Here is a 56,568-nt window from a genome sequence, read left to right as displayed (position 1 = left end):
CCTTACGTCATCTTCCCGGACGCGACGCTTCTTGAGATGCTTCGCAGCCAGCCCGGCACACTCAGCGATATGGCGCGCATCAGCGGCGTTGGGGCACGCAAGCTCGACCGTTACGGCCAAGCGTTTCTTGAAGTGCTGCAAGGCACGGCACCAGCGGCCAAATCGCCAGCCGATGTTCGCCACGAACTGATCACTCTGGCCCGCGCGGGCATGACGCCGGCGCAGATCGCACGGCAACTCGATTGCAGCGAAAAGAACGTCTACGCCATGCTTGCCGAAGCCATAGGCCAGCAGCAGTTGAGCCTTGAGCAGGCGCTAGACTTGCCAGAGGAGTTGCTCGGGGAAATCCAGGAAGCGTTCCTTGATGGCGAAGGGGAATTACCTCCGGTTGCGGCCGTTGCTGAACAGTTTGCCGGACGAGTCCCCGAGCCGGTCTTGTTCTGCGTACGAGCATCGTTGCAAGCCGAATTCGAGCTCTAGCGGTCACCCTCAGGGGTGCGGCGTATTGCCGCTGCGCTTGTTCGCTATACGGGCTAGCGCGGTGCGCCGCAATACAGGGTTACGTACCGGGCCGATGGTAGCCTTGCCAGCCTCTCGGAGCTGTGGTTAGCTCGCTAATAATTAGTTTTTCCGGAAAGACCGCTCCATGTATCCCGACCAACATCGCTTCGCCATGCAGTTGGCTCAACTTTCGCGTGGCTGGCGCGCCGAGCTGGACCGTCGTCTAGCAGACCTCGACCTTTCTCAGGCGCGATGGTTGGTTCTATTGCATCTGGCCCGATTCGACCACGACCCTACACAACGGGAGCTTGCACAAAGTGTTGCAGTCGAGGGGCCAACGTTGGCGAGGCTACTGGACAGTCTCGAAGCACAAGGTTTAGTCCATCGCCAGCCGGCTCCCGGTGATCGCCGCGCCAAACTCATTACGCTAGGTGCCCCAGCGCGCCCGCTCATCCAAAGAATCGAGGCGATTTCCACTCAGGTTCGCCACGAACTCTTCGACGGGATCGACGAAGAAGATCTGCGCAAGTGCCAGCAAGTACATGAACGCATCTTGGCGAACCTTGTAAAAGCCAAGCGTTAAGGCAGCCCTGCCATATACGTTCCTACGCACAGGCCTGCGCGCGATCTGGCTATGGCTAGGTTGGCGCGCCGGGCGTCTACGCAACATTCTAAAGCGCGTGCATAAGCCGCCTGATTTCAGGCACTGCCTTCAGCTGCCGTTTGTCTTTTGACGCTAGGCTATGTTTTGCAAATGATGGCACAATGCCTTCGCGCGCACGCCGACGAACTGCCTCTAATTTTTTCCGCATCAGTCGATAACCGCGTCACAGTTCAGTAATCGAACCGTGGACCGGCGAAGAAGCACGCCGAACGCCACCTGCGGAGGTTTCATGGCACTCGGTCGTCGAGTCTTGTTTACGGTGGCCTCTGGCTCGCTGATCTATTCCGGTATGGTTTCCGCCCTAGGTATGGGCGACATCACGCTCAACTCTGCCCTGAATCAACCGCTGAGTGCCGAAATCGACCTATTGGACGTAGGCGATCTGGGCGCCGATGACATCCGCGTGGTGTTGGCTTCTAACGCAGACTTTGCGCGTGTGGGCGTCGAGCGCCTGGCGTTTTTGCAGGATCTGCGCTTCACGCCGGTTATCGACGGTAACCGGAGCCGGATCCGCGTTGCGACCAATAAGCCCGTCCGCGAGCCTTATCTCAACTTTCTGGTCGAGATCACCCGGGCGAAGAGCCGGATGCTCCGTGAGTACACGGTTCTGCTTGATCCGATGCCAAGTTCGTCCGAGGTTTCGAGCAGTTTCGTCGTGAATAATCCGCAAGCCGAGGCTCGGCCGGCGCGTGTCGAACCCGCGCGTTTCGTGCCGCCTGCCGAGCTGCCGCAAGCGTCTCAGCGTAAGCGTCACCGGGTGGCTAGAGGTGAGAGCCTGTGGGCTATCGCCGGCGCCTACGCAGATGGCACCCAGGCGTCACAGGCGCAATTCATGCGCGACATTCAGGCCTTGAATCCCGATGCCTTTGCCGATGGTGATGCGGCACGTCTCAAGGCGGGGGCAGATCTGCTGTTGCCAGATGCAGCCATACAAGCCGCTGCAGAGTTCGTAGAGCCCGCTTCGCCAGCGCCGATCGCCGAGACCACCGCGCAGAGCCAGCTGACAGCTGATGCCAAGCCAACTGCACCGGCGCCTGCCGATCCGACACTCGTTGACGATCAGGTAGCCATGTTGCGTCGTCAGCTGTTCGAAGAGCTGGCCGCCAGCCGTGAAGAGAATCAGCAGCTCAAGCAAATGCTGATCGACATGCGGCTTCAGCTCGAAGCTGTTACTGCACAATTAGTGGAGCAGGGGCGGCCGCAGGCGATTGCTTCGACAGCCGTGGAGCAACCGGCACCAGCGATAATGCCGGAGGGTCAGCCGATCGTGCCGCCGCCAGCTGAGGCGGCCCCAACCGAGGCTATTTCGTCGTTTCGATGGCAGAAATGGACGTTGCCCGGCGGCGGAGTGTTGATTTCCATGCTGTTGGGTGGCCTGTGGTTCAGTCGCCGCAAAAAATCCGAACCCAAATATCCAGATGCGGTGCCCGTTGCCGTTGCCGCTCCCCAGCCGACGCGTGTGCCGCCGGTGGCCGTCGCAGCTGCGCCGGAAATGCCTCGCCAGCCCGCGCATGCCTCTGTCAGCGAGACTGACGTGCTTGAAGCGGCAAATATCTATATCACCTATGGCCGCCGCGATGAGGCGATTGACGTGCTGTCGCGCGGAATCGAGCGGGCGCCGACGCAACTCGATATTCGTCTTCGCCATCTCGGGCTTCTTGCTGAGGTCGGCAACGTCGCCAGTTATTGCGTGGCTGCCGACGCCTATCTGCAGGCGGGGGGCGAGCGTGCACAGCTCGATCAGCTGCTCGCGTTTCATCCCGCGCTGGCTTCGGCGGTTTCTGTCGCCAAACCAGCAGTAGCTGAGCCGTTCCTGGATTCGGATATCACCTTTGTTTTGGACGAGTCAGTGGCGGCAGACTTTCTGGACTCTGCATCTGAACCCGTCCCGCGAACTTCAGCGGTGGAGGCCGGACAGGCGTACCCCGCTCAGCCATTGATTGATGGTTTCGATGAGGCATTGACGCTTGGCGAGCTGACATCGTTGCTCGGCAATGCGGAGCCGGTCGAATCGAAACCGACAGCGGAAGAACTTCGCCAGCTCGAGCCGAATCCCGAACACCTGGTCCGTCTCAACCAGGCCGTTGCGTATATCAAGCAGGGCGACATGGAGAATGCTTGCATCATTCTCGAATCCCTCGCGACTGAGGGAGATGCAGCGCAGCGGCAGCAGGTCAACGAGTTGCTTGCACTGATCGCCTAACGGAGCAGGTTAGAAAGGGGCGCAGCGATCAGAAACTTCGCCCCAGATTCAGATACAGGGCGCGCTCAGCTTCGTCGTTCAGACCGTAGCTGAAATTCAGCGGCCCTAGCGGTGTCTCGTAGCCGATAAAGATGCTGCCTGCGTTGATATAGCCGCTATCGAACGCGTTGTCGTTGTTCCAGGCGCGCCCACGCTCCAGTGACGCACCCAGATAGAGCGGGAAATCCAGCGGCAGAAACGAGCGGGGTGTCATTCGGCGGTAATAGATCATGCGTGCCAGACTGATGTTCTGGCCGGACAGGGCGTCTTGCCGGAACCCCGACAATTGCCGCGCGCCGCCGAGCAGAAAGCTTGAGGTGACGATCTCGGCATCATCCAGTGTTCGTCCGTAGCGTCCGCCAAATACCAACGTATCCAGGCCGAAGCTGAAGGCCTTGTCCAGGCGAAACTCCCACTGACGATAGCGCCTATCGGAGCCCAGACTAGGATCGTACTGGCGAAGGGTAAGTCCGATGTCCTCGCCCTCACGAGGGAAGTCGACGTCGTCCACCGTGTCGAACGAATACCGCAGCTGGTAGTAACCTTCCTCGAATGAGAAGTCTGGCAGTTGCTGGTCACCGACGCGAACATCAGCTTCACCCCAGGCTTGCCCCACACCAAAGCGGATTTCGCCGTTATTGGCAATCTGTCTACCCAGGCTTAGCCCATAGCCATAGCGCTGCAGGCGGTATTCGGCGATAGGGTCGTTATCCAGGATAGCCTCGACGTTCTGCGCTTGCGCAATGAGGTTCGGCGCGACGAACCAGCGGGAGCCAGCGTCTAACGGCTGGTAGAACTCACTGAAGAATTCTTGACGATCGCCCAGTTGCAGACGCGTCAGCCACTCGGCACCCAGTTCGTTGATGCCGTTCTTGCGGAAGCTTGCGCCGATGTTGAATGCGCTGTCGCCGCGAAAATCATCAGAGAGGTTGATTCCAAGACGCAAGTAATCGGTGCCGGAGCGCTTTTCTCGGGCTGTGACGACCAGCGTATTGCCGGGTTTACCGTGGACGATGCGGTACTCGACCTGTTCGAAGTAATCGAGTCCGTACAGCGTGCCCATGTCCTTTTGCAGGTCCTGCACGTCCAGCCGCTTGCCGACCTGTTGGCGGATATGCCGGCGTATCACTGCATCGCCGACCTTGGAATCGTTCTCGATGCGAACGGCGGTAATCAGCGGGGTGCGCGGTTCGGCCGAACGGGCGAGGCTCAGCGAAAGGTTGCCGCCGCTTTCGCTGCGCATGGTAGCCAGCCGACCACCCAGCGCATCGGCAGCACGATAGCCCGCGTCGATCAGCTGTTCGGCTCGTCCGAAATCGGTCGACCCAAACGCCGCCAGCATCGGTTGCACCAACAGGTCTTCCGGTCTCAGGGTGGTCAGCTGCGCTTCGGAGTTGCGCCGGGTCATCATGGTGATCGACTGGTTGAGCACATCGACGACGGTCAGCAGCTGTTCGCGCGGCAGCAGTGGCGTGCCGATGTCCACTACGATCAGACGGTCTACACCCATGTCGCGAGCGACATCCATCGGAACGTTGTCGACCATCCCGCCATCGACCAGTAGCCGGCCATCTATTTCCACCGGGGCAAAGACGGCTGGGATCGACATGCTGGCGCGGATGGCCTGGGGTAGGTGGCCGCTACGGAAAATGACCTTCTTGTCATTGGCGATATCGGTCGCCACAGCGCGGAACGGGATTGGCAAACGGTCGAAGTCACGGATGTCACTGGCATGAACCAACAGCCGTTCGAGCAGCAGCGCCAGGTTCTGCCCCTGGATCACACCAAGCGGAAGGCCGAGGCTGCCATCGTCGCGAAAGCTAAGCTTGCGTTTGACCAGAAAGTCCCGGTCGTCCTGCTTGCGCCGGAAGGGGATGTCCTCGCGCGGAGGATCGTCGGAAAGCACCTGCTGCCAGTCCAGTTCGAGTGCCAGTTTTTCCAGTTCATCGACACTGTAGCCAGCGGCATACAGGCCGCCGATCACAGCACCCATACTGGTGCCAGCAATTGCATCGATCTGCACGCCTTGTTCTTCCAGCGCCTTAAGCACGCCGATATGCGCCAGGCCCCTCGCGGCGCCTCCGGAAAGGACCAGGCCAGTGCGCGGCTGGGTTTCGGCAAAGCCTGCCAGGGGGACGAGCAGGATCAGCAGAAAGAGGAGACGAGACATGAAGGCACACCGGACGGACTGACGTGAAATGGCAGCTATTATAGGGTCCCGTCAGCTACCCGAGCGCCTCGACATGGCCGATACCAAGCCCGAAATTGTGATCACCTATTGCACCCAGTGCCAATGGATGCTGCGTGCTACATGGCTGGCCCAAGAGCTGCTTTCAACCTTTGCGGATGACCTCGGCAAGGTGTCGCTCGTGCCCGCAACGGGCGGGACCTTTCACATCACCTGCGACGGTGTGCAGATATGGGAGCGCAAGCTGGACGGCGGCTTTCCTGAAGCCAAGATCTTGAAACAGCGGGTGCGGGACCAGATCGACCCGGAGCGAAATCTGGGGCATAACGATCGGGCCTGAGCCTGCTCCAGCGGCGAACCGATCAGACCGACAGCTGCTCGGTCTGCAATTCTTCCAATAGCAGCTGCGCCGCTGCTGACAGCGTGCTGCCGTGGCGGGCTATCACGCCATAGGGCTCGCTGCGTGACTGCAGGTTCAGTGGCAAGCGGCGGATCATGCCGAACTTCTCGCTGAATTCGGCCACGGCTAATGGCATAACGGCCACCAGTTCGGGATCCTCCTGTAAGAGGCTGAGCATGGTGAAGGTCGAGGCGGTTTCGACCGGGTAACGCGGGAATTCCAGCCCACATTGACTGAACTCGCGTTCGAGCAGCAGGCGCATGGGCATGTTCGCTGGGTAGACCACCCAACGGTAGATGCTAAGTTCGGCCAGTTCGAGCGTGGCGGCGCGCGCCGGATGGTCTGGGTGGGCCACGACCGTCAGTTGTTCGGGGTGTAGCGTCAGACAATCGTAGGCGTCCGGGCGCTGGCTGACGCTGCTGCGGCAGATCGCCAGATCGAGCCGGCCCTGATCGACCAGACCCAACAGCCGCGCGCTCGTATCCTCGACGATCTCGACCGAAAGCTCCGGCTGCTTGCGCCGCAGCTGGCCGAGTGCGCGCATAAGCATCGGTACGGCACCCATGATGGTCCCAACGGAAAGCCGCCCGCCATGACCCTGCAGAATTCCCACCATTTCTTCGCGCAGGTGCGCCACGTCGCTGTGAATCAACCGGGCGTAGCGGATCACGCAGCGGCCCAGATCGTTGGGCACCAATCCTTGGCTATTGCGGGTGAAGAGCTCGGCTCCGAAGGTATTTTCGATCTCATGCAGCGATTTGGTCGCGCCAGGTTGGCTGATGAAGACCTGCTCGGCCGCGCGGTGCACCGAGCCCTGCTCATCCAGCGCAATCAGTAACCGCAGCTGCTTGAGCCTGAGACGAGAAACAATGGAGGGGAGGGCGGCAATCATGGGATGACTGGAAGTTATCGCTCAATCAGAAGTCGTCATTAGGCACCAGCGGACACGGTTTTTAAAGTGATCGCAACAAGACCCCCATCAGGCTGGGCGTCATCACAACAAAAGGAAGGTGCGCATGCGGTTGATTCAATTCGAGAGCGAGCAGGGTTGCAGGCACGTGGGGCTGGTAGCCGACGAGCGAATCGAGGTCCTAACTGGCGTCACCAGCACGCGCGAGTTGGCTTTGGCGGCCATACGCGAGCATCGTCGCCTCGCTGAACACGTCCAGTCCCAGGCACGCGAAGCCGGTCCGCTGTACCGCGAGCTGCTCGAGGCAGGGCGGGTGCTGCCGCCGCTCGACCATGAAGATACTGCCCATTGCCTGGTCAGCGGCACGGGTCTAACCCACATGGGCAGCGCCGCGACTCGCGACAAGATGCATCAACAGGGCGAGCAGGACGAAGCCAAGCTCACCGATTCAATGCAGATGTTCCGCTGGGGTATGCAAGGCGGTCGCCCGAAGTCAGGCAGCGTTGGTGCCCAGCCTGAATGGTTCTACAAGGGAGACGGCAGCATTGTGGTGCGTCCCGGTGCGGACTTCCCGGCGCCTGATTTTGCCGAGGACTACGGCGAAGAGCCCGAGCTCACCGGCCTCTATGTGATCGGGGATGACGGCCAGCCGTACCGCTTGGGCTTTGCCCTGGGCAACGAGTTTTCGGATCACGTGCTTGAGCGCAAGAACTACCTTTATCTTGCGCACTCGAAGTTGCGCTACTGCTCGTTTGGTCCCGAGTTGCGGGTAGGGGCATTGCCGGCGCACTTGGCTGGAGTCAGTCGTATTCGCCGAGGCGAACAAGTGCTGTGGGAGAAAGAGTTTCTGTCCGGCGAGGAAAACATGTGTCACACGCTGGAAAACCTTGAGTATCACCATTTCAAATATGCACAGTTCCTGCGCCCCGGCGATGTTCACGTGCATTTTTTCGGGACAGCGACGCTCTCGTTCGCGGACGGAGTCAAAGCCCAGGCGGGCGATCAGTTTGAGGTCAGCCTGGATGAGTTTGGCGCACCACTGCGCAACGGCATCAGCATTTGCCGTTCGGGTATTTCCCCGGGCGGCGTGAAGCCACTCTGACATCCGCATGGCTAGTGACTGGCCGCAATGCCCCGGCGCACCTCGCGCTGGGTTTTACGTTTCAAACTCTTCGCTCTTAGGCGGACTGGGCGAAGCCTCATGAACCACATCATCAGAGGAACAATTCCATGCCGAATATCAGCGGTCAGAACTACATAGCCGGGGCCCGCAGCGCTCAGGGTTCGGTTGTCGTCCAGAGCGTCGACGCCAGCACCGGCGAAGCATTGCCGTATGAATTTCATCAGGCGACCGAAGACGAAGTGAATGCCGCGGCGCAAGCGGCAGCCAGCGCCTATCCAGAGTACCGAGCGCTTCCTGCGGGCAGGCGAGCCGACTTCCTCGATGCCATTGCCGACGAGCTGGATGCATTGGGCGATGACTTCGTTGCGCTGGTCTGCCGCGAGACAGCATTGCCAGCGGGTCGAATCCAGGGTGAGCGTGGCCGTACCAGCGGGCAGATGCGGCTGTTTGCCAAGGTGCTGCGCCGCGGAGACTTTCTGGGCGCACGAATTGACCGAGCGCTGCCAGAACGCAAGCCGCTGCCACGCCCTGATCTTCGCCAGTGCCGCATGGGGCTGGGACCGGTTGCGGTATTCGGCGCGAGCAACTTCCCATTGGCGTTTTCGACTGCCGGTGGCGACACCGCCTCTGCGTTGGCAGCCGGTTGCCCGGTGGTATTCAAGGCCCATAGCGGCCATATGGTGACGGCTGAATGCGTAGCCGACGCAGTGATTCGCGCGGCGGAGAAAACCGGCATGCCCAAGGGCGTGTTCAACATGATCTACGGCGGCGGTGTCGGTGAGTGGCTGGTCAAGCATCCGCTCATTCAGGCGGTAGGTTTCACCGGTTCGCTACGCGGCGGTCGTGCACTCTGTGACATGGCCGCCGCGCGTCCGCAGCCGATCCCGGTCTTTGCCGAGATGTCCAGCATCAACCCTGTGGTGCTGATGCCTGATGCGCTCAAGAGCCGCGGCGATGCCATCGCTAACGAGCTGACCGCATCGGTGGTGATGGGGTGTGGTCAGTTCTGTACCAACCCGGGTCTGGTCATTGGTGTTCGCTCGCCGGAGTTCAGCGAGTTTCTGCAGCGGCTGGTCGGCTTCATGAACGAGCAACCGGCGCAGACGATGCTCAATGCGGGCACGCTCAGCAGCTACGGAAAGGGCGTCCAGCATCTGCAAAGCCATCCGGGGATCAGCCATCTTGCCGGCCAGGATCAGCAGGGCAGCCAGGCGCAGCCGCAACTGTTCAAGGCTGACGCAAAGCTGCTGATCGATGGCGATCCGCTGTTGCAGGAGGAGGTGTTCGGCCCGACCACCGTTGTGGTGGAAGTGAATGACAAGGCTGAGCTGATGCGCGCCCTGTCAGGCTTGCATGGCCAGCTCACTGCGACGCTCATTGCTGAACCTACTGACCTGGCGGACGCCGCCGATCTCGTAGCGCTGCTGGAGCAGAAGGCTGGACGGATACTGCTCAATGGCTATCCGACCGGGGTGGAAGTCTGTGATTCCATGGTTCATGGCGGGCCTTATCCTGCCACCTCGGATGCCCGGGGTACGTCAGTCGGCACCTTGGCGATCGACCGCTTCCTGCGCCCGGTCTGCTATCAAAACTTCCCGGATGCGCTGCTGCCGGACGCGCTGAAGAACACCAACCCGCTGGGTATCAAGCGCTTGGTGGATGGTGAAACCACCGACGCGGCGCTCTGATGGGCGGAGCGGCTCGCTCGACTAACGCTGTGCCGCTCCGTGACCTAGCCCCATCTGCTGCGCGGTATCGCGCAGCAGTTCCAGCACGCTGGCGGCTGCTGGCGAAAGCTGTTGCGGGGTCTTGGTGATGATGCCGTAGGCCATCAGCCCTTGGTTCAGATCGGCGTCGATGCTCGCATCGACCTCGATCTCCTCCAACATGCCGTAGCGCGCGTAGTGCGCTAGCACATCGCGTGGCAGGACGGTCAGCATGTCGTCCTTCTCGACCAACGTGGTCACCATCAGCAGGTTCTCCGCATTCACGACCTTTCGTGGCGGACGCATGCCGACGCGCTGGAACAGCGCATCAAACTCCTGTCGCAACACACTGCCGACTGGGGGTAGCACCCAGTCAGCGGCGTTCAGTTGCGCGCGAGACATAGGGCTTTTGATCAACCCGGCGCGCGCACAGATCTGCAAGGGCTCCTTGGCCAATGGCTCGAAGTGCAAGTCGACTTGCTGACTGCTGGCAAAAAAGCGCGCGACCAGAAAGTCCAACTCCCCATCGTCCAGGATCGTCAGCAAATCGCGGCTCGAGCCGGTGCGGATGGTAACTTCCAACTCTGGGAAACCAAGCTTGGCGCGTCGGATCACGTCTGGCAGCAGCTCTGCGCAGGGCGTCAGGATGGTGCCGATGCGCACATGGCCTTGTTGTCCGTGACGCAGTGCGTCGACCTCGCTGTAGGCTCTATCCAACGTGTTAAGCATACGCTTGGCGTGGCGAATCATCGCTTCGCCATACAGCGTCGGGACTACGCCGCGGGCATGTCGTTCGAACAGCTCAACGCCAAGCCCATCTTCCAACTCCTTCAGAAGCTTCGAGATTGCCGGTTGGGAAATGCCCAAGCCGGCGGCAGCACGATTGAGGTTACCGGTATCACCAAGAGCGGCTAGCAACGGGATATGACGGTTCTTAAGCCGTGCCCGGACAAACCAGTTACTGTTGATTGGCTTCATCAGGTATATCCATTCGTGTATCGGTAGTGCTGAAATATATATTTGTTGATGATGTCTTGTCTCTCTAGGCTTCAAAACAACGAGAGCGCTGCTCTGCTGCTTCCGGTGGCTAGCGCCTCGATCGTGACGGTGCCTAATAAAAATAATCGGAGAAGCCTTTATGCAATTTAACGTCCAGCGTTTCGGGTTTGGTCTCGCAGCCACTTTGATCCTCGCGTCCGGCAGTGCCTTTGCCAAGCAGGAATGGAAATTCCAGATCAACGTCAACGCCGGCGATGACGAATACCGCATCGCTCAGGAGTGGGCAAAAAGTGTCGGCGAGAAAACCAATGGTGAAATCACCGTAGAGGTTCTGCCAACCGGCACCATTGTCGGTAACAACGAGACACTGGATGCCGTCGGAGCCGGCATCATTCAGGGCCACATCACCGATCCTGGCTATTTTTCCGGTAAGAATCCTGCGTTCGCGGTCTACGGCAACATGGTCGGTGCCTGGAGCGGCCCGGCACCGTTCCTGGATTACATGCGCAACGCCGGCGGCGAGGCGGGTTACAACCGTCTGGTGGAGCCGTACAACGTTCACCTTATCCGTGCTGGCGCTGTGGGCGCGGAGTCCCTGATCAGCAAGCGCAAGATCGAAACCCTTGACGACCTCAAAGGCCTGAAAGTGCGAGCGCCGGAAGGCATGGTTTCGAATATCTTCAAGCTGGTCGGTGCAGCGCCGGTGAACCTGCCGACCTCCGAGGTCTATACCGGGCTGGAAAAAGGCGTGATCGATGCAGCCGACTACACGGTGTTTTCCACCAATTACCAGCAGGGCTACCACAAGTACGCGCCGTTCGCCGTCTATCCCGGCTTCCACTCGATGCCGATGAAGGACATCTCGGTTAACAAGGCGTTATGGGATGACCTGTCGCCTAAGCAACAGAAGATCCTCGAAGACTCGGTCGATGCCTTCACCGAGCAGCTGGTCACTGATCTGCAGAAGAAAGACGAGGAGCAGGTTGCATTGGCCAGGCAGAAAGGCGATGTGACGCTGACTTCGCTTCCCGAGGATGAGGTGAAGAAATTTCGCCAGTCCGCGCGGGACGAATGGTCGCGCTGGCGTGACCGCAGCCCCCAGGCGAAGGAGGCGGTGGATTCCATCCAGGGCTACCTGCAGGACAAGGGCATGCTCTGAGCCGCGCAAGCCGGCCATTCAATATTCGAGTAACCAAAGACTTTCCGACCCATGTTGGAGAGTCGGAGGAGTTTCGCTGTGAAAAAAACTCAACCTTCGTCTGACGATCATCTGGATGTCTGCGCCCCAGAGCCGGGCCAGGGCATGCTTGATCGTGGCATTCGACGTGGCGGTCAGGTAATTGCCTGGCTGGTGTTCATCGCCATGCTGGTCAGTGTGTTTGAAGTCGTCATGCGCTACGGCTTCAATTCGCCTACTGAATGGGCGCACGAGACCACGACCTTCCTCGTCGCGGCCATCTTCGCCCTGGGCGGACCCTATGCATTGGCGACCAACCGGCACATCCAGATACGCATCCTGCTCGACCGCCTTTCACCACGTAAGCGCAGCTGGCTGGAATTGCTCAACCTGGCGCTGGGCATCCTGTTCTGCCTGGCGATCGGCTATGCCGCCTGGGTGCTGGCCTACAACGCCACCCACGCGCCAGATGGCAGCTGGCGGCTGGAGACCTCGGGATCGTCCTGGAACCAGCCTTTGCCTGCATTCACCAAGATAGTCGTGCTGGTCTCCATCGCGCTGATGGCGGTGCAGCAAGTGGTGCGGATTGCAACTCACCGGCGTGCGCGTCTCGATGGGGATGGCAAGCCATGAGTATTGAGATCGCTACGTACCTGATGATCTTCGCGATCTTCGCTCTGCTGGTGCTGGGACTGCCGCTGGCATTCGTCACAGGCCTGGTCGCTGCCGGCTTCACGTTAGGCTGGTTCGGCCCGGTGGCCGTGCCGCTAGTAGCCAGCCGCCTGTTCGGTTTCATCACTGAATATTCGTTGGTGGCGGTGCCGATGTTTGTGTTTATGGCCGGCTTGCTGGACCGGTCAGGGCTGGCGCGGGATCTGTTCAACGCCATGCGCTTCTTCGCCGGGCGGCTGCCGGGAGGGGTGGCAGTGCAGACCATCGTGGTGGCGTTCTTTCTCGCTGCCATCTCCGGAATCATTGGAGGCGAAATCGTCCTGCTCGGTGTGCTGGCGTTGCCGCAAATGCTTCGGCTGGGCTACGACAAGCGCATCGCCATCGGTGTGGTCTGCGCCGGCGGTTCGCTGGGTACCATGGTGCCGCCATCCATCGTACTCATCATTTACGGCCTGATTGCCAGTGTCTCCATCGCTGATCTGTTCAAGGCAGCGATCGTTCCGGCAGCGCTGCTGATGGGCAGCTACATGCTCTACGTGGTGGTGATGTGCATGCGTTATCCGCACATGGGCGGTGCTCATCTGGAAAAGGACTCCAGCCTTCCGCGGCTTACCCTTGGCGAAGCCTTCAAAGGCATGTTCTTTCCGATTGCCATCGCCGGACTAGTGCTCGGCAGCATCTACGCCGGCATCGCCTCGGTGACGGAAGCGGCAGCCATGGGCGCGATGGGTGTACTGCTGGCGGTGCTGGTACGCGGTGAATTCAGCATCAAGTTGCTGCAGGAAAGCCTGACCCAGACCCTTGAAACCTGCGGCATGATCGTCTGGATCGGCATTGGCGCAGCCTGCCTGGTCGGGGTTTACAACCTCATGGGCGGCAACCGTTTCGTCTCTTCGGCGATCACCGGCCTTGAGGTTGCGCCTTTCGTCATCGTGCTGGTGATGATGCTGATCTTCCTCTTGCTGGGCATGTTCCTCGACTGGATCGGCATTGCCATGCTCTGCCTGCCGATCTTCGTGCCCATCGTTGTAGAACTCGGCTACGACCCGGTGTGGTTCGGCATCCTCTTCGCGGTGAGCATGCAGGTGTCCTACATCTCGCCCCCGTTCGGGCCTGCGGCGTTCTATCTCAAAAGCGTGGCACCGCCCGATATAACGCTGACCGATATCTTCCGCTCGATGGTGCCCTTCATCGTTATCCAGATCGCGGTACTCGGCCTGCTGCTCTACTTCCCAGCCATTTCGACCTGGCTGCTTTGACCCAACCCACAAACGATCAACCCGGCAGGCCCGTGCGGCCTGCCGCTGGAGAGGTGCACGCAAAATGACTGATAAACGCCCCCTGCGCTCCGCTCAATGGTTCGGGACTACCGGCAAGAACGGTTTCATGTACCGCAGTTGGATGAAGAACCAGGGCATCCCAGATCATGAATTCCAAGGCAAGCCAATCATCGGCATCTGCAACACCTGGTCGGAATTGACCCCCTGCAACGCGCACTTTCGCAAAATCGCCGAGCACGTGAAGAAGGGCGTGCTAGAGGCTGGCGGATTCCCGGTGGAGTTCCCCGTCTTTTCCAATGGCGAATCGAACCTGCGACCGACCGCCATGCTGACGCGCAACCTGGCCAGCATGGATGTCGAGGAATCGATTCGCGGCAACCCGGTCGATGCGGTGGTGCTGCTGGTCGGCTGCGACAAGACCACCCCGGCGCTGCTGATGGGGGCGGCGAGCTGTGATGTGCCGACCATCGTCGTCACCGGTGGGCCGATGCTCAACGGCAAGCACAAGGGCCGCGACATTGGTGCGGGCACCATCGTCTGGCAGATGCATGAGCAGTACAAGGCTGGGCAGATCGACCTCAACGAGTTCCTTTCCGCCGAGGCCGGCATGTCGCGTTCGGCGGGCACCTGCAACACCATGGGAACCGCCTCGACCATGGCCTGCATGGCCGAAGCACTGGGCACCTCATTGCCGCACAACGCGGCGATTCCGGCGGTGGACTCGCGTCGCTATGTGCTGGCGCACCTGTCCGGTATGCGCATCGTCGACATGGTTCATGAAGACTTGCGCTTGTCCAAGGTGCTGACCAAAGAGGCCTTCGAGAACGCCATCCGGGTCAACGCGGCCATTGGCGGCTCGACCAATGCCGTTATTCACCTCAAGGCCATCGCCGGGCGGATTGGCGTCGAGCTCGAGCTGGATGACTGGACGCGTATTGGCCGGGGCATGCCGACCATCGTCGACCTGCAGCCGTCGGGGCGCTTCCTGATGGAAGAGTTCTACTACGCCGGGGGATTGCCTGCGGTGATCCGCCGGCTGGGTGAAAATAATCTGCTGCCGAACCCTGACGCATTGACGGTCAACGGTAAAACACTTTGGGAAAACTGCGTGCAGGCCCCGATTTACGGCGAGGACGAGGTCATTCGTGCGCTGGATAATCCGCTGCGCAAGGATGGCGGCATCTGCGTCTTACGCGGCAATCTAGCCCCCAGTGGCGCTGTGCTGAAACCCTCGGCGGCGACCCCGGAATTAATGAAGCACCGCGGCCGTGCAGTGGTCTTCGAGGACTTTGACGACTATAAGGCGCGCATTGCCGACCCCGATCTGGACGTCGACGAAACCTGCGTACTGGTCATGAAGAACTGCGGGCCGAAGGGTTATCCGGGAATGGCCGAGGTCGGCAACATGGGCCTACCGCCCAAAGTGCTGGCCAAGGGCATCACCGACATGGTGCGGATTTCCGACGCCCGTATGAGCGGTACCGCTTACGGAACCGTGGTATTGCACGTCGCGCCGGAGGCCGCCGCTGGCGGACCGCTGGCGGTGGTGTGTAACGGTGATTTCATCGAGCTGGACTGTTATGAGGGCCGCCTGCATCTGGATATACCGGATGCCGAACTGCAAGAGCGTCTGACTGCCTGGAAAGCCCCGCAGGGCCTGTTGTGGGACGGTGGTTACCGGCGGCTGTTCGTCGAGCATGTCATGCAAGCCGACGAGGGTTGCGACTTCGACTTTCTGGTTGGCTGCCGCGGTGCCGATGTACCACGGCATTCACACTGATAGGCAAAGCCCAGCGGTCAAGAGGTAGCGTCTCCTGCCGCTAGGGCGTTTTGGCCAATGGGGAGGCAGCGGTTACTGCAGATGGCGCCTTCAATCGGCTGGTGATGACCGAGGCGAGGATGATCAGTGCCCCGCCAGCGAGCATCCCCAGCGAAGGTTGTTCGTTGAACAGCCACCAGGCGATAGCGATGCCATACACCGGCTCCAGCGAGAAGATCACCGACGTCGTCCGAGCCTTCAACACTTTCAGGCTCGCCACGAACAGGCTGTGTGCGAGGCCGGTGCAGAGCACGCCGAGCAAGGCCAGCCACAGCCAGTCCATGGCCGGGACGGCCGGCAGCGACGACCATGAAAAAGGCAAGAGACACAGCAGAATGATGCAGTTCTGCCAGAGCGCAGCCTGAACCGGGTCCACGCCGCGGGTAACCGCGCGATTGAGCAATGAAAGCAGGGCAAACATCAGCCCGGAGAGGATGCCGTAAATCAGGCCCAGCGTGCTTTCGCTAGCCAGGTCGAATTGTGGCGTGACCAGTAGCAGTCCGACACAGACCAGGGCGACCATGCCGAACTCAACCGGTCGGGTGCGCTCGCGGAACAGGACCCCTTCCAGCAATACGGTGAAGGCGGGAAAGCTGGCAAAACCCAGTGTGGCGATACCGACACCGGCGATCTTCACGGCGATGAAGAAGGTGAGCCAGTGGCCACCGAGCAACAGCCCACCGAGCAGTAGTCCGGCCCGCTGGCGTAGGCTTGGGGCCGCGCCACCGCTACGCAGGAATTGTGCGGCCAGTAAAAGCGCCACGACAGCAAAGCCTGCCCGGCCAAGGGTAATGATCAGAGGCGTGCTATCGGCCAGCTTGCCGAAGACCCCGGAAAGCCCAAACATCAGCGCGCCGAAGTGGATCGCCAGCAAAGCGTTGCGATGGGTCATGGCCTGGCGTCCAGCGGAGCAGATGTTTGGAAACCTGATGAAGGGGAGTCGAAACGGTCCATGAGCTCTCCTGGTGGCGTGCGTGCGTTTGCGCATCTGCAACGTGAGTGCTCATGGTACGGCGCGGGATGGGGTGGGTCTGTCGCGTTACTCTCGCGATTTGTCGTGCGCCTCGCGCCGGACAGCCCGTGGAGTAAGGCCGTAGTGGCGGTTGAGCGCTGCGGTAAAAGCACTTTGCGAGGCATAACCGACCCGCGCAGCGATCTCGCCGACCGCCAGATGGGTACTGATCAGCAATTCTCGTCCCTGATGCAGACGCCGCAACCGGACAAATTCTTGAGGCGTAAAGCCCGTTTCGCTGACAAAGCGTGCGTGGAAGCGTTGCACGGAAAGGCCCGCAACTCTCGCGAGGTCCCTGACTTCAAGTGGATGTGACAGATGTCGGTCGACATACGCATGCAGCGCCGTCAGCGGGAGCGAATATTGCTGATCGGCTGGCTCGCAACCGGAGGCGAGGCTCGTCAGCAACAATGCTGCGCCTTGCTCGCTAATAATCGGATCGTTGATTGGGCTGGCCGCGAGCCAGCCGACCAGCTGGCTTTGTGTCGGGCTCAGGCGCAGCGCCGCGGGCCGTTCGAGCAAGCGCTGAGCGGAATCTGCGTGGTGGCCTAGACGTTGCCGCAGCCAGTTCCAGTTGGGGATATCGACCACCAGACAGAGGCTACCCTCGGCGCTGCCGCAGGCATGGCGCGCATCGCTGGGCACGACGGCCAAAAGCTGCTGCTGGACGCGACTGCCCTGGCCGTCAACCTCAAAATCCAGCTGCCCGCGCAAGCCGAACACCAGCTGCGTGTGCTCATGGCTGTGGATGATCTGGTCGTGGCTGTAATGACGCAGGGAAAGGATGGGCGGCAAGGTAGACCTCGACTGCATGCGGAACGCCGGCAGATAGCGATGGGTGATGACCCTTTGACCCGAGCCGGGCCAGGCGGTGCTACATGATGACCTTGTCGCGCAACTTGTCGGCGGCCTGATTGAGCGCCTGGATGACGCGCTCTTTGTCGAAGTTCTGAACGCCGTTGGTGTCGAGATACATCGAGAAACCGGGCAGTTCGTGCTCGACGAAGCTGTTGGTAGCACCGAGGTCGCGACGGAAGTCGACCACTTGGTAGATCTGCACCGGACGGGTGAAGCCTTTGACTGTGATCTGGCCTTTGTCGCGGCACATGATGACGTCTTTGACCAATGAATAGGTCTCGTGGGAAATGAGGATTTCCCCTGCCTCGGCGGAGCTTTCCAGGCGGCTCGCCAGATTCACTTCGCGACCGATGATGGTGTAGTCCATTCGGGTGTCGGCGCCAAAGTTGCCGACGGTGCAGTAACCGGTGTTGATGCCCATGCGGATTTCCATCGGCTTGGTAATGCCTTGGCCGCGCCATTGTTGGCGAAGGACTTTCATGTGCTTGCGCATGGCAATAGCCATCGAAACGGCGGCCACTGCATCCTTTTTCGCACCCTGGCTGGCGGGGTCGCCAAAGAACACCATCACGCAATCACCGACGAACTTATCGATTGTGCCGCCGTACTTGAGAGTGATCTTCGACATCTCGTTGAGGTAGGTATTGAGCAGGTCGGTGAGGGCTTCAGCTTCCAGTTCTTCGGAGAGTTCGGTGAATCCCTTGATGTCGGAAAAGAACACCGTGAGCTTCTTGCGTTGGGTTTCCAGTCGCACGCTGCGCTTGCCGGAAAAAATCGATTCCCACACCTGTGGAGACAGGTACTTGGCGAGATTGCGTGCCAACCGCGCAGCTTTCGCCTGCTGGGCTTCGACTTCGCTGCGTGCCTGAGCCAGTCGGATTCCCTGTTGGTGCACGTAATAAGCCGTTACGCACACGTAAAGGGTGGTGAGCAGGATGCTGACTGCCGATACCAGAACCGAGCTGACCCCCTCGAAGCGCAAAGGAACCAGCAAGCTGGTCAGTCCGACGCCGATGCACACCATCAATAGCGTCATCAATAGATGACGCAGACTACCGACCACCAGCGCGCTGAAACTCAGCGTCAGTAGAAACATGAGGCTCGGCACAAGGCTGCATCCGAGCAGCACAATACCGGCGCCCGCGTTCAAGGCATCGAGGCACAATAGGGTCTGGGAGGTTGCCTCCGGGTGTTCGCGCTTGAAGCGGTAGCTCAGGTGATAGGCAAAGTGCGGATACAAGAGCGTATAGGGCACCAACCACAAAAGGTCGAGTGCGAACTGCTGGCTATAGACACCGGCGGCGAGCGTGGCGGCGCAGATCAGATAGGCGAAGACCCGCGCGTAATATTCACGCAGTGGACGAGTCGCGAGCCCGTTACGTCGTTCACCGGTCACGGTTGACATTATGGTTGCTATCCCTGAAAGAAACCGGCGCTCTGGAATGCGCCGTTGGAGGCGACAGCGCATCGGTCGGCGCTGGCTCGGCGATCATAACCAAGTCGCCACCACTGCGCCAAACCGCCGGTCCATTCCGTGACCGGCAGCCGTTGCGGCGCGGCCCGGATGACCTAGTTGGATCAGAATCGAATCTTGCCGGTGAGCATGTCCTTCAGCATCACCCAGTCGCCAAGAAAGCTATACAGCGGGTACTGAAACGTCGCTGGACGGTTCTTCTCGAAGATGAAGTGGCCGACCCAGGCAAACCCGTATCCAGCCAAAGGCATCGCCAGCAGCCATAGCCACTGTTGACTGATCACCGCATAGGCCAGGATCGCCAGTACCAGCAAGCTGCCAATGTAATGCAAGCGTCTGCAGGTGGGGTTGCTGTGTTCGGCCAGGTAAAACGGATAGAAATCTGCAAAGCGGCTAAAGCGTTCGGCGGTTTGCGTGCTCATGCCGCACCTCCTGTCATTGTGGTCGCTGGAGTCTAGAACCTTAGGTAACGTAGGCCACTGACTCCAAGTGCCAGTTTAGTACCCTTGTGTGCCATCGATCCGCGATTGAAACTGCGCAGATCGCTGTGGTGACGGCGTGCCACGTACAGTCTGAGCATGAGTGAATCGATTGATGAAAGAACGCACCACGTCCTCGAGCTGGGCCTTGAGTATTGTCCAGGCGCTTGAACTCGACGGCCTCGACTGCCAGGACCTGTTCGTCAATCTGGGGCTCGACTATTCCGCACTCAACGACCCCGATGCGCGTTTTGCCCAGGATGGCATGACCCGGCTCTGGCAGCGTGCGGTGGAGATTACCGGCAATCCGGCGATCGGCTTGAATCTGGCGAAAGTGATGCGCCCCGGCGCGATGCATGTGGTCGGATATGCGCTGATGTCCAGCAGTACGCTCAGGGACAGCTTCCAGCGCTTGGTGCGGTACCAGCGCATCATTGCCGAAGGCGCGGATGTGCAGTTTGGGTCAACCAATCGCGGGGCGTTGTTAACCTTGGCGATCCATGGCGATCAACTGCCTCCGGCGCGCCAGAGCGCAGATGGCTCGTTGGCCAGTACGCTTGCATTCTGTCGGTGGCTGACCGGTAAGCCGCTGGTCCCGATCGAAGTCTACTTCCAAGGCCCGCCACCGGTGGATATCGAGCCCTACCAGGCCGCGTTCCAAGCGCCGTTACGCTTCAATGCCGAGTTCCACGGCATGCTGATGCGCCATGTCGATATGGATATTGCGCTACCTACTGCAAACGCCGAACTGGCCCAATTGCATGACCGGTTTGCCGGCGATTACCTGGCACGCTTCTCGGACAGCCGCGTGACCCATCAGGCACGGCAGGTGATCTGCCGCCTGTTGCCGCAGGGAGAACCGCGGCGCGAAACGGTGGCGCAGTCGCTGCACCTGTCTGAACGTTCTTTGCAGCGGCGCCTGGACGAGGAGGGCACCAGCTTCCAGCAATTGCTAGACGACACGCGGCGAACGCTTGCCGAGCAGTACTTGGCGCGAGCGGATCTCGCCTTGCTGGAAGTGGCCTATCTGCTGGGCTTTGCCGATCCGAGTAATTTCTTTCGCGCCTTCAAACGCTGGTTCGCAATGACTCCTGGCGAATACCGGGCGCAGCGTTGACGTGGCCCTGCCGGAACTTGTGCTCTGCCGCTATAGCCTTAGCTTGCGTATATATGACCGCGGCGCCCTCGCGCCGCTTTTTGAAAAAACCAATAGGATGACCCGCATTGGCCAGTAGCCTTCTTGCCTTGATCGACGATATCGCTTCGGTCCTGGATGACGTATCCCTGATGACTAAGGTCGCGGCGAAGAAAACCGCCGGCGTGCTGGGAGATGACCTTGCACTCAATGCTCAGCAGGTCACCGGCGTCAACGCGGACCGCGAACTGCCGGTGGTTTGGGCCGTGGCCAAAGGGTCCATGCGCAACAAGCTGATTCTGGTGCCGGCTGCGTTGCTGATCAGCGCATTCATCCCGTGGGCTATCACACCGTTGTTGATGCTTGGCGGCGCGTTCCTCTGTTTCGAAGGTTTCGAGAAGCTGGCGCACCGGTTCCTGCATCGCGATGAGGACCACCATGCCAAGCAAATCGAGGCGTTGGCGGACGAGAGCGTCGACATGGTGGCATTCGAGCGCGACAAGATCAGTGGGGCGGTGCGCACCGATTTCATTCTGTCTGCCGAGATCATCGCCATTACGCTGGGTACGGTTGCCGCCGCTAGCTTCGTCGAGCAGATCGCCGTGCTCGCGGGCATTGCGATCATCATGACCATTGGCGTCTACGGTTTGGTTGCCGGCATCGTCAAACTTGACGACGCGGGCCTGGCGCTGAGCAAACGCAGCAGTTCTGCAGCGCAGTCGCTGGGCCGCGCCATTCTCTCGGTCGCGCCCTGGTTGATGAAGTCCTTGTCGGTGATTGGCACGGCCGCCATGTTCATGGTCGGCGGCGGCATCCTGACCCACGGTTTCAAGGCTATCCACCACTTCATCGAGAACAGCGCAGAGCACACTGTGGCGCTGCCATACATTGGCTCGGTTCTGGCCGGGCTGTTGCCGACGCTGCTGGATGCCGCCTTCGGGATGTTGGCCGGCGGTCTGGTGTTTGCAGCGGTCGAGCTGAGCAAACGCCTGTTCAAGCGTCGATCCGAAACCGCTTGATGGCGATAACACCATCTACCAAGACAAAAAGGGGGGCAGTGTGAATGGATGAATTCATGCAGGCGGCGATTGAGGAAGCGGAGAAGGGACTTGCCGAGGGCGGCATTCCAATCGGTTCGGTAATCGTCCACCGGGGGCGAATCATTGGCCGCGGCCACAACCGGCGGGTTCAGCAGGGCAGCGCGGTGCTGCACGGGGAGATGGACGCCTTCGAAAACGCTGGTCGGCAACCGGCCAGCGTCTACGCCGAGTCGATCCTCTATACCACACTGTCGCCGTGTCCCATGTGCAGCGGGGCGATCCTGCTGTATGGCATACCCAAGGTCGTGATCGGTGAGAATCAGACCTTCATGGGCGAGGAGCTGCTGCTACGTGGTCGCGGTGTTGAGGTCGAAGTGCTGCAGGAGGCACGCTGTGTCGAGATGATGCGCCGCTTTATCGCCGAGAGCCCTGAGCTGTGGAACGAAGACATCGGCGAGACGTAATCCGGTCAATGACGCCAGAACGAAGGGGTCAGCATTACCAGTACCGTGATGATTTCCAGCCGGCCGAGCAGCATGCCGAACGACAGGAGCCACTTTGCCGAGTCTGGCAGAGTGGAGAAGTTGCCCGCAGGACCGATGATTGGACCGAGCCCTGGGCCCACGTTGCACACTGCGGTCGCTGCTGCGGTGAGCGCGGTGAGCATGTCGAGCCCGAGTAATGCCAGCGCCAGCGCCAACGCGCCGATGGTAATGGTGAAGAAGAACGAGAAGGTCAGGATCGAACGCACGATTTCTTCGTCGAGGGTGTGCTTGTTGTAGCGCTGCTTGATGACGGCTCGCGGATGCACCAGCTGCGCCAAGTTGGCGCGAAGCAGGGCATAGGCGACCTGAAAGCGGAAGATCTTCAAACCACCCGAGGTCGAGCCGGAGCAGCCGCCGATGAAGGTCAGGTAGAAAAAAGCCAGCACGGCGAACTCGCCCCACTGCGTGTAATCACCTAGCGCAAAGCCGGTCGTGGTCACCACCGATACGACGTTCAGCGAAACAATGCGCAGGGCGTCGAGAAAGACATAGTCGGAGTTGAAGGTCAGCCAGATCGCAAACGAGATGCAGATGATCAGCAGCATGCCAACGAAGCCTTGCACCTGCTGATCATGGAGCAGGGCGTAGCGGTTACCCCGAACCGTCGAAACCATCAGAATGAAGGGCAAACCACCAAGCAACATGAACACCACGGCGACCCAGTGCGCCGCGGGGGTGAACTTGGCCATCGAACTGTCGGATGTCGAGTAGCCACCGGTGGCAATGGTGGTCATGGCATGGTTGATCGCTTCAAAAGGCGTCATTCCGCTCAGCCAATAGGCCAGCCCGCAGAGTAAGGTGAGCGCGAGATAAACGATCAGAATCGACTTGGCCATGACGTGCGAGCGCGGCATGGCTTTTTGCGACCAATCCGATGATTCAGTCTGGAACAGCCGCATGCCACCGATGCGCAGCAACGGCAGAATCGCCACGGCCATGCCGATGAAGCCGATCCCCCCGAGCCACTGCAGCATCGAACGCCACATCAGCAAACCGGGCGATGCCGAATCCAGGCCGGAGAGTACCGTCGAGCCTGTCGTGGTGATGCCCGACATGGTCTCGAAGAAAGCGTTGGTATAGCTGATGTGGTGAATCAGCATCATCGGCAATGCGGCGAAGCAGCAAACGATCAACCAGCTTGCGGTGGTCAGGAAATACATGTCGCGGGGGCGTAGTTGGGTAAGCTCAGGCCTGCCGGGCGCGATCAAGGCGATACCGCTGCTGAAGGTGATCAGGCTAGCCCAGAGGAACGCTTGCAAATCGTCAGTGCGATCAAATGCGAACAGCGTGATCATCGGGATGACCATGCTGACAGCGAGTGTGATCAGAAAAATGCCGAGAATGAAACCGATGATGCGCAGGGTCGGCAAGGCCATGTGTGATTGCTGCTCGGCTCGAAAAATGAGGTAGCCATTCTACGCCTGTCGCTGCGGCAGTAAACCGGCTATCGGCGTGCAGAAAAATCTTTTGCCCGGCGCCCTGTAGGCCTCTTCCCAAGTTCGCTGCGATGAATAGAATAGCCGCCCGGTGCCGGCCCTTTGCCGGTTTCTGAGTGTTCAGCTCCCATGTCCATCGACAATCCCTGCCTCACGTGCGGCGCCTGCTGCGCGTATTTTCGTGTGTCTTTCTTTTGGGGCGAATGCGCCTCATCCGGTGGTGCAGTTCCTGACAGCGCAACCGTGCAGGTCAGTCCGTTTCACGTCGCCATGCTCGGGACGGAAGCCAAGCCGGCGCGTTGTGTCGGCTTGATGGGCGACGTGGGATGTGGCGTGCGCTGCACCATGTACGAGCAACGTTCGAGTACCTGCCGCGAATTCGAGGCCTCTTGGGTAGATGGTCAGCACAATGCGCATTGCGACACGGCTCGGGCCGCCCATGGGTTGCCGCCGCTGATGCCACCGTTGGAGCCGCAGCTTTCGCCTGATCGAGTGGCTTGAGACGAACTGGCCAACGTGGCGATTGCCACGCTCCCACTGCCAAACGAACGGCTCGGGCCTCTAGAATGTCCGATTCGTTTTGGAGGTAGTCGGATGGAAGCTCTCGACCTGATGCTCAACCGCGTGTCTGTCACGCGACTTACTGATCCAGCGCCGACGTCGGCCCAGCTAGACCTGATGTTTCGTGCGGCCTTGCGTGCGCCCGATCATGGTCAGCTGCGCCCTTGGCGGTTCCTGACCATTCAAGGCGAAGCCCGGGAGCGGTTGGGGAAGTTGATGGCTGAGTCGTTGCGTGTGCGCTCGCCTGAGGCCAGCGATGATGCCGTGCTGAAAGCCCGCAAGATGCCGTTGCGCGCGCCGCTGCTGGTGGTCGTCATTGCCCGCGTGCAGCCGCACCCGAAGGTGCCGGGTTCGGAGCAGGTGCTCGCGGTGTCTTGTGCGGCGCACGGCTTGTTGCTGGCTGCGCATGCACAGGGTCTCGGCGCCGTATGGCGTACCGGTGAGTTTTCCTACGATCCATACCTGGCAAAAGCCTTGGGGCTGACCGGCGACGAGCAGATCTTGGGATTCATCTATATCGGTACCCCCGAAGGGACCCTGCGGACCCCGCCGGCATTGGAGCCCAAGCAATTCGTCAGTGAATGGACCGGGGCGAACTAGGTCACTCCGCTTGTAATCGGGCCTCGTCAGCTGGGTTCAGTGGTAGCTTCAACGTGGCGATGAAACCGCCGTCCGGGTGATTGCCCAGCAGGAGCTCGCCGTTATGCCGTTCCGCGGCTCGGCGGGCAATCGCCAGCCCTAACCCGTGTCCAGCGGTGGTTTGTCCCGGTGCGCGGAAGAAGGGTTCGCTCAGTTGCGCGAGATGGGCCTCGTCGACCCCAGGCCCTTGGTCGCGGATACTCAGCAGCAGGTGCTGTGTGTCGCTGCTGGCTCGCAGTTCTATCGGCGCGCCTTCGGGGTTGAACCGCAGAGCGTTGCGTAACAGATTGTCCAGGGCACGCTCGAGCATGTCCGGCCAGCCTTGCAGCTGGGCTTCGGTTTCGACTTGGCTGTCGATTCGCTGATTCGGCGAGACGATGCGGGCGTTCTCCTCAAGCTGCTCGAATATCGAACGCAGGTTGATGGGGTTCGGCGCCCCTGGGTCGGCGTCCAGCCTTGCGAGCTCTAGAATCTCGCTAATCAGGGCTTCCAGACGATCACACTCCTTGGCCAGCCGAGGCCAGATGACCTCGCGTTCGGCCGGCGTGGCCCGCTCCGCCAGTGCGAGTGCGATTCTCAGGCGGGCTAGCGGCGAACGCAGCTCGTGAGAAACGTCACGCAGCAGTTGTCGCTGGCTGCCGATCAGGCTTTGCAGCCGGGCGCCCATGCGGTTGAAATCCTTGGCAAGCACGCCCAGTTCGTCGCGTCGCGTTGCCAGGCGCGCCAGAGAATTCTGCTGGTAGGTGGTTTGGCCAAGGTCGTGAACAGCGCCGCGAAGCCGATCGAGCGGACGGGTAATGGAAAGGGTCAGTAACAGGCTGAATCCAGTCAGGACGATTAACGCGATGGCCAGCGCACTCAGTGGCCAGAACAGGCTGCCTCGGTGCCAGGCTTGTAGCTCCTGATTCGGGATGCGGTAGATGAAGAGGTAAGTATTGCCGGTCTCGGGGCTGGTGTAATCGGTGGTCAGCCGCCGCCAGGGTAGGCGACCGTCGCGGTGTTCCTGTCGCGCTTCGAACGCGGCGGCGCGAGCCGGGAAGGTACCGCGGATGATGGGCTGGCCGTTCTCGGCCAGCACCTGGACATCGACACCGTAGCGGTTGCGATGCCGCTCGAGCAGAAACTGTGCAGTGATCGGCCCCTGGCGCTCGTAGACCTTGGTCCATACTTCGGCCAGGCCATTGACGCCCGGGTGACGGTTGAGAATCCAGGCGTCCTGATTGAGCGCATGCCCCAGGAGCATGGCCAAGCCTGCCACCAGCGCAATGGCTAGCCAGAATGTCGCAAGAATGCGCCAGAACAGTGATCGCACCGGTCAGATACTCCAGGGAAAAGCCCGGCGCGTGTAATCCCTAAGGGGCGAACCGGGCAGGTTTGCTGTTTGAGTGGATCAGTTGGTTTTATCGCGCTCGGCTTTCCACTGCGCGAACTCAGCACGGTCGGCACGCTTGGCCGCCATCTCTTCATGCAGCTCGTCGAACTTTTTCTGCTGTTCCGGCTTGAGCAAGTCACGCACCTGCTTCTGAGTTTTTTCCTGGTTGGCTTTCAGCTCTTCCTGCATCGCTTTGCGTTGGGCTTCGGGCAGCTTGCTCAGGTACTGTTGGGTGATCTCGCGATGATTCTTCATCTGTTCACGCATCAGTTGGCGCATCTCGGTCCGTTGCTCCTTGGTCAGATCGAGCTGCTCGAAGGGCGAGTGCTGGCCGCCATGATGGCGCTGGCCCCCGTCTGGCATGGCCATCGCAATGGTGGGCAGGGTGGAGGCGAACAGTACGGCGATGAGAGTCTTGCGCATCATGAGTTTCTCCTTGATATGGAAACCGGTTGCCAGTAAAGCGCCTGTCTAGGGCGCCTCAACAGGCTTCGACCGGATGACTTCAGTCTAGGGCGCGCAAGGTCAACGGCGGTCAGGGCTGGGTAAAGGCTCGGTAAAGGCTATCAGGAGGCGTAAAGGTATCCGCGGCTGCGCAAGGCAACGATGCGCTGACGGCCGTCTGGATGGGGGCCAAGCTTGCGGCGCAGGTTGCTGACGTGCATGTCCAGGCTGCGGTCGTAGAGGGTGAGTTTTCGACCGAGCGCCAGCTGCGCTAGGGCCTGCTTTTCCAGTGGTTCGCCTGGCTGGCTGAGGAGTGCTTCGAGGATGCGTCCTTCAGAGAGTGTGAGGGTGACTTCATGATCGCCGATGCTCGCCACGCCGCGTGCGGGGCTGTACCAGAGGTCCCCCAGCGCTAGCTGTGTCGGTGTGCTGGCCGGCTGGCTGCGGCGTAGAACGGCCTTCAAGCGAGCGGTCAGTTCGCGCGGATCGCAGGGCTTGGCAAGGTAGTCGTCAGCACCCAGCTCCAAGCCGAGAATGCGGTCTAGCGGCTCGCCGCGGCCGGAAAGCATCAGCACCGGCAGGTCAGGATGCTCGCTGCGCAGCTGCTTTAGCAGGTCCAGACCGCTGCCGTCGGGCAGCATCACATCGAGCACGACGGCAGCAGGTTGGTGTTCTGCAAGTGCGGCGCGGGCGCTCTTGCCGTCATGGCACGCGCGGGCAACAAAACCTTCCTGGGCCAGCCAGCTAACCAGTAGCTCGCAGAGCTCTTGGTCGTCGTCTATCAGCAGCAGTTCGCTCATGGTTCGCTCGTGTCGATTCAGTTCAGCCATTGCCGGCGACGACGGCCCCGCGTGGTCAGGACGCCAAGCAGAAAGCCCAGCACGCCAACCCCGCCCCCGACCGCGAACCATTGTTGCTGGTCGTTAAGCAGCGGTGGCTGCAGCTGCGTCTGCGCTTGCTCCTGTTCAAGTTGCAAACGCAGGCGCTGGTTTTCCTGGCGCAGCCTCAACAGCTGGGCTTGGCCCGCCGCACTGGCGGCTGCGTCGAGGTTTTCCTTGAGCGCCTCTCGTTGCTGTAGATTTTCACTCAGGCGGTGCTCCAGCTCGGCCTGCCGTTCGGCGGGCGGATCGATGGGGGCTTCTTGAGCCTGCAGCAAGGGTGTTGCAAGACCTAGAACAAGCAGCAGGGACAGCGGACCTTGGCGCATCGGAACTCCTTTTTCCTCAACGGTTTTGTCTCTAAGTGGCCATGACGAAGCGACGACCTGGAGTCGGCAGATCGACTCAGGGGTAGACCTGTTTGAAAGGTTTGACGACGACATCACCATAAACGCCCACCGCTTTGTATGGATCGGCCGCAGCCCATTGTTCAGCCGCGATCAGCGAGTCGAACTCGGCGACAACCAGGCTGCCGGTAAAGCCGGCTGCGCCCGGATCATTGCTGTCCACCGCCGGGTGCGGGCCAGCCAGCACGAGCCGGCCTTCGCTTTTGAGCTGGTCGAGACGCGCCAGGTGAGCGGGGCGCGCAGCCAGGCGGTCCTGCAATGAGTCAGGTACATCGGTAGCGATGATGGCGTAGAGCATGGTGAACTCCTATGATTCTTGAGGTTCGGGTTGCATGTGGCGCACCAGATAAAGTGCTTGGCCAGCCATGAACAGTAACGTCAGACCAAGGCTGCCAAAGACCTTGAAGTCTACCCAGATCGCGGGATAGACGAATGCAACGAAGAGGTTGGCGAAGCCGCAGACGAGAAAGAACAGAATCCAGGCGACATTGAGCTGCGACCACTGCGCCGCCGGCAACCGGACCGCGTGGCCCATCATTCGCTGAATCAGCGGCCTGTCACCAAAAAAGTGGCTGGCAAAGAACGCCAGGGCAAATAGCCAGTTAAGAACGGGCGCTTTCCACTTCAGGATCGTTTCGCTATGCAGCGCCAGCGTCAAGCCGCCGAATAGCAGGCAAGCCGCCAACGTCAGCCACTGGTTTTTTTCAAGACGACGCTGATGGACGAATAAGACGCCGTAGATCACGACAGAGCTGGAGATCAGAACGGCCGTTGCGCTGAAAATGCCGCCCACACCAAGGCTGAATCCGGCGATCTCGACCGTTGTAGGCTCGATTTTGTACGTGATGAAGAACAGCAGTAGCGGAATGAAGTCGATGATTTGTTTCACGAGGCGCGCCAGAGGGCAGATGTGCCCGGCATAATAACAAACCGCGCTTTTGGCGGAACGCTGTCCGCCTGCCGTTTCCACGACATTGCGCAAGCTTTGGCAAACTGGACGACGGCACGAGCGCTGGCGCTGGCGGTCACACGCTGTGAGCTGCCAAGCCCCCTGGAGAATCTGTCCCGAATGATTGTTGATCTGCATTGCCACAGCACCGCCTCTGACGGTGTGCTCGCGCCTGATGTGCTGGTGCAGCGCGCCCATGCGCGTGGAATCGAGCTGCTTGCTCTGACCGATCACGACACCCTCGAAGGTCTCGATGATGCTCGCGCCACGGCTGATTCGCTTGGCGTCCGGCTGGTCAACGGCATCGAACTGTCCTGTGTCTGGAGCGGCGCCACTATCCATGTGCTTGGCTATGCGTTTCGCCGTGATGCAGTTGCATTGCAGCAAGCCATTGCCGATTTGCACGCCGGTCGCTGGCAGCGTGCCGAGACGATCGCGCAGCGCCTGGAGGCCAAGGGCATGCCGGGTGCGCTGGAAGGCGCGCGGGCAATCCAGCAAGAGCTAGGGGACAGTGGGAATGCTCCTGCACGCCCGCATTTTGCAGACTATCTGGTGCGAGCCGGTCATGTTCGCGACCGTGCCGAGGCATTCCGCAAGTGGCTCGGCTCGGGCAAGTTGGGTGATGTGAAGCAGCATTGGCCGACGCTTGAGCAAACCGTCAGTACGCTGCGGGACGCCGGCGCCTGGATCAGTTTGGCGCATCCCTGGCAGTACGACTTTACGCGCAGCAAACGGCGCCGGCTGGTGAGTGAGTTCGCCCAGGCTGGCGGCCATGCGCTGGAAGTGGTTAACGGCATGCAGCCGTTGGAACAGGTCGGGGGATTGTCGATTCTGGCGCGCGAGTTCGGCCTGATGGCCAGTATCGGCAGCGATTTTCACGCACCGGGCGACTGGTCGGAGTTGGGCATGTATCGAGCCCTGCCTGACGACCTCAGGCCGCTATGGAGGTCTTTCGATCATGAGCCTGGCGAGGCTATGGCCCGCTGAACATGGAGTTTTCATGAGCCAGTTTTTTCAAATACACCCGGAAAATCCACAGGTCAGGCTGATCAAGCAGGCCGTGGAGATCATTCGCAGCGGCGGCGTGGTGGTTTACCCCACCGACTCTTCTTACGCTGTGGGCTGCTCGATGGGAAACAAGACCGGCATCGAGCGCATTCGTCGCCTGCGTCAGTTGGACGACAAGCATAACTTCACGCTGGTCTGTCGCGACCTGTCCCAGCTCGGATTGTTCGCAAAGGTCGATACCGCTGCTTTCCGTCTGCTCAAGACGCATCTGCCAGGACCATACACCATCATTCTCAGCGCTACTCGGGAAGTGCCGCGAATGCTGTTGCACCCGAAGCGCCGTACCATCGGCCTGCGCGTGCCTGCCCAGCCGATTGCACAGGCATTGCTCGCCGAGCTGGGTGAGCCATTGATGAGCGTCAGCCTGATACTGCCCGGCGAGACCGAGCCGATGAGCGATCCTTACGAAATGCGGGATGCGCTGGAGCATCAGGTAGACCTGATCATTGACGGCGGTTACGGTGGCGTCGAAGCGTCGACTGTGATCAGTCTGGTGGATGGCGACCCGGAAGTTGTGCGGGTCGGCTGCGGCGATCCCGCACCGTTCGCCGGCTGAACCGTTCGTCTTTCTCAAACCCACGAAGGAAACCCTTTTGAGCTCCATGGATTCGCAGCGACGTGTAGTCTCCGGAATGCGGCCTAATGGCCGTCTCCACCTTGGCCACTACCACGGCGTGCTGAAGAGCTGGGTCAGGATGCAGCACGAGTACCAGTGCTTTTTCTGCATCGTTGACTGGCACGCACTGACCACCGACTACGCAGCGGGCGCAGATGTCGCCCGCAACGTCCATGAGATGGCGGTCGACTGGCTGGCAGCTGGCGTCAGCCCGAGTTCTGCCACTTTGTTTGTCCAGTCCCAGGTACCTGAACACGCCGAGTTGCACCTGCTGCTTTCGATGATCTGCCCGTTGGCCTGGCTCGAGCGCGTGCCGTCATACAAGGAGCTGCAGCTCGACTCGGAACATAAGGACCTCGGCACTTACGGTTTTCTCGGTTATCCGTTGTTGCAGGCCGCCGATATCCTGGCTTACCGCGCTGGTGTCGTACCGGTTGGCGCCGATCAGTTGCCGCATATCGAATTCGCTCGCGATGTCGCCAGGCGCTTCAATCACCTGTATGGCAGCGAAGAGGATTTCGCGGTTAAGGCCGAAGCGGCAATACGCAAGCTCGGCAAAAAAAGCTCCAAGCTGTACGCCAGCTTGCGTAAGAGCTACCAAGAGCAGGGCGACCTCGAGGCGCTGAACACGGCCCGTGCGTTACTAAAGGATCAGCAGACCATTACCATCGGCGATCAGGAACGCCTGTTCGGCTATCTGGAGGGCAGCGGCAGGCTGCTATTGCCTGAGCCGCAGGCTCTGCTGAGCGACTCTCCCAGGGTGTCGGGGCTCGATGGTGGCAAGATGGCCAAGTCCGCCAGCAATTCCATCTTTCTGCGGGACACGCCGGACGAGATCGAAGAAAAGATCAAGCGTATGCCGACCGATCCGGCACGTGTTCACCGCCATGATCCGGGTGAGCCGACGCGTTGCCCGGTGTGGCAGATGCACCAGGCCCATTCGACCGAAGACGTTTGTCAGTGGGCAGAGCAGGGTTGCCGCACCGCTGGAATCGGCTGCCTCGAGTGCAAGGCGCCACTCATCGATGCGATCAAGCTCGAATTAGCACCACTGCAGGAGCGCGCCCATGACTATGAGTCGAACCCGGATCTGGTGCGCAGCATATTGGCTGAGGGCGCTGAGCAGGCCCGTGACGAAGCACGCGAAACGCTGGTCGTCGTGCGTCAGGCCATGGGTCTGAATTACCGCTAGAGCCATCGGTCAGCGTACAGCCTGCTGAGGCAGTTGCCGCTTCCACTATTTGTTCGTTTCGGAGAGAGCATGCAGGACACCCAGGCCGAGGCGATCGTCAAAGCGCCCGGCGAGCAGCTGCGGCTGGCGCTTGTCTACGGCGAGGCTTTCAACAATCTGCCGCAGGATTTGTATATCCCGCCAGATGCACTGGAGGTGTTCCTCGAGGCGTTCGAGGGGCCGCTGGATTTGCTGCTCTATCTGATCCGCAAGCAGAACATCGACATTCTTGATATTCCAGTCGCGGAAATTACTCGCCAATACATGGGGTATGTCGAGTTGATGAAGGCCGTGCGCCTTGAACTGGCGGCCGAATATCTGGTGATGGCGGCCATGCTGGCTGAGATCAAGTCGCGCATGTTGCTGCCGCGCTCAGCAGAGGTGGAGGAAGAGGAACTCGACCCGCGCGCCGAGCTCATCCGCCGGCTGCAGGAATACGAGCGGTTCAAGGCGGCGTCGGAAGATCTCGACCAGCTGCCGCGGGTGGGGCGTGACCTGCATGTACCGAAACTCGACGCGCCCGAAGCTCGGGCCCGCAAGCTGCTGCCCCAGGTCAGTCTGGAAGAGCTGTTGATCTCCATGGCCGAGGTCTTGCGACGTGCCGACATGTTCGAAAGCCATCAGGTCACGCGTGAGACGCTGTCGACCCGCGAGCGCATGAGCGATGTGCTCGAACGACTCAAGGGCGGCGGCTTTGTCCCTTTCGTCGCACTGTTCACCGCTGAGGAGGGCCGTCTGGGGGTGGTGGTCACCTTCATGGCGGTGCTTGAGCTGATCAAGGAGTCGTTAGTGGAGCTGGTGCAGAACGAGCCCTTCGCGGCGATTCATGTCAGGGCACGCAGCGATGAGCCCTCGTTACACCAGGAAGAGCCAGGGGAGCCAAGCCTGTGAATCTATCCGATCCCAAGGATCTCGCATCACTGCTCGAAGCCTTGTTGCTGGCATCCGGCAAGCCGATGTCGGTTGAGCGAATGGTCGAGCTGTTCGACGAAATCGAGCGGCCGACGCCAGCCTTGCTGCGCAAGGCCCTTGAGGTGCTGGATAAATCCTGCAAAGGCCGAGCGTTCGAGCTGAAAGAGGTCGCCAGTGGCTATCGCCTGCAGGTGCGCGAGCGCTTTTCGCCTTGGGTGGGCCGGCTCTGGGAGGAACGGCCGCAGCGCTATTCACGGGCTTTGTTGGAGACGCTGGTTCTGATTGCCTATCGACAGCCAATTACGCGCGGCGAGATCGAGGACATCCGTGGAGTGGCGGTTAACAGCCAGATCGTCAAGACGTTGTTGGAGCGCGAGTGGGTGCGGGTGGTTGGTCATCGCGACGTGCCAGGGCGGCCAGCCATGTTCGCCACCACCAAGCAGTTCCTCGACCATTTCAACTTGAAGAACCTTGATGAGCTGCCGCCGCTGGCAGTGTTGCGTGAGATGGAGCCCGAACCCCAGCCGATCGACGTTGAGGACGCGCCGGTGCCGGCGGCGCTGCAGGCTCGCGCTGATCTCGAGCAGGATCTGGAGGCGCCGCGTGAGCAAACCAGTTTCCGCAGTCTTCTGGCTGAGCTGGATAGCATGGAAACCGGTTTGAAGACCGATTTTGACGACCTGCGTGACGAAACTGAGCGTGAGGAAGATCAACCCGTTTCGGACGAAGACCGCCGCGACTAGTGATCCTCTGCTTGGCGGTCTGCCAGGTAACTGGCGTAGTTCGGTATGCTCAGCGTATGCGCCTGGTCCAGCAGCGGACTGGATAGCAGGTAGTCAGCGCTGCTTTCGTTGGCCGCCAGTGGAATGTTCCACACTGCTGCGACCCGTAGAAGCGCCTTTACATCCGGGTCATGGGGTTGTGGCTCGAAGGGGTCCCAGAAGAACACCAACATGTCGATCCGGCGCTCAGCAATACGTGCGCCAATCTGCTGATCCCCGCCCAGCGGGCCGCTGATCATGCACTCGACCGGCAACCCCAGCCGCCGCCCGAGCAGCAGTCCCGTGGTGCCGGTCGCCAGCAGCTCATGTTTCTCCAGCTGAGGTTTTTGCCGATCTGCCCAATCCAGCAGGCGCTCCTTGCAGTGATCGTGCGCGACCAGTGCGATACGTTTACGGGCCGGGAGTGTCGCGCTCACGAAATCGATGCGGTTCATGTTCTTCCTTGGTCGCTGGGATGGGCTGATGCGGTTATGACGCTTCGTGAAGAGCGCGGCAAGTATCGAGCATCCGATTGGAAAAACCCCACTCGTTGTCATACCAAGCCATCACTTTCAGCAAGCGTCCGCTAACCTTGGTGTGGTTGGTGTCGAAGATCGAAGACATCGGGTTGTGGTTGAAGTCGCACGAGACCAAGGGAAGCGAGTTGCAGGCCAGTATGGGTGATTGCTGGCTGGCGTCGAGCATCAATGCGTTGACTTCCTCGGCGGTCGTCTCGCGGCTCAACTCCAGGGTCAGGTCGACCAGCGAGACGTTGATCACCGGAACGCGCACTGCCATGCCGGTAAGCTTGCCGGCCAGTTCCGGCAGCACCAGGCCTACCGCTTCGGCGGCGCCGGTCTTGGTCGGAATCATCGACTGGGTCGCCGAACGTGCCCGGAACGGGTCGCTGTGATAGACGTCCGAGAGGTTCTGGTCATTGGTGTAGGCATGGATGGTGGTCATCAGGCCGTGTTCGATGCCGTATTCGCGTGACAGGATCTGTGCAACCGGCGCCAGGCAATTGGTCGTGCATGACGCGTTGGAGATGATCTGGTGCGATTGGCGCAGCGTGTCGTGGTTGACGCCATAGACGATGGTGGCGTCAACGCCGGATGCCGGGGCAGAAATAATGACCTTGCCAGCACCCGCCTGAAGGTGCGCGCTGGCTTTTTCACGGGAGGTGAACAGCCCGGTACACTCAAAGACCACATCGACATTGTGCTGGCGCCACGGCAGCTCGGCAGGGTTGCGGATCGCCGTGACGGCAATCGGGTCGCCGTTGACCCACAGCTGGTCGTCTGACACCTCAACTTTTACGTCGAAATGGCCATGGACGCTGTCGAACTGCAACAGGTGGGCGTTCATCGCCGGGCTGCCGAGGTCGTTGATCGCCACGACCTGCAGATGCTCGCGATAGCTCTGGCTGTACAGAGCACGAAGGACGTTGCGTCCGATACGGCCGAAGCCGTTGATGGCGATGCGAATAGTCATAAGAGGTCCTGGGCGGAATTTGTTGTAGGAATTACAAGATTATTCCTGTCAAAATAGAAATCAAGCCCAAATCCATGTTGTTTTGTTGGTAAAACTACAGATTCATGAGCAGGAGTGATGGCATGCACCCGCGGATTCAAGAAGTGACCGAGCGATTGATCGAACGCAGCCGGCCGACCCGACAGCGTTACCTGGCCCAAATGGCCGGTGCGGCGAGTGACGGGCCCCAGCGCGGCAAGCTGCAATGCGCCAACTTCGCTCATGGCGTTGCCGGGTGTGGCTCGGCGGATGACAAGCAGCGTTTGCGATTGATGGATGAGGCCAACGTGGCCATCGTCTCGGCCTACAACGACATGCTCTCGGCGCATCAGCCGTATCAGTATTTTCCCGACCTGATCAAAGAAGCCCTGCGGGAAGTGGGTTCGATCGGACAGTTCGCCGGTGGCGTGCCAGCGATGTGCGACGGCGTGACCCAGGGCGAGGCGGGGATGGAGTTGAGTCTAGCCAGTCGCGAAGTGATCGCCATGGCGACCGCCGTCGCGCTGTCGCACAACATGTTTGACGGGGCGCTCTATCTAGGGATTTGCGACAAGATCATCCCGGGCCTAATGATTGGCGCGCTGCGCTTCGGTCACCTGCCGTCGGTGTTCGTGCCCGGCGGCCCGATGACCTCGGGCATCCCCAACAAGCAGAAAGCGGAAGTGCGCCAACGGTACGCAGAGGGCAAGGCCAGCCGCGAGGAGTTGCTGGAATCGGAAATGCTGTCCTACCACAGCCCTGGCACCTGCACCTTTTACGGCACAGCCAACACCAACCAGGTGGTGATGGAGATCATGGGCCTGCACCTGCCGGGATCGTCCTTCGTCAATCCTTATACACCGCTGCGCGACGAACTCACCCGTGAAGCAGCGCGGCAGGTGACTCGCTTGACGCCGCAGTCGGGCAATTACGTGCCGCTGTGCAAGATCGTCGATGAGAAATCGATCATCAACTCGGTCGTAGCCCTAAACGCTACTGGTGGCTCGACCAACCACACCTTGCACATTCCGGCGTTTGCACAGGCCGCGGGAATTCAGCTGACCTGGCAGGACATGGCAGATATTTCCGCAGTGACGCCGACACTCGCCAAGGTCTACCCGAACGGGCAGGCAGACGTTAACCATTTTCATGCCTGCGGTGGCGTTCCGTTCATGGTGCGGACGCTGCTGGAGGCCGGTTTGCTGCACGAAGACGTCTATACGGTCTTGGGCAAAGGCCTTAACCAATACACTCAGGAACCCTTCCTCGAAGACGGCAAGTTGGTCTGGCGTGAAGGGCCGACCAGCAGCCTGGATGAAGCCATCCTGCGCCCGGTCGAGCGCGCGTTCTCGCCAGAAGGTGGTTTACGGGTACTGGAAGGCAATCTGGGTCGCGGCGTAACGAAAATCTCGGCCGTTGCGCCTGAACATCGCTTCGTGGAGGCGCCTGCGCGGGTGTTCAGTGACCAGGCCGAGCTGGCCCAGGCGTTCAAGGATGGCGAGCTGGAGAAGGACTTCGTTGCGGTTGTGCGGTTCCAGGGTCCCAAGGCCAACGGCATGCCCGAATTGCACAAGCTGACGCCATTTCTGGGCGTGCTGCAGGATCGTGGCTACAAGGTCGCACTGGTAACCGACGGTCGTATGTCAGGCGCGTCGGGAAAAGTCCCTGCCGCTATCCACGTCAGCCCGGAAGCGTTGGATGGCGGCCCGTTGTGCCGTGTGCGCGACGGGGACATCATTCGAGTCGACGGCGAAACCGGTGAGCTGCGAATCCTGGTTGATCAAGCCGAATTCGATAGCCGTGACGATGTGTCTGCCCCGAACGATCTTGGCATCGGCTGTGGGCGCGAGCTGTTCGGCTTCCTACGCGCGGCCTTCAGCCCGGCGGAAAAGGGCGCAAGCGTATTCACCGAGGGGCTGGAGGCGCTCAAGTGACGGCACTGGTAGGCGATATCGGCGGCACCAATGCGCGCTTCGCGCTGTGGCGAAACCAGAAGATCGAGTCGGTGCGTGTGCTGCCCACCGTGGACTACCCGCGTCCGGAAGATGCGATCCGTGCCTATCTGCAAGGCACTGGGCAGAGCGTTGACGCGCTGCAGGCGGTCTGCCTCGCCTGTGCCGGGCCGGTCTCGGGCGATGAGTTCGCGTTCACCAACAACCATTGGCGCTTGAGCCGTAAAGCCTTCTGTGAAGACCTGGGTCTGAGCGATCTGCTGCTGGTCAACGATTTCACCGCGATGGCATTGGGGATGACCCGCCTGCGCGAAGGCGAGCTAATCGAGGTCTGCCCGGGTCGATCCGAGCTAGGTGCAGCACGCCTCGTGATAGGCCCAGGCACCGGCCTTGGCGTCGCTACGCTTCTGCCTTTGCCAGGAGGCGGCTGGCGGGCGCTGCCGGGGGAGGGTGGTCATGTCTGTCTGCCGATCGGCACCTCGCGTGAGGCTGCGCTTTGGGCGCGTTTGCACGACAAGCTCGGGCACGTGAATGCCGAGGCGATCCTGAGTGGCGGTGGCTTGCTGGAACTCTATCGAACCAGCTGCGTACTGGATGGAAAACAGCCAAGCCTGGCCACGCCAGCCGAAGTCACCGCGGCGGCTTTGACCGGCGACGCATACGCGTCATCGGTGCTGGAACAATTCTGCGTCTGGTTGGGTCGGATCGCTGGCGACAACGTACTGACTACGGGTTCGCGAGGCGGTGTCTACATCGCCGGCGGAATCGTGCCGCGCTTCGTTGAGTTCTTCATCCGTAGCGGGTTCAGCCAGAGTTTTCGCGACAAAGGCTGCATGAGCCGTTATTTTGACGAGATTCCGGTCTGGGTGGTAACCGCTGACTATCCTGGGCTGGAAGGCGCGGGCGTAGCGTTACAGCAATTGCTGGAGGGCCCATCCAGCGGAGGCTGACCCGCTTCGATACACCTACATAACAAGAGAATGGATGCCAGTGAGCCAGGTTGGAAGATCGATTCTGCTGGTCGACGATGACCAGGAAATCCGCGAGCTACTAGACGCCTACCTCAGTCGATCAGGCTTTCGGGTGCGCACCGTTGCTGACGGCGCGCAGTTTCGTGAGGCCATGAACCACGACCCTGCGGACTTGGTCATTCTCGATGTGATGCTGCCTGACGAGGACGGCTTCAGCCTCTGCCGCTGGGTGAGGGGCCACCAGCGGCTGGCACAGATGCCTATCATCATGCTGACGGCCAGCTCCGATGAGGCTGATCGAGTGATCGGCCTGGAGTTGGGCGCTGACGATTACCTCGGAAAGCCTTTCAGTCCGCGCGAGCTGTTGGCGCGGATCAAGGCGCTGTTGCGTCGGGTCAACTTCGGCCAGGAGCGTGGCAGTGATGTGCGGACATTCGACGAGTGGCGGCTGGATATGGTCAGTCACCGATTGTTCCATCAGGACGGTGAAGAAGTGCTGCTGTCCGGCGCCGACTTTGCGTTACTCAAGCTGTTTCTCGACCATCCCCAGCAGATTCTCGACCGCGACACCATTGCCAACGCCACCCGTGGCCGAGAGGTCATGCCCCTCGAGCGGATTGTCGACATGGCGGTCAGTCGCCTGCGCCAGCGGTTACGCGATACTGGAAAGTGCCCGCGATTGATTCGAACCGTACGGGGCAGTGGTTATATGCTCGCCGCGCAGGTCGCACCGCACCATGACGCGCTCGGTTAAGCGTCGCTGGTTGCCTGTTCCACGCTCACTGCTCGGCCGCATGCTGTTCCTGACGCTGCTGGTGGTGCTGATGGCGCAGGCGCTGTCCAGTTTCATCTGGGTCTCGCAACTTCGCGCAAGCCAAATGGAAGGGTTGCTCACCAGCGCACGCAGCCTGGCGCATTCGATGTCGGCCAGCGTCAGCTACTTTCGCTCCCTGCCGTTGGGCTATCGTCCGTTGGTGCTTGATCAGCTGCGTAGCATGGGTGGCACACGCTTTTTCGTGTCGCTGAACGACAAGCCTCTGGAGATGCAGATTCTGCCGCCGACCGAGCGTAAGCAGGCGGTGCTGGCCGAGGTCGACGAGGTGCTGCGTGAACGCCTCGGCAAGGACGTCGACATGTCGGTGAGCTTCGTCAGTCCAGACGATCTGCGCATATTCAACGGCGGCCTGAAGCTCGATGAGCTACCGCGATCCTGGGCGCATTACGCATTGAGCCTGGAACCGCTGAACCCGCCGGTGCTGGTCACCCAGATCCAGATCGCGCCGAACGAATGGTTGTATCTCGCCTCGCTGATGCCGGCGCCCTATGTCAGCCTCGAAGACGAGGGAATCCCCAGGCAGCAACTCTGGTTCATCTTTCTTACCAGCAGTTTCCTGCTGCTGTTCATTGGCATTCTGGTGCACTGGCAGAGCCGCCCGCTCAAGCAGCTGGCGCAAGCGGCGCGGGAAATGTCGCTGGGCAGCGAGGTTGAATTGCTGCCCGAGGCGGGTGGTAGCGAAGTGGTGGAGGTCAGCCGTGCATTCAACAGCATGCGAGAGCGCATCGGGCGCTACCTGACCGAGCGTAGCCAGCTGTTCAGTGCGATCTCGCATGATTTGCGCACGCCGATCACGCGGCTGCGGTTGCGTGTGGAGCTGCTGGAGGACGAAGCCTTGCAGCGCAAATTCAGTCGCGACCTGGACGAGCTGGAGCTTTTGGTCAAAGGCGCGCTGCAATGCGTAAAGGACACCGATATCCACGAAAACATCGAACCGTTGGATCTCAACCTCCTGCTCGATTGCGTCACCGAGCCGTATCTGGCGCCTGGCGGCAATGGACGCGTTACGGTCCAAGGTCGCGCTCGGGCACCCTATGCCGGCAAGCCGCTGGCACTGAAACGCTGCATAGGCAACTTGCTGGATAATGCATTGAAGTATGGCGAGCGCGCCCATCTGCTAATCGAGGACGACAACGGCACCTTCGTGCTGCATGTCGATGATGAAGGCCCTGGCGTACCCGAGGGCTGGCTGAAGCAGGTGTTCGAGCCCAACTTCCGTCTGGCTGCCAAGCAACCCGGCTATGGGCTTGGCCTCGGTATCGCGCGCAACATCGCGCATGCCCATGGTGGTGAGGTCAGCCTGCGCAATCTGCCTGCCGGTGGTTTGCGCGTGACCTTGAGTTTGCCGCGCACGACCGAATGAAGCCCCTCCGCACCAGACGACTCTCTCCACTTGTTACAAAACCCGAGCTTTGTAACGAAACGGTGACCAATCACTATCCCTTCGTTACCCGGCGCGAAGGTTGGCGCGCCTAGAATCGATGCAGCGCAAGCAAAGACTTGCATCGATAACAACAAGAAAAGGAACCCTCATGAACGCGATTCATCGTTTAGTTACTGCTGTTTCCCTTGTTTCTCTCGTTCCGTTTGCCCAGGCCGGCGAAGTTGAAGTTCTGCATTGGTGGACATCCGGTGGCGAAAAGCGCGCCGCCGATACCTTGCAGCGACTCGTGGAGGAAGAGGGCCACACGTGGAAGGATTTCGCTGTCGCCGGTGGGGGTGGCGAAGCAGCCATGACCGTCCTCAAGACCCGTGCCGTATCCGGCAACGCACCCGCCGCCGCCCAGATCAAAGGCCCCGACATCCAAGAATGGGGTGAACTAGGGCTGCTGACCGACCTCAACGATGTCGCTGAAAAAGCCAACTGGGACGAACTGCTGCCCAAGCAGGTGTCCGCCGCCATGAAATACGACGGCGATTACGTCGCCGTGCCGGTGAACGTACACCGCGTCAACTGGCTGTGGATCAATCCGGACGTGTTCGAGAAGGCCGGCGCCACGCCCCCGAAAACCCTGGAGGAATTCTTCGCAGCCGCCGAGAAGTTGAAAGCGGCGGGCTTCATGCCGCTCGCCCATGGCGGCCAACCGTGGCAGGACGGAACCGTTTTCGAAGATCTGGCACTGGCGATCCTTGGGCCTGAAGACTTCCGCAAGGCTTTTGTCGAGCTCGATCGCGACGTGCTGACTGGCGACAAAATGGTCAAGACCTTTGAGGCGCTGAAGAAGCTGCGCAGCTACGTTGATAACAACGCAGCGGGCCGCGACTGGAACAGCGCGACGGCCATGGTCATGAACGGCAAGGCCGGCATGCAGATCATGGGCGACTGGGCGAAGAGCGAGTGGAGCGCGGCGAAGAAGATCGCGGGTGAAGATTATAAGTGCGTGCCGTTCCCCGGCACCCAAGGCAGCTTTGCCTACAACATCGACTCACTGGCGATGTTCAAGCTGAGTAACGATGACAATCGCAAGGCTCAGCAGGATCTTGCTCGGATCGTCATGGAGCCGGAATTCCAGCAGTTCTTCAATCAGAACAAGGGTTCTATCCCGGTGCGGCTCGATCAGGACATGAGCGAGTTCGATGCCTGTGCCCAGCAGTCGATGAAGGATTTCAAGGAAGCGGCGCAGGGGCCAGGGCTGGTGCCTAGCCTGGCTCACGGCATGGCCGCATCGAGCTATGTGCAGGGCGCTGTCTTCGACGTCGTGACGAACTTCTTCAACGACCCGTCGGCCGATCCGAAGAAGGCGGCCCAGCAACTGGCTGCTGCGATTCAGGCGGTCCAGTAGCGCATTGGGGCGCGGGTTCTCGCGCCCCGTCTTACGAACAACAACCTGATGCTCCCCTGCGGTCTGCCACGGGCTGGCCGCAACGGGATCGGCTTGCTCGAAATCTTTGTTGTGACTGTCCGTTTGCTGGACTGCTGACATCGACGCTTTCTGTAACGGGACTGTGATGAAACCTGCAAACAATCGGAGCCAACCATGAGCTCAACAGCCGTTTTCACCAAGGCTTCCCCGCTGGATGCGCTGCAGAATTGGCTACCCAAGCTGGTGCTCGCACCAAGCATGCTGATCGTTCTGGTCGGCTTCTATGGCTACATCTTGTGGACCTTTCTGCTTTCGTTCACCAATTCAAGCTTCATGCCCAGCTACAAGTGGGTCGGGCTGCTGCAATACGAGCGGCTCTGGAACAATGATCGCTGGTGGGTGGCAAGCAAGAACCTGCTGGTCTTTGGTGGGCTTTTCATCACGATCAGTCTCGCGATTGGTGTGTTGTTGGCGGTTCTGCTGGACCAGCGCATTCGCCGCGAGGGCTTCATTCGCACCGTCTACCTCTACCCAATGGCGCTGTCGATGATTGTTACCGGCACGGCATGGAAGTGGCTGCTGAACCCTGGCTTGGGTATCGACAAGATGCTGCGCGACTGGGGCTGGGAGGGCTTTCGTTTCGACTGGCTGGTAGACCCGGATCGGGTGGTCTACTGCCTGGTGATCGCTGCCGTATGGCAGGCCTCGGGTTTCGTCATGGCTCTATTCCTTGCCGGCTTGCGTGGGGTCGATCAATCCATCGTGCGTGCCGCGCAGATCGACGGTGCCAGCCTGCCGAGCATCTACCTGCGCATCATCCTGCCTAGCCTGAGGCCGGTGTTTTTCAGTGCATTGATGATTCTTGCGCATATCGCCATCAAGGCGTTCGACCTGGTGGCGGCGATGACCGCAGGCGGCCCTGGTTATGCATCCGACCTGCCGGCGATGTTCATGTACACGCACACCTTCACTCGCGGGCAGATGGGGCTCGGCGCTGCCAGCGCCATCCTGATGCTGGGCGCAGTGATGGCAATCGTCGTGCCTTACCTGTATTCGGAACTGAGGAACAAGCGCCATGACTAGCCATGCAGGGCGCAAGCGCCTGACGTTCAGCCGAGTGGCGATCTACGCGACGCTGCTTCTGGCTGTTGCGATGTATCTCATACCGCTGGTGGTCATGCTGCTGACCAGCTTGAAGACACCGGCCGACATCCGAACCGGCAACCTGCTTTCATGGCCAGAGGTCACGACCATCATTGGTTGGGTCAAGGCGTGGGATGCGGTGGGCGGCTACTTCTGGAACTCGGTCAAGATCACCGTTCCAGCCGTCATCATTTCGACTCTGCTGGGTGCGCTGAACGGCTACGTGCTTGCCATGTGGCGCTTCCGCGGCTCGCAGCTGTTCTTCGGGCTGCTGCTGTTCGGCTGCTTCCTGCCGTTCCAGGTGATCTTGCTGCCCGCGTCGTTCACCTTGGGGCAGCTGGGATTGGCCAATACCACGCCGGGGCTGGTACTGGTGCACCTGGTCTATGGCCTGGCGTTCACCACGCTGTTCTTCCGCAATTTCTACGTGAGTGTGCCAGACGCGTTGATTCGTGCAGCACGTCTAGACGGCGCCGGCTTCTTTACGATCTTCGCGCGGATTCTGCTGCCGATGTCGATCCCAACGATCATGGTTTGCTTGATCTGGCAGTTCACTCAGATCTGGAACGACTTCCTCTTCGGTGTGGTGTTCGCCAGTGGCGATACACAGCCGATCACCGTGGCGCTGAATAACCTGGTGAACACCAGTACAGGCGTCAAGGAATACAACGTCGATATGGCCGCGGCGATGATCGCCGGGCTGCCAACACTGCTGGTGTACATCCTCGCCGGCAAGTATTTCCTGCGTGGCCTCACGGCCGGCGCGGTCAAGGGGTAGGAGAACAATCATGGCTGCACTTGAACTTTGCAACGTCCGCAAGAGCTATCCCGGAAGCAACCACGACACGCTGAAAGACATCGATTTGAAAATTGACGACGGGGAATTCCTGATCCTGGTCGGGCCGTCCGGGTGCGGGAAATCTACTCTGATGAACTGCATCGCTGGGCTGGAAGAGATTACCGGTGGGGAGATCCGTCTGGACGGAGCCGACATCAGCGGTGCCAGCCCGAAGGACCGCGACATCGCCATGGTGTTTCAGTCGTACGCGCTGTACCCGACCATGACCGTGCAGGAAAACATCGCCTTCGGTTTGAAGATGCGCAAGGTGCCAGCGGCGAAAATCGAGGAAGAAGTTTCGCGTGTCGCCAAGTTGCTGCAGATCGAACATCTGCTGGGCCGTAAACCTTCTCAGCTATCCGGCGGTCAGCAGCAGCGCGTCGCCATGGGCCGGGCACTGGCACGGCGGCCGAAGATCTACCTGTTCGACGAGCCGCTGTCGAACCTCGATGCCAAGCTGCGGGTAGAGATGCGCACCGAGATCAAGCTGATGCATCAACGGCTGAAAACCACGACGGTGTACGTCACCCACGACCAGATCGAGGCAATGACCTTGGGGGACAAGGTCGCGGTGATGAAGGACGGCATTGTCCAGCAGTTCGGTACGCCGAAGGATATCTACAACAACCCCGCCAACCTGTTCGTGGCGAGCTTTATTGGATCGCCGCCGATGAACTTCATCCCGCTGCGGCTGACCCGTCAGGCCGATGGTTGGCGCGCGCTGCTGGAAAGCGGTCAGGATCGCTGTGAGCTGCCGTTGAATCTGGCGGATGGGCAATCACTGGAAGGGCGAGAGGTCATCCTTGGCATCCGCCCGGAGCAGATCAGTGTGGGGACCGAAGCCGATCTGCCTTCGCTACGTGCCGAAGTTCAGGTCATCGAGCCGACAGGGCCTGACACCATGATCTTCGTCAGCCTCAACCAGACCAAGGTGTGTTGCCGGCTGGCGCCGGACGCCGCTCCGAATCCGGGTGAGAGCCTGACGCTGCAATTCGAGCCGGACAAGGTGCTGCTGTTCGATGCGCAGACCGGTGAGCGACTGGGCGTCACGCCCGGAAACGGCTCCTCGGGTCGCAACGGCACCGTGACCCGGTTGGTCGCGCGGTGAGCCGCGGGCCACAGCAAAGTGAAGAAAAGGCCGGGTCGCCGTGTATCTGCGTACCGGCGCCTGTCTCGTAGGAATGTTATTGATATTTCGGGTTTTTCAGCGGTAGGTGACGAAGGTCGCCTGCCGTGAAAAATAGAGCCGCAACGACCAGCGAAGCTGGCATGCGGATCGAAAGGAGAGCCATACCGGCTCAATCCAAGAGCAGTAACAACAATAAGAGCTAATTGGAGCGGATATGAAAAAAACGACACGCCTGGGCCTCGCTGTCTCGCTGGCCAGTCTCGCTATGCCGTTTGCTGCGCAGGCTTTGGACTTCAACGGCTATGTGCGTAGTGGTATTGGCGAATCGACTGCGAGCGAATCGCAGGCCTGCTTCCAGCTACCGGGCGCAGCATCCAAGTTCCGACTGGGCAACGAATGCGAGCAGTACGCCGAGTTGGGGCTGCGTCAGGACCTGTTCACAATGGATGACGGCTCGGTGCTGAGCGTCGAGGGTATGGCTGCGCTGTATAACGAATACGACCACACTCCGAAGTTCACCGGCGACCATGGCTTCGCGCGGCTGGTACAGGCCTACGCCGAATGGAGCAACGTTGCTGCGCTGAACAACGGGTCGTTGTGGGCCGGCCGTCGATTCTACAAGCGGAATGACATCCACATATCCGACTTCTACTACTGGAACCAGAGTGCAACCGGTGCCGGCATCGAGAACGTCGAAATTGGAGGGTTGCAATACAGCTACGCGTTCTCGCGTAAGGACAGCGTCTTCCAGGAAAACTACACCAATCGTCACGATTTCAACGTCGGCGGCTTCGACACCAACCCCAACGGCGAGCTGCAGTTCGGCGTCAGCTACATCGCCGATCCGGACCGTGGCGACTCCAACAGTGGCTGGTCCGTGACGGCTCAGCATGAGCAGGTCGGGTTCCTGGGTGGCAGCAATACCTTCGCAGTGCAATACGGCGAGGGCCCAGGCACCGGGCTTGGCTACACGGGCGATGTGACCCTGGATGAAAGCGCCAAGAGCTGGCGGATCGTGGAGTTCTTCGATTGGCAGGTGACCCCGCGTTTCGGTGGGCAATTCCAGGCCGTGTATCAGAAGGACACGCGTCAGGATGGCGGCGACCAGGATTGGATTTCGGTAGGCGTGCGCCCGGTTTATGCGTTGACCGAGGAGTTCAAGCTGGTGGCCGAGGTGGGGCACGATCAGATCGACGCTGAAGCCGGAACTCGCAAACTGACCAAGTTCACCATCGCCCCGACCTGGTCACCCGCAGGCCCTAAGTTCTGGGCGCGTCCCGAGTTCCGCCTGTATTACACCTACGCTCAGTGGAACGACGCTGCGCAAGAAGCCGCCAATCTCATGGCCGCTGGCAGCGCGCTGTCCGAAACGGGTGCTTTCGGCAGCGCGCAGCATGGGTCCAACTTCGGCGTCCAGGTCGAATATTGGTGGGATTGATCGAGGCGATAGCCTAACTCGCTTAGAACCTAGTGGCGGCAAGGGCTTCTACTGTTGGTAGGGGTCCTTAGCTGAACTGGAGGTGGTTTTGGGCGACAAGGCGAAAAACCCGTGCGTCAGTATCTGCAAGCTCAAAGACGACATCTGTATCGGCTGCGGGCGCAGCCGGGACGAGATGAAAGCCTGGAAGGGGATGAAGAACAAGGAGCGCAAGGCGGTCAACGAAGTGGCCACCGAGCGACTCAAGCAGCTAGGCAAGGCGAAGAAGAAAAAGAAGTGATCAGCTCTCTTCGCTTGGGTAGCGGGTCGCCATCAGGCTTTCCTTGATCTTGCGCAGATGAGGTTGGAAATCCACGCCTCGCTTCAATGTCACGCCCGCTGCCAATGCGTCCAGCACCGTTAGCTGGATAATCCGAGACGTCATTGGCATGTAGATATCGGTGTCTTCCGGCAGCGGTATGTCCAGGCTCAACGTGGAGACTTTCGCCAGCGGCGAGCCGGCGGCCGTTAGTCCCAGAACGGAGGCGCCGTTATCCCGTGCGATGGTTGCAGCTTCCACCAGTTCACGGGTGCGGCCAGTGTAGGAAATGATCACGAACAGATCACCGGTATGCGCAACCGATGCCAGCATTCGCTGCATCAGGACATCGCTGTGTGCGGTCACCGGCAGGTTGAACCGGAAGAACTTGTGCTGTGCGTCGAGCGCGACCGATGCGGATGCACCCAGGCCGAAGAAATGAATTTGACGCGCCTGAATCATCAGGTCGACCGCATGGCTGATCGCCTGAGGGTCGATCGCCTGGCAGGCACTGTCGAGCGACGCGATGGCGCTGCCAAAAATCTTTCTGGTGTAGGCCTCTGGGCCGTCATCGGCCTCTACGGCCCGGCTGACATAGGCAGCGCCACTGGCGAGACTCTGTGCCAACTGGATTTTCAGAGCGGGATAACCGGCCGCCCCGAATGAGCGACAGAAGCGATTCACCGTTGGCTCGCTGACCTTTGCTGCCTGAGCCAGTGCCGCGATGCTGTAGCGCGTCGCCTCCTGCGGGTCGCGAAGGATCACCTCAGCGACTTTGCGCTCCGCCTTGTTCAGCTCGTCGAGCCGATTTTTTATCTGTTCCAAGAGATTTTTCATGCGATCCATGTCTCTTCCTTCAGGGACTCGTGCCCGAAGCTACGGATAGTAGCGAAACTGGAGCACGAAAAAATCGAGTTATGTTGTTTTAATAACAACATTTTCTGCTTAAAATGCGGCGATGAACCTGTCACGCAGCCTAATTTGGTTAATATAAAAATCATGCCTGCTATTACTGTTGACGCGACTACCTTTGCCTTGTTCGGCGCCCTCGGTGATCTGGCGCTGCGCAAGTTGTTCCCTGCACTCTATCAGCTCGACCGAGCGGGGCTGCTCAATAGCGATACGCGCATATTGGCGCTGTCCCGCGACAAGGGAGAGCCAGCGACCCATCTCGAGCGCATCGATCAAGCGCTGCGGCGCTACGTACCGGCAGCGCAACTGGATGAGGCCGCCCTTGGCCGCTTTCAGGCGCGTCTGGGCTATCTGACCATGGACTTCCGCAACGCAGAGGACTACGCAGCGCTGGCTGAACAGGTGTCTCCGGCGATGCCACTGATTGCCTACTTCGCCACGCCTGCTGCTGTTTACGGCTCTATTTGTGAGCATCTCGCCGGTGCCGGACTCGCCGAACAAACCCGTGTGGTGCTGGAAAAACCGATTGGACACGATCTTGAGTCGTCGCGATTGGTCAACGACTCGGTTGCGCGGTTCTTCCCCGAGACGCGCATTTACCGGATTGATCATTACCTTGGCAAGGAGACTGTGCAGAATCTGATTGCACTGCGCTTCGCCAACAGTCTGTTCGAGACCCAGTGGAACCAGCACCACATCTCCCACGTCGAGATAACGGTCGCCGAGACGGTCGGGATCGAAGGGCGTTGGGGGTATTTCGACCAGGCGGGTCAGCTGCGCGACATGATCCAGAACCATCTGCTGCAGCTGCTGTGTCTGATAGCGATGGATCCGCCAAGCGACCTGACTGCCGATAGCATTCGTGACGAAAAGGTCAAGGTGCTCAAGGCGCTGGCGCCAATCACGCCAGAGCGTTTATCTCGCCAGGTTGTGCGCGGCCAGTACGTGGGGGGCGCGGTCGGCGGAAAGCAGGTTCCAGGTTATCTGGAAGAAGAAAATTCCAACGCTGAAAGCAGTACCGAAACCTTCGTCGCGCTGCGAGCCGACATCTGCAACTGGCGTTGGTCCGGCGTGCCGTTCTACCTGCGGACAGGCAAGCGAATGGCCGAAAAGGTCTCCCAGATAGTCATCCACTTCAAAGAGCCGCCTTTCTATATCTTCGCGCCGGAGCAACGGTCGTTGATCAGTAATCGGCTGATCATCCGCTTGCAGCCGGATGAAGGAATTTCGCTGCAGGTCATGACCAAAGAGCAGGGCCTGGACAAAGGCATGCATTTGCGTAGCGGCCCGCTGCAGCTGAACTTCTCCGAGACATACAAGAGTTCGCGCATTCCCGATGCCTATGAGCGGTTGCTGCTTGAGGTGATGCAGGGCAATCAGAACCTCTTTGTCCGCAAGGATGAAATCGAGTACGCCTGGAAATGGTGCGATCAGCTTATCGACGGCTGGTCGCGCATCGGTGACGCACCCAAGCCCTATACCGCCGGTTCCTGGGGGCCAGTCGCCTCTATTGCATTGATCACGCGCGACGGGAGGTCTTGGTATGGCGATCTCTGAACTTGAACTGCCGTCGGACGTGATTGCGCACAGCCTGCCGGGGCCGGAACAGCTGGCGCAGGCGTTGGCTGATCGGGTTGCCGGTGCGCTGCAATACGCAGTCGCCAATCATGACCGTGCGAGCCTGGTGGTGTCGGGCGGACGGAGCCCTATAGCGTTCCTCGAAGCGCTGTCAGTGCGCGAATTGCCGTGGGCGAAGGTGCAGGTCAGCTTGGCCGACGAGCGCTGGGTCGATCCGTCAGATCCGGAAAGCAATGAGGGCTTGCTCCGCCGACACCTCCTACAAAATGCCGCGGCTGATGCGCAGCTTGTGGGCCTGTATCAAGCAGCTCAGACCCTGGAGCAAGCGGCAGAGCGGGCAAGCGAGAAGCTGGCTGGCTTCGCTCAGCCGATCGATGTGCTGGTGCTTGGAATGGGCAGTGATGGGCACACCGCATCGCTCTTTCCGAACAGCCCGCTGTTGGCGAAAGGGTTGGACGAAATCGGTACTGACTTCTGTCTGCCCATGCTGGCGCCTGTCAGTCCGGAGCAGCGCATCAGCATGACCTATCCGCTGCTGGCATCCGCTCGCGTTCAATGCCTGGCGATTCAGGGTTCCGCCAAGCTGGAAACGCTGCGCCAGGCCATGCGGCTCGAACCTTCGCAGATGCCCATTCGGGCGTTTCTGCATTCTCCTTTAGAGATCTACTGGTGCCCGTGAGGCCCGAGGACTTTTCCATGACCATGGACCAGAAAAACGCGCTGATCGAGAAGATCTGTACCGAAGCTCGCATCCTGCCGGTGATCACCATTGGCAGCGAGGAGCAAATCCTGCCGCTGGCCGATGCACTCGCCGCTGGTGGGCTGACGGCCCTTGAGATCACCCTGCGGTCTGCGCATGGGCTTACCGCCATTCGTCGCTTGCGCCAGGAGCGGCCCAACCTCTGCGTCGGTGCGGGTACAGTGCTGGACAAGCGCATGATGGACGAGGTCGAGGCGGCTGGCGCCCAGTTCATCGTCTCGCCGGGCTGCACCGACGAACTGTTGCAAGCTGGCGTCAATTGCTCCGTGCCACTGCTGGCCGGTATCAGCAATGCATCCGACATCATGCGCGGCTACGCGCTCGGCTATCGACGTTTCAAGCTGTTCCCGGCCGAAGTGTGCGGTGGAGTTGCCGCCATCAAGGCGCTGGGTGGACCTTTTGCCGATGTGCGCTTCTGCCCGACGGGTGGCGTCAATGCAAACAACGCGGCGCAGTACTTGGCGCTTCCGAATGTTATGTGTGTCGGCGGGACCTGGATGATTGATGGTGCCGCGCTCAAGAGCGGCGATTGGGAGGCCATTCAGCAAGCCACGGCTGAAGCGCTGGCCTCGTTGAACATGAACAAAGGTTGACCGCAAATCGAGGCGCGCCGGGCGCGCCTCCTGTCTGGCTGCTAACCTTCTCGTGCTTCAGCATTCCGTTGCGCGTATAGTGCGCGGCCGTTCTATCGGAACTGCCACACCGGGAGGTGCCCAGATGACCGAACACGAAGATACAACCCCGCATATTGCCCACGGCGAAAAATTGCAGAAGGTATTGGCCCGTATTGGCCTTGCCTCGCGCCGCGACGTGGAAAACTGGATCGCAGCTGGCCGAGTCAAGGTCAACGGATCCATAGCGACGCTCGGACAGCGTGTCGATTTGCATGACGCCATTGCGGTCGATGGCCGCTTGCTCAAGCGCGAAGAAGCGGCCGAAACGGTCCGTCGTGTGCTCATCTACAACAAGCCTGATGGTGAAATTTGCACCCGTGACGATCCAGAAGGTCGCCCGACGGTTTTCGATCGCCTACCGCGTCCGAAAGAGGGGCGTTGGATCAACATCGGTCGTCTCGACATCAACACGACTGGCTTGCTGCTGTTTACCACCGATGGCGAGCTGGCCAACCGTCTGATGCATCCCTCTTACGAAATGGACCGTGAGTATGCGGTGCGGGTGCGTGGCGAGGTCGACGAGGAGATGATTGAGCGCCTGAAGACGGGCGTCATGCTCGAAGATGGCCCGGCTCGTTTCACAGACATTCAGGAAGCGCCGGGTGGTGAAGGGTTCAACCACTGGTACCACTGCGTCGTGATGGAAGGTCGTAATCGAGAAGTCCGACGTTTGTGGGAGTCTCAGGGGCTGGTGGTCAGCCGTCTGAAGCGTGTGCGCTTTGGTCCGGTGTTCATGACCTCCGACCTGCCGATGGGGCGCTGGCGCGAAATGTCGCAGAGCGAAGTCGATATCCTCAGCGAAGAGGTTGGCCTCAAGTCAGTGGCGCTGCCAGGCATGAAAGCCAAGACCAAGGACAAGCTTGATCGCATGCAGCGCAAGGTGGCCAAACCAATCGGACGTGGCGACCGTCGGCCTCGTGTGTTGCGCTCTTCCCATGAAGCTGATGTGGCTGGGGACGCAGGTCGCGGCCGGGGCGCTCGCGGTGATAAACCTGCACGCAAGCCGCGCGACAATGATGAACGCGGCAAACCAAGTCGCGGTACGCCCGTGGCGGAGCGGCCAGGTGCTGTGGGCCGAGATCGCAAACCGTCACCGGTGAAGCGCGGTGGTCCGGCAGCTACTGACGGACAGCGTCCTGGGTTCGGACGTGGTGATCGCTCCAAGCGGCCATGACGGTTTAGCGTAAAGCGAAAAAAGAAGGGCGAAGCCATTAGGTCTCGCCCTTTTTTGTTTGTTTGAACCGCGGATAATTTCGCTACGCCGAGGCCACGCGCGTCAGATTGCGTCCGTCTTGTTTGGCTTGGTAAAGAGCCTGATCGGCGCGACGCAGCAGATCGTCCTGTGACTCGCCTGGCTGGTGGGTCGCACAACCAAGGCTGGCCGACAGCCGGACCTGTTTGTCTCCCACCAGCAAGCACAGATTTTGAATGGCGGCCCTGATCCGTTCGGCCACAACGGCCGCAGCCTCCGGTCCGCTGTTGGACAATACGAGAACGAACTCCTCGCCACCAAAGCGGAACACCATGTCGACGTTGCGCAACTGCTCCTTGAGCAATAGCGCGGTGGCTTTCAGGGCGGCGTCTCCGGCCTGGTGTCCGTAGGTATCGTTGAGGCGCTTGAAATGATCCATATCCAACATGATTACCGACACGGCTTGGCTGTGGCGGCGGGACAGTTCGGTCTCTCGCGACAATGCGTGGACCATCGCCGCGCGGTTACCGGCGCCGGTCAACGGATCCTTGAGCGAGGCTTGAACGGCTTGTCGGTAAAGCAATGCGTTGCGCAATGGAAACAGCAGGCAGTCGAGGGCGTTTTCCAGTTGTTCCAAGACTGGGTCGGGTACGTACTGCGAGCTGAACAGGCACAGTTCGCCAAGGCAATCTCCGCTATGGGAAAGTGAATAGCTGACATCAAAGCCGTTGGCTTCGCCTATTTGAAGCTGGAAGTCGGTGCCGGAGTGGCTGTAGGAAAGGGCTCGCAGTGGAACCAGATTGCTGACTTCTTCAAAAAAGAAATCCAGCAGGCGGTCGAGTTCCAAGCTGGTTTGCAAACGCAGCGTCAGTAGCCTTAGCCGCTCGGAGAAGCCATGTTGGTCCGTCGACAGTGTTTTGCTGAAACTGATGTCCAGCCGTCGAACGCGCGCGGTGCTGATATCGATTGTAGAAGGGGTCTGCTTATCTGCCAGCATGGGAGTGAACCTCAGAACGCTGCCTGCGTTGATAGAGGTTCTATAGCGAATATGATGCCAACTTGAAATATCTAATAAAAACAGCTGGTTAGATAGAGGCTGGCGAATCCGGCGGCAACAGGTTGCCAGCGAAACGGCGGACTGATGCCAATTTGACATGCAGGCCGCCATATCGGCGCCAGTAAACAGGCGCCGCTGCTGGATATTCTACTGGGCGTCAAATGCCCGCCCATTTACGTCCTGACTATCGGGGCCCATCAGATACAGGTAGGCAGGCATGATTTCCGCGGGCAATGGATTCACTTCTGGATTCTCCCCTGGATAGGCTTTTGCGCGCATGTCGGTACGGGTCGCACCTGGGTTGATGCTATTGCTGCGCACAGAGCTGGTACCGTCGAGCTCATCAGCCAGCACCTGCATCAAGCCTTCGGTGGCGAATTTAGAGACGGCATATCCGCCCCAATAGGCGCGTCCTTTCCTGCCAACGCTGCTGGAGGTGAAAATCACGGAAGCGTCATCAGCCAGTTTCAGCAGAGGCAATAGGGTGCTGGCTAGCATGAAGGTTGCGTTGACATTCACTTGCATGACGCGCATGAAATTGTCGCCTGACAGCTGTTCGATCGGTGAGCGGGGGCCGACGATGCTGGCATTAAGGAGCAGGCCGTCCAACCGTCCGAACTCCTGTTCAACGGTGGCGGCAAGTTCGTCGTATTGGTGCGGTAAGGCCGTTTCCAGATTGAGCGGTATCACGGCGGGTTGCGCCCAGCCGGCTGCTTCAATCTCGTCGTAAACACGGTTGAGGTTGTCCTCGTTCTTGCCCAGCAAAAGGACGGTTGCTCCATGTGCTGCGTAGGCTTTCGCGGCGGCTTCGCCAATTCCGCGCCCTGCGCCGGTGACCATGATGATCCGATTCTTGAGCAGGTCGGGATGGGCGGAGTACTCGAACATCTGAAGCCTCATAAACAGAGCGGGGCAATTGCCCACTGAAGGTTGTCGAAAGAAGGTGATGGCTGAGAAGGGTCAGTCCAGCGTTCGCAGCTCGAGAAACTGACGGAGCTCGAGCGGATGATTCACCACCACGTCTGCGCCCCAGGTATCCGGATCGTCATCAGGGTGGATGTAGCCGTAACGCACGGCGGCCGTACGGCTACCTGCTGCACGGCCGGACTCGATATCGCGAAGATCATCCCCAACGAACAGGACCGTTGCAGGGTCGAGGTCGAGTTGGCTACAGGCCAACAGCATAGGCTCAGGGTCGGGTTTACTCTGGCTGACATGATCGGGGCAGACCAGAACAGCGGAGCGAGAAGCCAGGCCCAATTGCTGCATGATCGGCTCGGCGAAACGCACCGGCTTGTTGGTGACCACACCCCAGATCAGATCTGCTTGCTCGATCTCGCTCAGCAGTTCTGCCATCCCTTCGTATAGCTTGCTCTCAACGGCACAGTGCCGTTGATATCGCTCCAGAAACTCCAGTCGAAGTATCTCAAACTCATCAGAAAGCGGGTCGACGTCAAAGGCGCTGAGTACCATCGCCCGAGCACCACCGGAAACGACGTCACGTACCTGCTGATCGGGAACACGATCTAGGCCGCGCGCGATGCGCATAGCCTGAGCCACGGCGATAAAGTCCGGAGCGGTATCGAGCAGCGTGCCGTCCATATCGAATAACACTGCGCGCAAACGCATCAGGCCTCCCGCAGTGTCTGGATCATGTAGTTCACATCCACGTCAGGTGAGAGCTTGTAGTGTTTTGTCAGGGGGTTGTATGTCAGACCGATTATGTCCTTCACCAGAAGCCCGACTTCGCGGCTCCAGGCGCCCAGCTCCGATGGGCGGATGAACTTGCGGTAATCATGTGTGCCACGCGGCAACAGTTGCAGCACGTATTCAGCGCCGACGATTGCGAACGCATAGGCCTTCGGATTGCGGTTAATCGTTGAAAAGAACACCTGTCCGCCAGGCTTTACCATCTTGTAGCACGCGCGAATCACAGAGGCGGGATCAGGGACATGCTCGAGCATCTCAAGGCAGGTCACTACATCGAACTGCTCTGGCATTTCTTCTGCCAAGGCCTCAGCAGTGATCTGCCGGTACTCGATCTCTAACTCCGACTCAAGCAAATGCAGACGGGCAACGGACAAGGGTGCCTCGCCCATGTCGATGCCCGTCACCGTAGCGCCGCGCTGAGCCATGGCTTCGCTGAGAATTCCGCCTCCGCAGCCAACGTCCAGGACCTTCTTGCCCGCTAGCGATACGTGCTCATCAATCCAGTTGACCCTGAGCGGATTGATCTCGTGCAGCGGTTTGAACTCACTTTCGCGGTCCCACCAGCGATGGGCGAGAGCTTCGAATTTGGCGATTTCGGCGTGGTCGACGTTGCTCATTGTCTGTTCCATTTATAAGCCTGAGGGGGAAGCTTGAACAGCAGAGGCCCATGTTGCCAGGTTCGGTCAGATGCGGGACATCTACTGAAACGCTTCGTGTAAGTCAGTTTGTCGCGGTGGTTAAAACTGAGGGTAGCCCCGTCTCAGTGTTTTGAGCTGATCTTCTCTCCCCATTCTTGGGCGGTGGCGATGAGCTGCTCCTCGTCCATGCGGGTGAGATGACGGTCGTCGAGCAGTTGCTTACCTGCAACCCAGACATGACGCACGCAGTCTCGGCCGCTGGAATAAATAAGTTGGGATACGGGATCATAAACGGGCTGCTGTGCTAGGCGCGATAAATCGAAGGCCACTAGATCCGCGAATTTCCCGATCTCGAGCGATCCGGTGTGATCGTCCAGCCCAAGAGCGCGTGCACCGTTGAGCGTGGCCATACGCAGCGCGCGATGGGCGTTAAGAGCGGTCGCCGATCCCGAAACGGCCTTAGCAAGCAGCGCCGCGGTGCGGGTTTCTCCCAACAGGTCGAGATCGTTATTGCTGGCCGCTCCATCAGTGCCTATGCCCACATTTACGCCGGCTTCCCACAAACGCTCCACTGGACAAAAACCGCTGGCCAATTTCAGGTTGGACTCAGGGCAATGGATCACGCTGCAGTTATGTTCGACCAGCAGAGCAATGTCGTCGTCGTTCACCTGGGTCATGTGCACGGCTTGGAAGCGAGGCCCTAAAAGCTGTAGGCGCGCCAAGCGTGCAAGCGGGCGCTCACCATAGTGGTTCAGCGCTTCTTCCACCTCATGTGCAGTCTCATGGACATGCATATGTATGCCGATGTCCATTTCTGCGACCAGCGTCCGGATGCTTTCCAGCTTATCGTCGCTTACCGAATAGGGAGCGTGGGGGCCAAAGGCGATACTAAGGCGTGGATGGTGTTTGAGGTCGTCGAACAGTCCCACACCTTTACGAAGCGCTTCGTCGGCGTTGCGGGCCCCAGGAACAGGAAAGTCCAGAACCGGAATCGTTATTTGCGCGCGAATCCCGTGTTTATGTACGAGTTGGCTGACGACCTCAGGAAAGAAGTACATATCAGAAAAACAGGTAATCCCGCTCTGCAGCTGTTCCGCGATAGCCAGCTCGGTGCCTGCTTTGATAAACGCCTCGTCGACCCACCTGCTTTCTGCCGGCCAGACATGCTCGTGCAGCCAGGTCATCAGCGGTAGATCATCAGCCAGGCCGCGGAAAAGAGTCATAGCTGCGTGGCCGTGAGCATTTACAAGCCCTGGAGCAAGAAGCATCCCGGAAAGGTCACGCGTCTCTTTGGCCACGTGCTGTTCGGCGTGTTCACGGGGTGCTATCAGCATGATGCGCCCGTCACGGATTCCCAATGCGTGGTTCTTCAGCACAACACCTGCTGGCTCGACTGGGACGAGCCAGGTCGGAAATAGCAAGAGGTCGAGCGGCTCGGCAGAAGTGTGAGGCATCTGGATCATCGGATACGTAGAGTTGAGGGGGCTGAGTGTAAAGCCTGTCGATCCCGGTTTGAAGAAAGCCTAGGCAGACTTTGAAGCCTCTACATATATATAGGAACACGATCGTCAGACTCAGCAGCTGAATAATCAACAAAGCTCAAAACAACGGTTGACGTGAGTTTCTGAGTGC

Annotated in this window: 56 protein-coding genes (1 of these 56 only partly in view); 34 read left to right on the top strand and 22 right to left on the bottom strand. The window is 59.9% G+C overall.

The window, feature by feature from the left end; genetic code table 11:
- From recQ to RT21_RS20495, 3 genes are all read left to right on the top strand, one after another.
- A protein-coding gene (gene recQ / locus RT21_RS20505; RefSeq protein ID WP_046164206.1) for a DNA helicase RecQ crosses the window boundary here: on the top strand, positions 1–480 show its 3' portion. 1,644 nt of this gene lie to the left of the window's left edge; the window shows 480 of its 2,124 coding nt (coding positions 1,645–2,124); the start codon falls outside the window, past its left edge; it ends in the stop codon at positions 478–480.
- Positions 481–646: 166 nt separating this feature from the next.
- Positions 647–1,084 (top strand): MarR family transcriptional regulator, encoded by a 438-nt coding sequence (locus RT21_RS20500; protein WP_045428075.1) that lies wholly within the window; start codon positions 647–649, stop codon positions 1,082–1,084.
- A gap of 310 nt (positions 1,085–1,394) precedes the next feature.
- Positions 1,395–3,368: a FimV/HubP-related protein gene (locus tag RT21_RS20495; RefSeq protein WP_052724782.1), complete on the top strand. Its 1,974-nt coding sequence runs from the start codon at positions 1,395–1,397 to the stop codon at positions 3,366–3,368.
- 28 nt (positions 3,369–3,396) lie between these two features.
- Here RT21_RS20495 and RT21_RS20490 read toward each other — a convergent pair whose 3' ends face one another.
- The gene (locus tag RT21_RS20490) at positions 3,397–5,577 is read right to left on the bottom strand and encodes a patatin-like phospholipase family protein (protein WP_046164205.1); all 2,181 of its coding nucleotides are present in this window, start codon (positions 5,575–5,577) and stop codon (positions 3,397–3,399) included.
- A gap of 73 nt (positions 5,578–5,650) precedes the next feature.
- Between RT21_RS20490 and RT21_RS20485 the strand changes: the two genes are divergently transcribed.
- Positions 5,651–5,935 (top strand): Rdx family protein, encoded by a 285-nt coding sequence (locus RT21_RS20485; RefSeq protein WP_046164204.1) that lies wholly within the window; start codon positions 5,651–5,653, stop codon positions 5,933–5,935.
- Positions 5,936–5,957: 22 nt separating this feature from the next.
- On the opposite strand, the gene RT21_RS20480 is transcribed toward RT21_RS20485, so the two are convergent.
- The gene (locus RT21_RS20480) at positions 5,958–6,887 is read right to left on the bottom strand and encodes a LysR family transcriptional regulator (protein WP_046164203.1); all 930 of its coding nucleotides are present in this window, start codon (positions 6,885–6,887) and stop codon (positions 5,958–5,960) included.
- Positions 6,888–7,011: 124 nt separating this feature from the next.
- On the opposite strand from RT21_RS20480, the gene araD1 reads away from it, so the two are divergent.
- Both araD1 and RT21_RS20470 read left to right on the top strand, forming a co-directional pair.
- Entirely contained in the window at positions 7,012–8,007 is a 996-nt protein-coding gene (gene araD1, locus RT21_RS20475) for an AraD1 family protein (RefSeq protein ID WP_046164202.1), read from the top strand.
- A 128-nt stretch (positions 8,008–8,135) separates the two neighbouring features.
- Entirely contained in the window at positions 8,136–9,716 is a 1,581-nt protein-coding gene (locus RT21_RS20470; protein ID WP_046164201.1) for an aldehyde dehydrogenase (NADP(+)), read from the top strand.
- A 21-nt stretch (positions 9,717–9,737) separates the two neighbouring features.
- Here RT21_RS20470 and RT21_RS20465 read toward each other — a convergent pair whose 3' ends face one another.
- Positions 9,738–10,712 carry a LysR substrate-binding domain-containing protein gene (locus tag RT21_RS20465; RefSeq protein WP_046164200.1) on the bottom strand — a complete coding sequence of 325 codons (975 nt, stop codon included), beginning with the start codon at positions 10,710–10,712 and terminating at the stop codon, positions 9,738–9,740.
- A 160-nt stretch (positions 10,713–10,872) separates the two neighbouring features.
- Here RT21_RS20465 and RT21_RS20460 point away from each other — a divergent pair, with 160 nt between their 5' ends.
- The 4 genes from RT21_RS20460 to RT21_RS20445 all read left to right on the top strand — a co-directional run bounded on the left by RT21_RS20460 (position 10,873) and on the right by RT21_RS20445 (position 15,642).
- A complete protein-coding gene (locus RT21_RS20460; RefSeq protein ID WP_046164199.1) occupies positions 10,873–11,892 on the top strand; it encodes a TRAP transporter substrate-binding protein in 1,020 nt (339 codons plus the stop codon).
- 78 nt (positions 11,893–11,970) lie between these two features.
- Positions 11,971–12,543: a TRAP transporter small permease subunit gene (locus RT21_RS20455; protein ID WP_046164198.1), complete on the top strand. Its 573-nt coding sequence runs from the start codon at positions 11,971–11,973 to the stop codon at positions 12,541–12,543.
- The gene (locus tag RT21_RS20450; protein ID WP_046164197.1) at positions 12,540–13,841 is read left to right on the top strand and encodes a TRAP transporter large permease; all 1,302 of its coding nucleotides are present in this window, start codon (positions 12,540–12,542) and stop codon (positions 13,839–13,841) included. Before RT21_RS20455 ends, RT21_RS20450 begins: the two co-directional genes overlap by 4 nt.
- 64 nt (positions 13,842–13,905) lie before the next feature.
- Positions 13,906–15,642: an IlvD/Edd family dehydratase gene (locus RT21_RS20445; protein WP_046164196.1), complete on the top strand. Its 1,737-nt coding sequence runs from the start codon at positions 13,906–13,908 to the stop codon at positions 15,640–15,642.
- A 40-nt stretch (positions 15,643–15,682) separates the two neighbouring features.
- Here RT21_RS20445 and RT21_RS20440 read toward each other — a convergent pair whose 3' ends face one another.
- The 4 genes from RT21_RS20440 to RT21_RS20425 form a co-directional block, all read right to left on the bottom strand.
- Positions 15,683–16,573 carry a DMT family transporter gene (locus tag RT21_RS20440; RefSeq protein ID WP_046164195.1) on the bottom strand — a complete coding sequence of 297 codons (891 nt, stop codon included), beginning with the start codon at positions 16,571–16,573 and terminating at the stop codon, positions 15,683–15,685.
- Between the two features lie 147 nt (positions 16,574–16,720).
- The gene (locus RT21_RS20435; RefSeq protein ID WP_046164194.1) at positions 16,721–17,506 is read right to left on the bottom strand and encodes a helix-turn-helix domain-containing protein; all 786 of its coding nucleotides are present in this window, start codon (positions 17,504–17,506) and stop codon (positions 16,721–16,723) included.
- Between the two features lie 61 nt (positions 17,507–17,567).
- On the bottom strand, positions 17,568–18,956 hold the full coding sequence (locus tag RT21_RS20430; protein WP_046164193.1) for an adenylate/guanylate cyclase domain-containing protein: 1,389 nt from the start codon (positions 18,954–18,956) through the stop codon (positions 17,568–17,570).
- Between the two features lie 173 nt (positions 18,957–19,129).
- Positions 19,130–19,447, bottom strand: coding sequence for an Mpo1-like protein (locus RT21_RS20425; RefSeq protein WP_046164192.1), 318 nt, complete (start codon positions 19,445–19,447; stop codon positions 19,130–19,132).
- 172 nt (positions 19,448–19,619) lie between these two features.
- Here RT21_RS20425 and RT21_RS20420 point away from each other — a divergent pair, with 172 nt between their 5' ends.
- The 3 genes from RT21_RS20420 (at position 19,620) to RT21_RS20410 (ending at position 22,143) form a co-directional block, all read left to right on the top strand.
- Positions 19,620–20,621 (top strand): AraC family transcriptional regulator, encoded by a 1,002-nt coding sequence (locus RT21_RS20420; RefSeq protein WP_046164191.1) that lies wholly within the window; start codon positions 19,620–19,622, stop codon positions 20,619–20,621.
- A 107-nt stretch (positions 20,622–20,728) separates the two neighbouring features.
- Positions 20,729–21,658 carry a DUF808 domain-containing protein gene (locus RT21_RS20415; RefSeq protein WP_046164190.1) on the top strand — a complete coding sequence of 310 codons (930 nt, stop codon included), beginning with the start codon at positions 20,729–20,731 and terminating at the stop codon, positions 21,656–21,658.
- A gap of 44 nt (positions 21,659–21,702) precedes the next feature.
- Complete coding sequence (locus RT21_RS20410; RefSeq protein ID WP_046164189.1) at positions 21,703–22,143, top strand: nucleoside deaminase; 441 nt, start codon at positions 21,703–21,705, stop codon at positions 22,141–22,143.
- 5 nt (positions 22,144–22,148) lie between these two features.
- Here RT21_RS20410 and RT21_RS20405 read toward each other — a convergent pair whose 3' ends face one another.
- Positions 22,149–23,600, bottom strand: a complete 1,452-nt coding sequence (locus RT21_RS20405; protein WP_046164188.1) for a TrkH family potassium uptake protein — start codon at positions 23,598–23,600, stop codon at positions 22,149–22,151.
- Positions 23,601–23,789: 189 nt separating this feature from the next.
- On the opposite strand from RT21_RS20405, the gene RT21_RS20400 reads away from it, so the two are divergent.
- Both RT21_RS20400 and RT21_RS20395 read left to right on the top strand, forming a co-directional pair.
- Positions 23,790–24,161, top strand: coding sequence for a YkgJ family cysteine cluster protein (locus tag RT21_RS20400; protein WP_045428022.1), 372 nt, complete (start codon positions 23,790–23,792; stop codon positions 24,159–24,161).
- 93 nt (positions 24,162–24,254) lie between these two features.
- Positions 24,255–24,821 (top strand): nitroreductase family protein, encoded by a 567-nt coding sequence (locus RT21_RS20395; protein WP_046164187.1) that lies wholly within the window; start codon positions 24,255–24,257, stop codon positions 24,819–24,821.
- A 1-nt stretch (position 24,822) separates the two neighbouring features.
- Here the strand turns inward: RT21_RS20395 and RT21_RS20390 are convergent, their stop codons facing one another.
- From RT21_RS20390 to RT21_RS20365, 6 genes are all read right to left on the bottom strand, one after another.
- The gene (locus tag RT21_RS20390; protein WP_045428016.1) at positions 24,823–26,172 is read right to left on the bottom strand and encodes a sensor histidine kinase; all 1,350 of its coding nucleotides are present in this window, start codon (positions 26,170–26,172) and stop codon (positions 24,823–24,825) included.
- Between the two features lie 78 nt (positions 26,173–26,250).
- A complete protein-coding gene (locus RT21_RS20385; protein ID WP_046164230.1) occupies positions 26,251–26,655 on the bottom strand; it encodes a Spy/CpxP family protein refolding chaperone in 405 nt (134 codons plus the stop codon).
- A 143-nt stretch (positions 26,656–26,798) separates the two neighbouring features.
- Positions 26,799–27,476 (bottom strand): response regulator transcription factor, encoded by a 678-nt coding sequence (locus tag RT21_RS20380; RefSeq protein WP_045428013.1) that lies wholly within the window; start codon positions 27,474–27,476, stop codon positions 26,799–26,801.
- Between the two features lie 17 nt (positions 27,477–27,493).
- On the bottom strand, positions 27,494–27,883 hold the full coding sequence (locus RT21_RS20375; RefSeq protein WP_046164186.1) for a hypothetical protein: 390 nt from the start codon (positions 27,881–27,883) through the stop codon (positions 27,494–27,496).
- Between the two features lie 76 nt (positions 27,884–27,959).
- Positions 27,960–28,259 (bottom strand): YciI family protein, encoded by a 300-nt coding sequence (locus RT21_RS20370; RefSeq protein WP_046164185.1) that lies wholly within the window; start codon positions 28,257–28,259, stop codon positions 27,960–27,962.
- 9 nt (positions 28,260–28,268) lie between these two features.
- Positions 28,269–28,850, bottom strand: a complete 582-nt coding sequence (locus RT21_RS20365; protein WP_046164229.1) for a septation protein A — start codon at positions 28,848–28,850, stop codon at positions 28,269–28,271.
- Positions 28,851–29,030: 180 nt separating this feature from the next.
- Here RT21_RS20365 and RT21_RS20360 point away from each other — a divergent pair, with 180 nt between their 5' ends.
- From RT21_RS20360 to scpB, 5 genes are all read left to right on the top strand, one after another.
- Positions 29,031–29,897, top strand: a complete 867-nt coding sequence (locus RT21_RS20360; RefSeq protein ID WP_046164184.1) for a PHP domain-containing protein — start codon at positions 29,031–29,033, stop codon at positions 29,895–29,897.
- 13 nt (positions 29,898–29,910) lie between these two features.
- A complete protein-coding gene (locus RT21_RS20355) occupies positions 29,911–30,534 on the top strand; it encodes an L-threonylcarbamoyladenylate synthase (protein WP_046164183.1) in 624 nt (207 codons plus the stop codon).
- Between the two features lie 46 nt (positions 30,535–30,580).
- Entirely contained in the window at positions 30,581–31,786 is a 1,206-nt protein-coding gene (locus tag RT21_RS20350) for a tryptophan--tRNA ligase (protein ID WP_082082202.1), read from the top strand.
- Between the two features lie 189 nt (positions 31,787–31,975).
- Complete coding sequence (locus tag RT21_RS20345) at positions 31,976–32,716, top strand: segregation and condensation protein A (protein ID WP_177327114.1); 741 nt, start codon at positions 31,976–31,978, stop codon at positions 32,714–32,716.
- Complete coding sequence (gene scpB / locus RT21_RS20340) at positions 32,713–33,480, top strand: SMC-Scp complex subunit ScpB (RefSeq protein ID WP_046164181.1); 768 nt, start codon at positions 32,713–32,715, stop codon at positions 33,478–33,480. The genes RT21_RS20345 and scpB overlap by 4 nt, the downstream gene beginning before the upstream one ends.
- Here scpB and RT21_RS20335 read toward each other — a convergent pair.
- Complete coding sequence (locus RT21_RS20335; protein WP_046164180.1) at positions 33,477–33,953, bottom strand: methylglyoxal synthase; 477 nt, start codon at positions 33,951–33,953, stop codon at positions 33,477–33,479. The genes scpB and RT21_RS20335 overlap by 4 nt on opposite strands.
- A 34-nt stretch (positions 33,954–33,987) precedes the next feature.
- Positions 33,988–34,989, bottom strand: a complete 1,002-nt coding sequence (gap, locus tag RT21_RS20330; protein ID WP_046164179.1) for a type I glyceraldehyde-3-phosphate dehydrogenase — start codon at positions 34,987–34,989, stop codon at positions 33,988–33,990.
- A gap of 122 nt (positions 34,990–35,111) precedes the next feature.
- On the opposite strand from gap, the gene edd reads away from it, so the two are divergent.
- From edd to RT21_RS20280, 10 genes are all read left to right on the top strand, one after another.
- The gene (edd, locus tag RT21_RS20325; protein ID WP_046164178.1) at positions 35,112–36,941 is read left to right on the top strand and encodes a phosphogluconate dehydratase; all 1,830 of its coding nucleotides are present in this window, start codon (positions 35,112–35,114) and stop codon (positions 36,939–36,941) included.
- Entirely contained in the window at positions 36,938–37,909 is a 972-nt protein-coding gene (locus RT21_RS20320; protein WP_046164177.1) for a glucokinase, read from the top strand. Before edd ends, RT21_RS20320 begins: the two co-directional genes overlap by 4 nt.
- A 40-nt stretch (positions 37,910–37,949) precedes the next feature.
- Positions 37,950–38,684 (top strand): response regulator, encoded by a 735-nt coding sequence (locus RT21_RS20315; protein WP_045431919.1) that lies wholly within the window; start codon positions 37,950–37,952, stop codon positions 38,682–38,684.
- On the top strand, positions 38,668–40,128 hold the full coding sequence (locus RT21_RS20310) for an ATP-binding protein (RefSeq protein ID WP_046164176.1): 1,461 nt from the start codon (positions 38,668–38,670) through the stop codon (positions 40,126–40,128). The genes RT21_RS20315 and RT21_RS20310 overlap by 17 nt, the downstream gene beginning before the upstream one ends.
- Positions 40,129–40,297: 169 nt before the next feature.
- Complete coding sequence (locus tag RT21_RS20305; RefSeq protein ID WP_046164175.1) at positions 40,298–41,548, top strand: ABC transporter substrate-binding protein; 1,251 nt, start codon at positions 40,298–40,300, stop codon at positions 41,546–41,548.
- Positions 41,549–41,743: 195 nt separating this feature from the next.
- A complete protein-coding gene (locus RT21_RS20300; RefSeq protein WP_045427975.1) occupies positions 41,744–42,652 on the top strand; it encodes a carbohydrate ABC transporter permease in 909 nt (302 codons plus the stop codon).
- Positions 42,645–43,490, top strand: coding sequence for a carbohydrate ABC transporter permease (locus RT21_RS20295; RefSeq protein ID WP_046164174.1), 846 nt, complete (start codon positions 42,645–42,647; stop codon positions 43,488–43,490). Before RT21_RS20300 ends, RT21_RS20295 begins: the two co-directional genes overlap by 8 nt.
- A gap of 10 nt (positions 43,491–43,500) precedes the next feature.
- Positions 43,501–44,658, top strand: a complete 1,158-nt coding sequence (locus tag RT21_RS20290) for an ABC transporter ATP-binding protein (protein ID WP_045427970.1) — start codon at positions 43,501–43,503, stop codon at positions 44,656–44,658.
- A 235-nt stretch (positions 44,659–44,893) separates the two neighbouring features.
- Positions 44,894–46,117: a maltoporin gene (locus tag RT21_RS20285; RefSeq protein WP_046164173.1), complete on the top strand. Its 1,224-nt coding sequence runs from the start codon at positions 44,894–44,896 to the stop codon at positions 46,115–46,117.
- Between the two features lie 88 nt (positions 46,118–46,205).
- Positions 46,206–46,397 (top strand): DUF1289 domain-containing protein, encoded by a 192-nt coding sequence (locus RT21_RS20280; RefSeq protein ID WP_046164172.1) that lies wholly within the window; start codon positions 46,206–46,208, stop codon positions 46,395–46,397.
- Here the strand turns inward: RT21_RS20280 and RT21_RS20275 are convergent, their stop codons facing one another.
- On the bottom strand, positions 46,398–47,252 hold the full coding sequence (locus RT21_RS20275) for a MurR/RpiR family transcriptional regulator (protein WP_177327113.1): 855 nt from the start codon (positions 47,250–47,252) through the stop codon (positions 46,398–46,400).
- Positions 47,253–47,414: 162 nt separating this feature from the next.
- On the opposite strand from RT21_RS20275, the gene zwf reads away from it, so the two are divergent.
- The 4 genes from zwf to rluB all read left to right on the top strand — a co-directional run bounded on the left by zwf (position 47,415) and on the right by rluB (position 51,513).
- A complete protein-coding gene (zwf, locus tag RT21_RS20270) occupies positions 47,415–48,884 on the top strand; it encodes a glucose-6-phosphate dehydrogenase (RefSeq protein ID WP_046164170.1) in 1,470 nt (489 codons plus the stop codon).
- Positions 48,871–49,584: a 6-phosphogluconolactonase gene (pgl, locus tag RT21_RS20265; protein ID WP_046164169.1), complete on the top strand. Its 714-nt coding sequence runs from the start codon at positions 48,871–48,873 to the stop codon at positions 49,582–49,584. The genes zwf and pgl overlap by 14 nt, the downstream gene beginning before the upstream one ends.
- A gap of 17 nt (positions 49,585–49,601) precedes the next feature.
- Entirely contained in the window at positions 49,602–50,258 is a 657-nt protein-coding gene (locus RT21_RS20260) for a bifunctional 4-hydroxy-2-oxoglutarate aldolase/2-dehydro-3-deoxy-phosphogluconate aldolase (protein WP_046164168.1), read from the top strand.
- Positions 50,259–50,382: 124 nt separating this feature from the next.
- Positions 50,383–51,513, top strand: a complete 1,131-nt coding sequence (gene rluB / locus RT21_RS20255) for a 23S rRNA pseudouridine(2605) synthase RluB (RefSeq protein ID WP_046164167.1) — start codon at positions 50,383–50,385, stop codon at positions 51,511–51,513.
- An 82-nt stretch (positions 51,514–51,595) separates the two neighbouring features.
- Here rluB and RT21_RS20250 read toward each other — a convergent pair whose 3' ends face one another.
- The 5 genes from RT21_RS20250 to RT21_RS20230 all read right to left on the bottom strand — a co-directional run bounded on the left by RT21_RS20250 (position 51,596) and on the right by RT21_RS20230 (position 56,390).
- Positions 51,596–52,528 (bottom strand): GGDEF domain-containing protein, encoded by a 933-nt coding sequence (locus RT21_RS20250; RefSeq protein WP_046164166.1) that lies wholly within the window; start codon positions 52,526–52,528, stop codon positions 51,596–51,598.
- 207 nt (positions 52,529–52,735) lie between these two features.
- Positions 52,736–53,476 (bottom strand): YciK family oxidoreductase, encoded by a 741-nt coding sequence (locus tag RT21_RS20245; protein WP_046164165.1) that lies wholly within the window; start codon positions 53,474–53,476, stop codon positions 52,736–52,738.
- A gap of 72 nt (positions 53,477–53,548) precedes the next feature.
- Positions 53,549–54,217, bottom strand: a complete 669-nt coding sequence (gene mupP / locus RT21_RS20240) for an N-acetylmuramic acid 6-phosphate phosphatase MupP (protein WP_046164164.1) — start codon at positions 54,215–54,217, stop codon at positions 53,549–53,551.
- Positions 54,217–54,915 carry a bifunctional 2-polyprenyl-6-hydroxyphenol methylase/3-demethylubiquinol 3-O-methyltransferase UbiG gene (gene ubiG / locus RT21_RS20235; RefSeq protein ID WP_046164163.1) on the bottom strand — a complete coding sequence of 233 codons (699 nt, stop codon included), beginning with the start codon at positions 54,913–54,915 and terminating at the stop codon, positions 54,217–54,219. Before ubiG ends, mupP begins: the two co-directional genes overlap by 1 nt.
- A 143-nt stretch (positions 54,916–55,058) precedes the next feature.
- Entirely contained in the window at positions 55,059–56,390 is a 1,332-nt protein-coding gene (locus RT21_RS20230) for a TRZ/ATZ family hydrolase (RefSeq protein ID WP_045431917.1), read from the bottom strand.
- Positions 56,391–56,568 lie beyond the last annotated feature (178 nt).

The organism is Pseudomonas sp. 10B238, from assembly GCF_000970615.1.
In the GTDB taxonomy this organism is placed as follows: domain Bacteria; phylum Pseudomonadota; class Gammaproteobacteria; order Pseudomonadales; family Pseudomonadaceae; genus Stutzerimonas.
Note: the sequence above shows the minus strand (reverse complement) of the source record. Positions and strands in the feature narration are given on the sequence as shown.

Bases quoted from the DNA above. Each gene is read 5' to 3' on its own strand.
- zwf (WP_046164170.1), top strand. From the start codon at position 47,415: ATGCCTGCTATTACTGTTGACGCGACTACCTTTGCCTTGTTCGGCGCC.
- RT21_RS20400 (WP_045428022.1), top strand. From the start codon at position 23,790: ATGTCCATCGACAATCCCTGCCTCACGTGCGGCGCCTGCTGCGCGTAT.
- RT21_RS20470 (WP_046164201.1), top strand. From the start codon at position 8,136: ATGCCGAATATCAGCGGTCAGAACTACATAGCCGGGGCCCGCAGCGCT.
- RT21_RS20425 (WP_046164192.1), bottom strand. From the start codon at position 19,447: ATGAGCACGCAAACCGCCGAACGCTTTAGCCGCTTTGCAGATTTCTAT.
- RT21_RS20440 (WP_046164195.1), bottom strand. From the start codon at position 16,573: ATGACCCATCGCAACGCTTTGCTGGCGATCCACTTCGGCGCGCTGATG.
- RT21_RS20445 (WP_046164196.1), top strand. From the start codon at position 13,906: ATGACTGATAAACGCCCCCTGCGCTCCGCTCAATGGTTCGGGACTACC.
- RT21_RS20335 (WP_046164180.1), bottom strand. From the start codon at position 33,953: ATGAACCGCATCGATTTCGTGAGCGCGACACTCCCGGCCCGTAAACGT.
- RT21_RS20380 (WP_045428013.1), bottom strand. From the start codon at position 27,476: ATGAGCGAACTGCTGCTGATAGACGACGACCAAGAGCTCTGCGAGCTA.
- RT21_RS20485 (WP_046164204.1), top strand. From the start codon at position 5,651: ATGGCCGATACCAAGCCCGAAATTGTGATCACCTATTGCACCCAGTGC.
- RT21_RS20480 (WP_046164203.1), bottom strand. From the start codon at position 6,887: ATGATTGCCGCCCTCCCCTCCATTGTTTCTCGTCTCAGGCTCAAGCAG.
- RT21_RS20350 (WP_082082202.1), top strand. From the start codon at position 30,581: ATGGATTCGCAGCGACGTGTAGTCTCCGGAATGCGGCCTAATGGCCGT.
- RT21_RS20230 (WP_045431917.1), bottom strand. From the start codon at position 56,390: ATGCCTCACACTTCTGCCGAGCCGCTCGACCTCTTGCTATTTCCGACC.
- RT21_RS20385 (WP_046164230.1), bottom strand. From the start codon at position 26,655: ATGCGCAAGACTCTCATCGCCGTACTGTTCGCCTCCACCCTGCCCACC.
- RT21_RS20310 (WP_046164176.1), top strand. From the start codon at position 38,668: ATGACGCGCTCGGTTAAGCGTCGCTGGTTGCCTGTTCCACGCTCACTG.
- RT21_RS20435 (WP_046164194.1), bottom strand. From the start codon at position 17,506: ATGCAGTCGAGGTCTACCTTGCCGCCCATCCTTTCCCTGCGTCATTAC.
- RT21_RS20410 (WP_046164189.1), top strand. From the start codon at position 21,703: ATGGATGAATTCATGCAGGCGGCGATTGAGGAAGCGGAGAAGGGACTT.
- RT21_RS20250 (WP_046164166.1), bottom strand. From the start codon at position 52,528: ATGCTGGCAGATAAGCAGACCCCTTCTACAATCGATATCAGCACCGCG.
- RT21_RS20290 (WP_045427970.1), top strand. From the start codon at position 43,501: ATGGCTGCACTTGAACTTTGCAACGTCCGCAAGAGCTATCCCGGAAGC.
- RT21_RS20275 (WP_177327113.1), bottom strand. From the start codon at position 47,252: ATGAAAAATCTCTTGGAACAGATAAAAAATCGGCTCGACGAGCTGAAC.
- RT21_RS20285 (WP_046164173.1), top strand. From the start codon at position 44,894: ATGAAAAAAACGACACGCCTGGGCCTCGCTGTCTCGCTGGCCAGTCTC.
- RT21_RS20465 (WP_046164200.1), bottom strand. From the start codon at position 10,712: ATGAAGCCAATCAACAGTAACTGGTTTGTCCGGGCACGGCTTAAGAAC.
- RT21_RS20430 (WP_046164193.1), bottom strand. From the start codon at position 18,956: ATGTCAACCGTGACCGGTGAACGACGTAACGGGCTCGCGACTCGTCCA.
- RT21_RS20260 (WP_046164168.1), top strand. From the start codon at position 49,602: ATGACCATGGACCAGAAAAACGCGCTGATCGAGAAGATCTGTACCGAA.
- RT21_RS20300 (WP_045427975.1), top strand. From the start codon at position 41,744: ATGAGCTCAACAGCCGTTTTCACCAAGGCTTCCCCGCTGGATGCGCTG.
- RT21_RS20395 (WP_046164187.1), top strand. From the start codon at position 24,255: ATGGAAGCTCTCGACCTGATGCTCAACCGCGTGTCTGTCACGCGACTT.
- RT21_RS20295 (WP_046164174.1), top strand. From the start codon at position 42,645: ATGACTAGCCATGCAGGGCGCAAGCGCCTGACGTTCAGCCGAGTGGCG.
- RT21_RS20355 (WP_046164183.1), top strand. From the start codon at position 29,911: ATGAGCCAGTTTTTTCAAATACACCCGGAAAATCCACAGGTCAGGCTG.
- RT21_RS20370 (WP_046164185.1), bottom strand. From the start codon at position 28,259: ATGCTCTACGCCATCATCGCTACCGATGTACCTGACTCATTGCAGGAC.
- RT21_RS20245 (WP_046164165.1), bottom strand. From the start codon at position 53,476: ATGTTCGAGTACTCCGCCCATCCCGACCTGCTCAAGAATCGGATCATC.
- RT21_RS20360 (WP_046164184.1), top strand. From the start codon at position 29,031: ATGATTGTTGATCTGCATTGCCACAGCACCGCCTCTGACGGTGTGCTC.
- RT21_RS20405 (WP_046164188.1), bottom strand. From the start codon at position 23,600: ATGGCCTTGCCGACCCTGCGCATCATCGGTTTCATTCTCGGCATTTTT.
- araD1 (WP_046164202.1), top strand. From the start codon at position 7,012: ATGCGGTTGATTCAATTCGAGAGCGAGCAGGGTTGCAGGCACGTGGGG.
- ubiG (WP_046164163.1), bottom strand. From the start codon at position 54,915: ATGAGCAACGTCGACCACGCCGAAATCGCCAAATTCGAAGCTCTCGCC.
- gap (WP_046164179.1), bottom strand. From the start codon at position 34,989: ATGACTATTCGCATCGCCATCAACGGCTTCGGCCGTATCGGACGCAAC.
- RT21_RS20490 (WP_046164205.1), bottom strand. From the start codon at position 5,577: ATGTCTCGTCTCCTCTTTCTGCTGATCCTGCTCGTCCCCCTGGCAGGC.
- RT21_RS20305 (WP_046164175.1), top strand. From the start codon at position 40,298: ATGAACGCGATTCATCGTTTAGTTACTGCTGTTTCCCTTGTTTCTCTC.
- RT21_RS20375 (WP_046164186.1), bottom strand. From the start codon at position 27,883: ATGCGCCAAGGTCCGCTGTCCCTGCTGCTTGTTCTAGGTCTTGCAACA.
- RT21_RS20495 (WP_052724782.1), top strand. From the start codon at position 1,395: ATGGCACTCGGTCGTCGAGTCTTGTTTACGGTGGCCTCTGGCTCGCTG.
- edd (WP_046164178.1), top strand. From the start codon at position 35,112: ATGCACCCGCGGATTCAAGAAGTGACCGAGCGATTGATCGAACGCAGC.
- pgl (WP_046164169.1), top strand. From the start codon at position 48,871: ATGGCGATCTCTGAACTTGAACTGCCGTCGGACGTGATTGCGCACAGC.
- RT21_RS20500 (WP_045428075.1), top strand. From the start codon at position 647: ATGTATCCCGACCAACATCGCTTCGCCATGCAGTTGGCTCAACTTTCG.
- RT21_RS20420 (WP_046164191.1), top strand. From the start codon at position 19,620: ATGAAAGAACGCACCACGTCCTCGAGCTGGGCCTTGAGTATTGTCCAG.
- RT21_RS20460 (WP_046164199.1), top strand. From the start codon at position 10,873: ATGCAATTTAACGTCCAGCGTTTCGGGTTTGGTCTCGCAGCCACTTTG.
- mupP (WP_046164164.1), bottom strand. From the start codon at position 54,217: ATGCGTTTGCGCGCAGTGTTATTCGATATGGACGGCACGCTGCTCGAT.
- rluB (WP_046164167.1), top strand. From the start codon at position 50,383: ATGACCGAACACGAAGATACAACCCCGCATATTGCCCACGGCGAAAAA.
- RT21_RS20450 (WP_046164197.1), top strand. From the start codon at position 12,540: ATGAGTATTGAGATCGCTACGTACCTGATGATCTTCGCGATCTTCGCT.